Source organism: Rhodococcus sp. P4_B6, assembly GCF_056402215.1.
Genome location: NZ_JBFUHV010000040.1, coordinates 1 through 57671, shown reverse-complemented (window position 1 = coordinate 57671; position 57671 = coordinate 1). Strand labels below are relative to the sequence as shown.

At 67.4% G+C, this 57671-nt stretch carries 52 protein-coding genes and 4 tRNA genes (1 of these 56 running past the window's edge); 20 read left to right on the top strand and 36 right to left on the bottom strand.

Annotated features, from left to right (window positions below; all coding sequences use genetic code 11):
- Positions 1-1399: the 5' portion of a sugar porter family MFS transporter gene (locus AC1DWT_RS20560; protein WP_477921957.1), read on the bottom strand. The gene continues 68 nt to the left of window position 1, outside the view; only the first 1399 of its 1467 coding nucleotides appear in the window; it begins with the start codon at positions 1397-1399; its stop codon lies beyond the left edge, outside the window.
- Positions 1400-1635: 236 nt separating this feature from the next.
- Between AC1DWT_RS20560 and AC1DWT_RS20555 the strand changes: the two genes are divergently transcribed.
- Positions 1636-2688 (top strand): LacI family DNA-binding transcriptional regulator, encoded by a 1053-nt coding sequence (locus AC1DWT_RS20555; RefSeq protein ID WP_083395824.1) that lies wholly within the window; start codon positions 1636-1638, stop codon positions 2686-2688.
- A gap of 22 nt (positions 2689-2710) precedes the next feature.
- On the opposite strand, the gene AC1DWT_RS20550 is transcribed toward AC1DWT_RS20555, so the two are convergent.
- The 10 genes from AC1DWT_RS20550 to AC1DWT_RS20505 form a co-directional block, all read right to left on the bottom strand.
- Positions 2711-3577, bottom strand: a complete 867-nt coding sequence (locus tag AC1DWT_RS20550; RefSeq protein WP_095865135.1) for a sugar phosphate isomerase/epimerase family protein — start codon at positions 3575-3577, stop codon at positions 2711-2713.
- Positions 3578-3656: 79 nt separating this feature from the next.
- Positions 3657-4844 carry a phytanoyl-CoA dioxygenase family protein gene (locus AC1DWT_RS20545; RefSeq protein ID WP_477921954.1) on the bottom strand — a complete coding sequence of 396 codons (1188 nt, stop codon included), beginning with the start codon at positions 4842-4844 and terminating at the stop codon, positions 3657-3659.
- An 80-nt stretch (positions 4845-4924) separates the two neighbouring features.
- Positions 4925-5701: a M23 family metallopeptidase gene (locus tag AC1DWT_RS20540; protein ID WP_083395963.1), complete on the bottom strand. Its 777-nt coding sequence runs from the start codon at positions 5699-5701 to the stop codon at positions 4925-4927.
- A 288-nt stretch (positions 5702-5989) separates the two neighbouring features.
- Positions 5990-7924 (bottom strand): TIM barrel protein, encoded by a 1935-nt coding sequence (locus tag AC1DWT_RS20535; RefSeq protein ID WP_477921953.1) that lies wholly within the window; start codon positions 7922-7924, stop codon positions 5990-5992.
- Positions 7925-7931: 7 nt separating this feature from the next.
- Positions 7932-8372 carry a type II 3-dehydroquinate dehydratase gene (aroQ, locus tag AC1DWT_RS20530; protein ID WP_072947109.1) on the bottom strand — a complete coding sequence of 147 codons (441 nt, stop codon included), beginning with the start codon at positions 8370-8372 and terminating at the stop codon, positions 7932-7934.
- A gap of 67 nt (positions 8373-8439) precedes the next feature.
- Positions 8440-9720: an ATP-dependent Clp protease ATP-binding subunit ClpX gene (gene clpX, locus AC1DWT_RS20525; protein WP_005248181.1), complete on the bottom strand. Its 1281-nt coding sequence runs from the start codon at positions 9718-9720 to the stop codon at positions 8440-8442.
- 240 nt (positions 9721-9960) lie between these two features.
- Complete coding sequence (locus AC1DWT_RS20520; RefSeq protein ID WP_072947079.1) at positions 9961-10623, bottom strand: ATP-dependent Clp protease proteolytic subunit; 663 nt, start codon at positions 10621-10623, stop codon at positions 9961-9963.
- A gap of 48 nt (positions 10624-10671) precedes the next feature.
- On the bottom strand, positions 10672-11259 hold the full coding sequence (locus AC1DWT_RS20515) for an ATP-dependent Clp protease proteolytic subunit (RefSeq protein ID WP_011594411.1): 588 nt from the start codon (positions 11257-11259) through the stop codon (positions 10672-10674).
- A gap of 184 nt (positions 11260-11443) precedes the next feature.
- Positions 11444-12838: a trigger factor gene (gene tig / locus AC1DWT_RS20510; protein WP_072947078.1), complete on the bottom strand. Its 1395-nt coding sequence runs from the start codon at positions 12836-12838 to the stop codon at positions 11444-11446.
- Positions 12839-12898: 60 nt separating this feature from the next.
- Positions 12899-12975, bottom strand: a tRNA-Pro gene (locus AC1DWT_RS20505).
- 139 nt (positions 12976-13114) lie between these two features.
- Between AC1DWT_RS20505 and AC1DWT_RS20500 the strand changes: the two genes are divergently transcribed.
- Positions 13115-13185, top strand: a tRNA-Gly gene (locus AC1DWT_RS20500).
- 248 nt (positions 13186-13433) lie between these two features.
- A complete protein-coding gene (locus tag AC1DWT_RS20495) occupies positions 13434-14270 on the top strand; it encodes a hypothetical protein (protein WP_095865132.1) in 837 nt (278 codons plus the stop codon).
- Positions 14271-14278: 8 nt separating this feature from the next.
- Here the strand turns inward: AC1DWT_RS20495 and AC1DWT_RS20490 are convergent, their stop codons facing one another.
- Complete coding sequence (locus tag AC1DWT_RS20490; protein WP_206012751.1) at positions 14279-15076, bottom strand: Fpg/Nei family DNA glycosylase; 798 nt, start codon at positions 15074-15076, stop codon at positions 14279-14281.
- A 6-nt stretch (positions 15077-15082) separates the two neighbouring features.
- Positions 15083-15556, bottom strand: coding sequence for a ribose-5-phosphate isomerase (locus AC1DWT_RS20485; RefSeq protein ID WP_005248193.1), 474 nt, complete (start codon positions 15554-15556; stop codon positions 15083-15085).
- A gap of 67 nt (positions 15557-15623) precedes the next feature.
- Between AC1DWT_RS20485 and AC1DWT_RS20480 the strand changes: the two genes are divergently transcribed.
- Entirely contained in the window at positions 15624-16598 is a 975-nt protein-coding gene (locus AC1DWT_RS20480) for a M48 family metallopeptidase (RefSeq protein WP_420855109.1), read from the top strand.
- Positions 16599-16610: 12 nt separating this feature from the next.
- Here AC1DWT_RS20480 and AC1DWT_RS20475 read toward each other — a convergent pair whose 3' ends face one another.
- Positions 16611-17240: a DsbA family oxidoreductase gene (locus AC1DWT_RS20475; protein ID WP_206012753.1), complete on the bottom strand. Its 630-nt coding sequence runs from the start codon at positions 17238-17240 to the stop codon at positions 16611-16613.
- Between the two features lie 127 nt (positions 17241-17367).
- Here AC1DWT_RS20475 and AC1DWT_RS20470 point away from each other — a divergent pair, with 127 nt between their 5' ends.
- Together AC1DWT_RS20470 and pepN are read left to right on the top strand one after the other, a co-directional pair.
- Positions 17368-18603, top strand: a complete 1236-nt coding sequence (locus AC1DWT_RS20470; protein ID WP_072947074.1) for an NAD(P)/FAD-dependent oxidoreductase — start codon at positions 17368-17370, stop codon at positions 18601-18603.
- A gap of 72 nt (positions 18604-18675) precedes the next feature.
- Entirely contained in the window at positions 18676-21279 is a 2604-nt protein-coding gene (pepN, locus tag AC1DWT_RS20465) for an aminopeptidase N (RefSeq protein ID WP_206012754.1), read from the top strand.
- A gap of 21 nt (positions 21280-21300) precedes the next feature.
- Here the strand turns inward: pepN and dinB are convergent, their stop codons facing one another.
- From dinB to AC1DWT_RS20445, 4 genes are all read right to left on the bottom strand, one after another.
- On the bottom strand, positions 21301-22527 hold the full coding sequence (gene dinB / locus AC1DWT_RS20460; RefSeq protein WP_072947072.1) for a DNA polymerase IV: 1227 nt from the start codon (positions 22525-22527) through the stop codon (positions 21301-21303).
- Between the two features lie 129 nt (positions 22528-22656).
- Positions 22657-23133 (bottom strand): DUF5130 domain-containing protein, encoded by a 477-nt coding sequence (locus AC1DWT_RS20455; RefSeq protein ID WP_206012755.1) that lies wholly within the window; start codon positions 23131-23133, stop codon positions 22657-22659.
- Positions 23120-23380 carry an aa3-type cytochrome oxidase subunit CtaJ gene (gene ctaJ / locus AC1DWT_RS20450; protein ID WP_012688329.1) on the bottom strand — a complete coding sequence of 87 codons (261 nt, stop codon included), beginning with the start codon at positions 23378-23380 and terminating at the stop codon, positions 23120-23122. The genes AC1DWT_RS20455 and ctaJ overlap by 14 nt, the downstream gene beginning before the upstream one ends.
- 75 nt (positions 23381-23455) lie before the next feature.
- Entirely contained in the window at positions 23456-24127 is a 672-nt protein-coding gene (locus AC1DWT_RS20445) for an HNH endonuclease (RefSeq protein WP_167372212.1), read from the bottom strand.
- Between the two features lie 140 nt (positions 24128-24267).
- On the opposite strand from AC1DWT_RS20445, the gene AC1DWT_RS20440 reads away from it, so the two are divergent.
- Positions 24268-24663 (top strand): globin, encoded by a 396-nt coding sequence (locus AC1DWT_RS20440; protein WP_043824253.1) that lies wholly within the window; start codon positions 24268-24270, stop codon positions 24661-24663.
- 67 nt (positions 24664-24730) lie between these two features.
- On the top strand, positions 24731-26326 hold the full coding sequence (locus tag AC1DWT_RS20435; RefSeq protein ID WP_206012756.1) for a glycoside hydrolase family 13 protein: 1596 nt from the start codon (positions 24731-24733) through the stop codon (positions 26324-26326).
- 33 nt (positions 26327-26359) lie between these two features.
- On the opposite strand, the gene AC1DWT_RS20430 is transcribed toward AC1DWT_RS20435, so the two are convergent.
- The 7 genes from AC1DWT_RS20430 to AC1DWT_RS20400 form a co-directional block, all read right to left on the bottom strand.
- Positions 26360-27046, bottom strand: coding sequence for a DUF8010 domain-containing protein (locus tag AC1DWT_RS20430; RefSeq protein ID WP_206012757.1), 687 nt, complete (start codon positions 27044-27046; stop codon positions 26360-26362).
- Entirely contained in the window at positions 27039-27464 is a 426-nt protein-coding gene (locus AC1DWT_RS20425) for an acyl-CoA thioesterase (RefSeq protein WP_206012758.1), read from the bottom strand. The genes AC1DWT_RS20430 and AC1DWT_RS20425 overlap by 8 nt, the downstream gene beginning before the upstream one ends.
- Complete coding sequence (locus tag AC1DWT_RS20420) at positions 27461-32362, bottom strand: NAD-glutamate dehydrogenase (RefSeq protein WP_477921949.1); 4902 nt, start codon at positions 32360-32362, stop codon at positions 27461-27463. The genes AC1DWT_RS20425 and AC1DWT_RS20420 overlap by 4 nt, the downstream gene beginning before the upstream one ends.
- 108 nt (positions 32363-32470) lie before the next feature.
- Positions 32471-32893, bottom strand: a complete 423-nt coding sequence (locus AC1DWT_RS20415) for an acyl-CoA thioesterase (RefSeq protein WP_072947066.1) — start codon at positions 32891-32893, stop codon at positions 32471-32473.
- Positions 32894-32897: 4 nt separating this feature from the next.
- Positions 32898-34577, bottom strand: coding sequence for an energy-dependent translational throttle protein EttA (gene ettA / locus AC1DWT_RS20410; RefSeq protein ID WP_072947065.1), 1680 nt, complete (start codon positions 34575-34577; stop codon positions 32898-32900).
- Positions 34578-34710: 133 nt separating this feature from the next.
- Positions 34711-35139, bottom strand: coding sequence for a single-stranded DNA-binding protein (locus tag AC1DWT_RS20405; RefSeq protein ID WP_206012760.1), 429 nt, complete (start codon positions 35137-35139; stop codon positions 34711-34713).
- Positions 35140-35307: 168 nt separating this feature from the next.
- Positions 35308-37338, bottom strand: a complete 2031-nt coding sequence (locus AC1DWT_RS20400) for a bifunctional copper resistance protein CopD/cytochrome c oxidase assembly protein (RefSeq protein WP_095865123.1) — start codon at positions 37336-37338, stop codon at positions 35308-35310.
- Between the two features lie 103 nt (positions 37339-37441).
- Here AC1DWT_RS20400 and AC1DWT_RS20395 point away from each other — a divergent pair, with 103 nt between their 5' ends.
- On the top strand, positions 37442-37819 hold the full coding sequence (locus tag AC1DWT_RS20395) for a DUF4345 family protein (protein ID WP_072947062.1): 378 nt from the start codon (positions 37442-37444) through the stop codon (positions 37817-37819).
- A gap of 57 nt (positions 37820-37876) precedes the next feature.
- Positions 37877-37949, top strand: a tRNA-Arg gene (locus AC1DWT_RS20390).
- Between the two features lie 87 nt (positions 37950-38036).
- On the opposite strand, the gene AC1DWT_RS20385 is transcribed toward AC1DWT_RS20390, so the two are convergent.
- The 4 genes from AC1DWT_RS20385 to AC1DWT_RS20370 all read right to left on the bottom strand — a co-directional run bounded on the left by AC1DWT_RS20385 (position 38037) and on the right by AC1DWT_RS20370 (position 41368).
- Positions 38037-39005, bottom strand: coding sequence for an alpha/beta fold hydrolase (locus AC1DWT_RS20385; RefSeq protein WP_072947061.1), 969 nt, complete (start codon positions 39003-39005; stop codon positions 38037-38039).
- Positions 39006-39033: 28 nt separating this feature from the next.
- A complete protein-coding gene (locus tag AC1DWT_RS20380; RefSeq protein ID WP_206012761.1) occupies positions 39034-39858 on the bottom strand; it encodes an alpha/beta fold hydrolase in 825 nt (274 codons plus the stop codon).
- A gap of 230 nt (positions 39859-40088) precedes the next feature.
- Entirely contained in the window at positions 40089-40652 is a 564-nt protein-coding gene (locus tag AC1DWT_RS20375) for a PaaI family thioesterase (RefSeq protein WP_206012762.1), read from the bottom strand.
- Complete coding sequence (locus tag AC1DWT_RS20370) at positions 40652-41368, bottom strand: SDR family oxidoreductase (RefSeq protein WP_206012763.1); 717 nt, start codon at positions 41366-41368, stop codon at positions 40652-40654. The genes AC1DWT_RS20375 and AC1DWT_RS20370 overlap by 1 nt, the downstream gene beginning before the upstream one ends.
- A gap of 87 nt (positions 41369-41455) precedes the next feature.
- On the opposite strand from AC1DWT_RS20370, the gene AC1DWT_RS20365 reads away from it, so the two are divergent.
- Together AC1DWT_RS20365 and gdhA are read left to right on the top strand one after the other, a co-directional pair.
- Positions 41456-41959, top strand: a complete 504-nt coding sequence (locus AC1DWT_RS20365) for a winged helix-turn-helix transcriptional regulator (protein ID WP_206012764.1) — start codon at positions 41456-41458, stop codon at positions 41957-41959.
- A gap of 101 nt (positions 41960-42060) precedes the next feature.
- Positions 42061-43404 carry an NADP-specific glutamate dehydrogenase gene (gene gdhA, locus AC1DWT_RS20360; RefSeq protein WP_206012765.1) on the top strand — a complete coding sequence of 448 codons (1344 nt, stop codon included), beginning with the start codon at positions 42061-42063 and terminating at the stop codon, positions 43402-43404.
- 64 nt (positions 43405-43468) lie between these two features.
- Here the strand turns inward: gdhA and AC1DWT_RS20355 are convergent, their stop codons facing one another.
- The 4 genes from AC1DWT_RS20355 to AC1DWT_RS20340 form a co-directional block, all read right to left on the bottom strand.
- On the bottom strand, positions 43469-43681 hold the full coding sequence (locus AC1DWT_RS20355) for a hypothetical protein (RefSeq protein ID WP_095865091.1): 213 nt from the start codon (positions 43679-43681) through the stop codon (positions 43469-43471).
- 140 nt (positions 43682-43821) lie between these two features.
- Positions 43822-44031, bottom strand: a complete 210-nt coding sequence (locus tag AC1DWT_RS20350; protein WP_072947054.1) for a hypothetical protein — start codon at positions 44029-44031, stop codon at positions 43822-43824.
- Positions 44032-44044: 13 nt separating this feature from the next.
- On the bottom strand, positions 44045-45217 hold the full coding sequence (locus tag AC1DWT_RS20345; RefSeq protein WP_072947053.1) for a fatty acid desaturase family protein: 1173 nt from the start codon (positions 45215-45217) through the stop codon (positions 44045-44047).
- 30 nt (positions 45218-45247) lie between these two features.
- Positions 45248-46357, bottom strand: coding sequence for a ferredoxin reductase (locus AC1DWT_RS20340; protein WP_206012766.1), 1110 nt, complete (start codon positions 46355-46357; stop codon positions 45248-45250).
- Positions 46358-46475: 118 nt separating this feature from the next.
- On the opposite strand from AC1DWT_RS20340, the gene AC1DWT_RS20335 reads away from it, so the two are divergent.
- The 3 genes from AC1DWT_RS20335 to AC1DWT_RS20325 all read left to right on the top strand — a co-directional run bounded on the left by AC1DWT_RS20335 (position 46476) and on the right by AC1DWT_RS20325 (position 48717).
- On the top strand, positions 46476-47186 hold the full coding sequence (locus AC1DWT_RS20335; protein WP_206015930.1) for a TetR family transcriptional regulator: 711 nt from the start codon (positions 46476-46478) through the stop codon (positions 47184-47186).
- A gap of 23 nt (positions 47187-47209) precedes the next feature.
- Positions 47210-48061, top strand: a complete 852-nt coding sequence (locus tag AC1DWT_RS20330) for an alpha/beta fold hydrolase (protein ID WP_206012767.1) — start codon at positions 47210-47212, stop codon at positions 48059-48061.
- A gap of 77 nt (positions 48062-48138) precedes the next feature.
- On the top strand, positions 48139-48717 hold the full coding sequence (locus AC1DWT_RS20325) for a DUF4203 domain-containing protein (protein ID WP_206012768.1): 579 nt from the start codon (positions 48139-48141) through the stop codon (positions 48715-48717).
- Here AC1DWT_RS20325 and AC1DWT_RS20320 read toward each other — a convergent pair.
- Positions 48714-50039: an MFS transporter gene (locus AC1DWT_RS20320; protein ID WP_206012769.1), complete on the bottom strand. Its 1326-nt coding sequence runs from the start codon at positions 50037-50039 to the stop codon at positions 48714-48716. The two genes, AC1DWT_RS20325 and AC1DWT_RS20320, sit on opposite strands and share 4 nt — an antisense overlap.
- A gap of 126 nt (positions 50040-50165) precedes the next feature.
- Here AC1DWT_RS20320 and AC1DWT_RS20315 point away from each other — a divergent pair, with 126 nt between their 5' ends.
- The 3 genes from AC1DWT_RS20315 to cmrA are packed head-to-tail and all read left to right on the top strand — an operon-like array spanning position 50166 to position 53559.
- Positions 50166-50699 (top strand): PadR family transcriptional regulator, encoded by a 534-nt coding sequence (locus AC1DWT_RS20315; RefSeq protein ID WP_477921940.1) that lies wholly within the window; start codon positions 50166-50168, stop codon positions 50697-50699.
- A 13-nt stretch (positions 50700-50712) separates the two neighbouring features.
- Positions 50713-52737, top strand: coding sequence for an NADPH-dependent 2,4-dienoyl-CoA reductase (locus AC1DWT_RS20310; protein ID WP_206012771.1), 2025 nt, complete (start codon positions 50713-50715; stop codon positions 52735-52737).
- A gap of 18 nt (positions 52738-52755) precedes the next feature.
- Positions 52756-53559 carry a mycolate reductase gene (gene cmrA, locus AC1DWT_RS20305; protein ID WP_095865085.1) on the top strand — a complete coding sequence of 268 codons (804 nt, stop codon included), beginning with the start codon at positions 52756-52758 and terminating at the stop codon, positions 53557-53559.
- Between the two features lie 63 nt (positions 53560-53622).
- On the opposite strand, the gene AC1DWT_RS20300 is transcribed toward cmrA, so the two are convergent.
- Positions 53623-55359, bottom strand: a complete 1737-nt coding sequence (locus AC1DWT_RS20300) for a helicase HerA-like domain-containing protein (RefSeq protein ID WP_206012772.1) — start codon at positions 55357-55359, stop codon at positions 53623-53625.
- An 85-nt stretch (positions 55360-55444) separates the two neighbouring features.
- Between AC1DWT_RS20300 and orn the strand changes: the two genes are divergently transcribed.
- Together orn and AC1DWT_RS20290 are read left to right on the top strand one after the other, a co-directional pair.
- Positions 55445-56044 carry an oligoribonuclease gene (gene orn / locus AC1DWT_RS20295; RefSeq protein WP_072947105.1) on the top strand — a complete coding sequence of 200 codons (600 nt, stop codon included), beginning with the start codon at positions 55445-55447 and terminating at the stop codon, positions 56042-56044.
- A gap of 86 nt (positions 56045-56130) precedes the next feature.
- Positions 56131-56206: transfer RNA gene (locus tag AC1DWT_RS20290), tRNA-His, on the top strand.
- A gap of 60 nt (positions 56207-56266) precedes the next feature.
- On the opposite strand, the gene AC1DWT_RS20285 is transcribed toward AC1DWT_RS20290, so the two are convergent.
- A complete protein-coding gene (locus AC1DWT_RS20285) occupies positions 56267-57502 on the bottom strand; it encodes a L,D-transpeptidase (protein WP_083395821.1) in 1236 nt (411 codons plus the stop codon).
- Positions 57503-57671: the final 169 nt, after the last annotated feature.

Here is a 57671-nt window from a genome sequence, read left to right as displayed (position 1 = left end):
CCTCCAACTCTTCGAGGCTGYGGCCCTTGGTTTCCGGGACGAAGCGGTAGACGAAGTACACCGACATCAGGTTCACGAGCACGAACAGGCCGAACGTTCCGGTGGATCCGAGAACCGAGTTGAGGATCGGGAAGACGAACGAGATGAACGCGTTGGTCGTCCAGAGCACGAATACCGCGATACCCATCGCGAACCCGCGGATGGCCATCGGGAAGATCTCCGACAGCAGCAACCACACGCAGGTGCCGATGAAGCACTGGACGAAGGCGACGAACACCATCATCGCGGCAAGGATGATGTAGCTGCGGCCGGTGGACGAGGGCAGCAGGAACACCAGCGACAGCGCGGCCTGCGAGGAGGCCACACCGATGAAACCGGTGAGCAGCATCTTGCGGCGATTTACGAAGCCCAGCAGAACGATTCCGAGGATCGTCATGACTACCGATGTGACACCGACCGCGATGGTGGCCACCAGGGACGCGCTGACACCCAGCCCGCTCTGCTCGAGGATCGTCGGCGCGTAATAGTTGACCGTGTTGATGCCCGTCGCCTGCTGCACGATGGCCAGACCACAGCCGATCCAGAGGATCCGGCGCATCCAGGGGTAGTCACGCAGGTAGTGGACGGCGCCGCTGGTCTTCGACTTCCGGTCGCGGGCGGCGTGGAAGCTGATGCTGGCGTACTCGTCGGCGGCCTCGGACTCGCTGCGGCTCATTTCGAGGGTCCTGCGGGTTTCGGCGAGGCGGCCCTTCGACGCGTACCAGCGCGGTGAATCCGGGAGCACGAGCATGCCGAGCAGCAGGAGAACCGCGGGCACCGACGCGATGGCCAGCATGTACCGCCACACCGTCGGATCCTCGATGAGGTGATCGAGCAGGGCGTTGATCGAGAAGGCGAGCATCTGACCGGTGACGATCATCAGTTCGTTGATGGTGACCATCCGGCCGCGCCGCTCCACCGGGGCCATCTCGGCCAGGTACAGCGGGCAGGTGACGGCGGCGGCGCCCACACCGAGACCGAGGACGATCCTGGCCAGCACCATGATCTCCACGTTGGGAGCCATCGCACACCCGAGGGCACCGACGAGGAACAGGCCCGCGCAGACGAGCAGCGTGCGCTTACGTCCGAGGGCATCGGACAACCGGCCGCCCAGCAGCGCGCCGACGGCCGCACCGGGGAAGAGCAGTGAACTCACGACGGTGGCTTCGCCGACCGCACTGAGGTTCAACTCGTCCTTCATGTAGAGGAGCGCACCGGAGATCACGCCGGTGTCGTAGCCGAACAGCAGGCCTCCGAGCGTGGAGATGACGGTGAGCTTGGTCAGGAAGCGTTTGTGACTGCGCTCGTTATTCGCAGCGCCGCCTCTTCCGCGTGCACTGGCAGCCTTGGTGGTCAACATCAGGTGTGGCCTTTCTGGGAATGCTCACGCATCACGACACGGAAGATCGGTTCACGTGTGTCGATATCGCCCGGGACGCGCTCGGCTCGATGCAGCCGAGAGGCGTACTTTCCTGGACTGAAGCGCTTCACTAACGCGCTTCAGTTGTCTACTATGAGGTGAATCACAGAAGGTGTCAAGGGCTGGGGTCGCGATCCGTGAGAACGTCCCTGACGACGCAACCGAGGGAGATCGACATGCTCGACGACCGAGCCACCGCGCACGCGGATGCGGAGCGGGCACCGGCGGGCCTGCACCGACGCCCCACGATGGCCGATGTCGCGACGCGGGCCGGGGTGTCACGCACCCTCGTGTCACTGATCTTCAGCAACAAACCGGGCGCGTCCGACGAGACCCGGGACCGCGTCCTGCAGGCCGCGGACGAACTCGGCTACCGCCTCGACCGGGCCGCCCGCATGCTCGCCCGCGGCCGCAGCCGCACCCTCGGGGTGCTCATGGACGTCCACCAGACCTTCCAGGCCGACCTGATCGGAACGATTTACGCGGAGGCCGAAGCCGCCGGATACGAGGTCCTGCTGTCCGCGAGCGCACCCACCCGCGACGAGCACAAGGCGATCGAAGCGCTCCTCAGCCACCGGTGTGAGGGCCTGATCCTGCTCGGCCCCCTCTCCGAGGCGGACTATCTGCGCACGCTCGCGGACCGGGCCGTGGTCACCGTGGTCGGCCGCGCACTCCCCCACACCGCTGTCGACACCGTGCGGACCGCCGACGCCAAAGGCATCCGGCAGTCCGTGGACCACCTGGTCGAACTCGGACATCGCGAGATCGCGCACGTCGACGGCGGCGCGGACCCGGGCTCACCCGAGCGGCGTCGCGCATATCTCGCGGCGATGCGCAGGCACGACCTCTCCGACCACATTCGCGTCATTCCCGGTCAGCACACCGAGGAGGCAGGCGTCGCCGCCGCGAACACCCTGCTGGCCGAGGACCGCCTGCCCACCGCCGTGCTCGCCGGCAACGACCGCTGCGCCATCGGCCTCATGGACGTGTTCACCCGTGCCCACGTCGACGTGCCGGGCGACATCTCGATCGTCGGGTACGACGACAGCCACCTGTCGCAGTTGTCGCGGATCGACCTCACCACCGTGCGGCAGGACACGGAGGGCCTGGCGCGGCACGCCGTGCAGTTCGCCGTCGGCCGACTCGAGGACGAGGACCTCGACCCGCAGGATTTCGTGATCGACCCCCACCTGATGGTGCGCGGCACGACCGGGCCTGCCCGGTCGTAGCCGCGCCCGTCGGCACAAGGCCCTACTTCGCGATGCTTTTCAGGTATTCGACGCTTCGGACGACGTCGCGCACGGGACCTTCGCCCTCGGGTTCCGCCGCGAGAATGGTGTCCTGTTCGAGGACGTACCAGCCGTCGTAGGCCTGATTCTGCAGCCGCTCGACCACACCGGCGATGTCCACGTCGCCGGTACCGAGCGGCGTGTACATGCCCTGGGCGACGGCCTCGGTGTAGGTGAGTTCACCCGCCCGGACCCGGCCGAGGAGTGTCGCATCGACATCCTTCAGGTGTGCGTGGGCGATCCGCTCGGGGGCCGTGGAGACCAGGTCGAGCGGGTCGGTGCCGCCGATCAGGAGATGTCCGGTGTCCAGGCACAGCGGGATCGACGAGCCGTCCAGGATGCGGTCCACCTCGGCGCGGTTCTCGATCATCGTCCCCACGTGCGGGTGGATCACCGCCCGCAGGCCCCGGTCGGCAGCAGCGGACGACAGACGGTCGAGATTGCGCAGCAACGTCTTCCATCCGGAGTCGTCGAGTTCGGGGCGCGAATCGTAGCCGACCGCCCCCGTCACCGCCGCCAGGACGATGACCTCCGACCGCGACGCGACGAGCGAATCGAGCGCCCCGCCGATCGCAGCGACCGTGTCGTGATCCGGGTCGTGCAGGAGCACCGGCACGAATCCTCCGACCGCCGTCAGGTCGTACCGGGCGAGGGTGTCCGTCAGCTCGCATGGATCCGAAGGGAGGAATCCGTCCGGACCGAGTTCGGTGGCCGCGAGGCCCGCGTCGCGCATCTCGGTGAGCACCCGGTCGGGATCGAGCTGGTGACCCCAGCCCTCCACCTCACACACTCCCCACGAAATGGGCGCGCCTGCAAGTCGAATCGTCATCGTCGTGTCTCGTCCAATCGCACCGGACGGTGCTGTCGTAGTGAATCCGCGTGTCCGTCGATCACGCCTCGGAGCCCGTTCACGGTTGCCGCCGCGCGGTCTGCGCGGCCAGACGCTCCGCGAGCACCGCCGGACCGACGCTGTCCCGCAACGCTTCCCACACCGTGTCCACCTGGGTGGCCGGCGCGAGACTGTGCACCGGCTGATCGTGGTCGAGGTTGGTCGGGAACGGGTAGCACTCGGCGGTCGCGACGACGGCATTGCGGAGAGTCCGCTCGCTCGCCCCCACACTCTGCCGGGCCAGCAACGTCGGATACACGGCGTTCGCCATGGCCTCACGGTCCAGCACTTCCATCGCCCGGCCGAACGGCGACGAGATCTGCAGCAGATTGGCCATCCGCCGGATCGACTCCGAACGGTTGTGGCCCGCACCGTGGTAGAGCGCCGGGTTGAAGAACACCGCGTCGCCCTTGCGGAGCGGCAACTGGACGTGACGGTCGCGGAAGAACTCGACGAACTCCGGCCGCGAGAATGCCACATAGCCCGCCTCGAACAGCTGCGAGTACGGCAGATACAGGGTGGGTCCGCTCTCGACGGGCATGTCGCAGTGCGCCACCGCGCCCTGCAGCGTCAGCGCCGCCGACATCCGGTGCAGATGCGCCGGATACTCGGGCAGCTCGTGCGAAGGCACGATGCCGAGGTGGTAGTCCCGATGCGGAACCTGCGCGGCCCCACCGGGATTGACCACGTTGACCTGCGACGTCACCTGGTACAGCGGCCCCAACCAACTCTGGCAGATCAGCGCGAGGATGTCGTTGGCGTAATAGTCGGCGAACACGTCCGGTGCGCCGAGAGCCAGCTTCTGCGCGGCGTTCCAAATGCGGTCGTTGGCGCCCGCCTTGCCGAAGTGGTCACCCACCACACCACCCGACGCATGCTGCTGCGCAATGAGGAGGTCGAACTGTTCGGTGGCACGATCCACCACGGCGGGGTCGCCGAAGGCGTTCTGGAATACCACGATTCCGGGACCGTCGGTGAGCGCGCGCACGAGTTCGGTCTGCACGGCACGGCGGGACTGCGCCTCGTCGAKGTGCGGAATCAGCGATTCGCTGCGGTACACCGGAACGTTCTGCTCCATCGAGTGGGCGAACGGATAGTCGGTCAGATTCGTCGAGCGGTCCACGGAGGCGCGGAACGCGTCGAGGTCGCAGTCCGAGTCGTGGATCCACTCACGCCGGCCGGTCGGCGGAGGAGAAATGAGGGTCATGGAGACAGTCTTGCGGTGATGCAACCAGCAGACAACACCAGAAACCCATCATTTTCACCTCAGCAGGCAGCGAGGTGCCCCTAGCTGCCCTGCCCTCCGGGCACGGGGACGCCGCGCGAATTGAGCCAGCCCGCCGGATCGATCTTGGTTCCGTTCGCCGTCCACACCTCGTAGTGCAGATGCGGTCCGGTCGACTGCCCCCGGTTGCCCATGGTGGCGATCTGGTCGCCGGCCCGGACCGGCTGCCCGACCGAGACCAACGAGGTGTCGATGTGGCCGTACACGCCGATGGTGCCGTCGTCCTGCTGCAGGCGGATCCACAGCCCGAAGCCCGACGCCGGACCGCTCTCGATCACGGTGCCGTTGGTGACGGCCTTGATCGGAGTGCCGATGGAGTTCGCGATGTCGATGCCGTTGTGGTTGGTACCCCAGCGCTGGCCGAAGCCGGACGTGAACGTGCCGTCGGCCGGGAACAGGACCGCGGGTCGGCGAGCCGCCTCCTCGGCCGCAGCCTGACGTGCGGCCTGTTCGGCCGCCTCCCGGGCCAGGCGCTCGGTCTCGGCCTTCTGGGCCACCAGCCTCTCGACCTCACGCTGGGCGGCGCGCTGGATCTGCTCGGTGTGGTCGGTGAGTTCCGGGCGTTCGACCTGCAGGAACTGCGGCGGCGGAGTGAGCGACACACCCGCCTCGGTGGATGCGTGCGCCACCTCCCCGGTGGCGGCGGAGGCGATGGCGCCGGACACGAGCAGCGCAGTAGCCGCCAGCGAGGTCGCCACCACGTGCCGGCGGGCGGACTTCGCAGAACGGGTGCGCCGGGCATGCCGGGCCTGCGGGACGGTGTTCGCGTGTAGAGCCAAGACCACATTCCTCCGTCGAGTTCGTGACTGATAACGAAACGGTCACGGTTTCGACACAGGTTAGTACGTATTGGCCAAAAACCCACGTGTCGCATTGACGCCTGTGCAGTCGGTCGCCGACTCCGGTCGGATTTTTCGACCCCATCAGTCACATGCACCCCGGGAGCGCGCATCGACGACAGTGGTCACGCTCCAGACGTGTCGGACGTCACTGTCACCGCGCTCAACGGAAAGACGACGGCGCCCGTGGTCGTGACCACGGGCGCCGTTATCTGTCGGGTCGGCCGCTCAGCCGGCCGCCCGCAATTGGGCAGCCAGACGCATCGCGGAGTTCGCGTCCCCGTACCCCTCGTAACCGCCGACGCGTTGCACGACCTCGAAGAACAGGTCGGCGCCCACCGTCTGGGTGAACAGGTGGAAGAACTCGCCGTGGGCGTCAGCGTCGTACATGATGCCGGAACCGCTCATGCGGTCGAGGAGTTCGCGGGAGAGTCCGAAGCGGGCCTCGAGGTCGTCGTAGTAGTTCGGCGAGATGACGAGCGGCTCGAAGCCGTTCGACTGCATGGTCGCCGCGGCGGTGAAGATGTCCGTGCACGCGAACGCGACGTGGCTGATCCCACCGCGCCGGGCCGCGGCGATGTGGGAGTTTCCCGACACCGCACCCGGAACCATGTTGAGCGAGATGCGCAGCGGACGGTCGACGCCGTCGGCGCCCGTCTGATCCATCGTCAGCGCCTGACTACGCATCATCCCGACCGCGTCCGTGACGTCGAGGCCCTCGTGCGGCGCCATCGCGAACACCGAGCGGAGCAGCAGCATGATGCCGTCCCAGTTGTCCGACGGGACGGCGAGCGCCACGTGATCGACCCCGGTAAACACCGGCACCTCGTCCTGCCAGCGCGACTCCGTCGGATACAGGTCGAACGCCGACTGCCACGACGCGGCGCTACCCGGACCGCGCAGATCCAGCGACGTCGCATCGGTGATCTTGAGACGCACCACATCGGACTCGGGAGCGGTGTCCACACCGGGCAGCAGGACCTCGTGCACCGGGACTTCGAGCGCCGCGGCGCGCTCCCCCCACGCGTCGGGGTCGCTCGACCGGATGCCGATCTGGGTGAGCACCGGAAGGTGCGCCGGCAGACCCGGCGCCGTCCACACCGTGCCCGCGGTGGCGTCGACCACAATGGTCATCCGGCCGTGCCGCCACAACTGGAGGTCGTGGYTGCGATGCCGGCCCACCAGACGGAATCCGATGTGCTGCAACGCTTGCCGGAGGTCGGAATCCTTACCGGGACCGGCGGCGAGCCGGAGCGACACGATGCCTTCGAGCGGTGCGCGCGGCGGCGGCTCGAACAGCGCCAGACCCCGACCGGTGTCCTCACCGTGCTCGGCCTGCACCCGGGCGACCTCCTCCTGGAGGTACAGCAGCGAGCGGTGCGCGTCGGCGGCCGTGCGACCCGTCGACGACTGCCGGAACGTGTCGTTGAAGATCTCCAGCGACCACGGCCCGGTGTATCCGGCCGCCTGGACGTGGGCACCGAACGTGGCGAGATCGAAGTTGCCCTGCCCCGGGAAGTTCCGGTGGTGCCGGCTCCACTGCAGGATGTCCATCGACATCCGGGGCGCATCGGCGAGCTGCAGGAAGAAGATCTTCTCCCCCGGGATGTCACGGATGCCGGACGGGTCGTCGCCGCGGGAGAGGATGTGGAAGCTGTCGAGGCAGGTACCGAGGGCGGGATGGTCGGCGTCCTGCACGATCTTCCACGCGTGCCGGTACCTGTTGACGTGCGTGCCCCAGGCCAGCGCCTCGTAGGCGATGCGGAGCCCCCGGCCGTGTGCGTGCTCGGCGAGGGTGTGGAGTTGCTCGGTCAGGCGGGCGTCGTCGCGCACCGCCTCGGGCAGTGGCGACGAGCAGACCAGCAGGGTGTCGCAGCCGAGCTGCTCCATGATGTCGAACTTGCGTTCGGCCCGGATCAGGTTGCGCGCGAACGTCGCGTCGTCGGCCGAATCCAGATCGCGGAACGGCTGATACAGATCGAGGGTGAGCCCGAGATCCGCTGCGCGGGATGCCAATTCACGCGGCGACCACGGCGAGCTCACGAAATCGGGTTCGAACACCTCGAAYCCGTCGAACCCGGCTGCCGCGATCGCGGTGACCTTCTCCTCCAGCGATCCACTCAGGGACACCGTGGCAACGCTCGTACGAACCTGTCGTCCCATGGCGCCGTCAGCCCTTGTTGCAGATGAAGTCGACGGCCAGCGAATAGCCGAGGATGCCGAGTCCGGCGATCACTCCCGTGGCGACCCCGGACACGTACGAGTGGTGCCGGAACTCCTCGCGGGCGTGCACGTTGCTGATGTGCACCTCGACGAGGGGCACCTCGAGCGTCACCAGGGCGTCGCGCAGCGCCACCGACGTGTGCGTGAAACCACCCGGGTTGATCACGACGCCCGACGCCGTGGTGCGGGCCTCGTGCACCCAGTCGATCAGGTGACCCTCGTGGTTGGACTGCCGCGCGACGATCTCACGTCCCGCCTTCGCGGCGGCGGTGCGGCACAACTCCACGACGTCGTCGAGCGTCTCCCGCCCGTACACCTCGGGCTGCCGTTGCCCCAGCAGGTTCAGGTTGGGGCCGTTGAGAACAAAGATCGGTCCGGGAGCGGTCATCGCGCGCATTACCTCCATTTGTACGAACTAGTGAGTTAGTTCGCACCCAGGATACAGCGCGCCCCGCCTAGGCGGACTTGTCCCGGCGTTCTCCCCGCTCCGGCTTGCGCGGGACGATGGTCGGGAGCACGTTGTCATTGACCGTCTCCGCGCTGACCACGACCTTTTCGACGTCGTCCCGGCTCGGGATGTCGTACATGACCGGAAGCAGGACCTCCTCCATGATCGCGCGCAGACCACGAGCACCGGTGCCGCGGAGGATCGCCTGATCGGCGATGGCCTCGAGCGCGTCCGTGGTGAACTCCAACTCCACGCCGTCCATGTCGAACAACCGGTTGTACTGCTTGACCAGTGCGTTCTTCGGCTCCGACAGGATCTGGACGAGCGATTCCTTGTCGAGGTTGGTCACCGATGCCACGACAGGGAGACGGCCGATGAACTCGGGGATGAGCCCGAACTTGATCAGGTCTTCCGGCATGACCTCCGCGAAGTGGTCCTGCGTGTCGATCTCCGCCTTGGACCGCACCTCGGCACCGAAACCGATGCCCCGCTTGCCGACGCGATCGGAGACGATCCGCTCGAGGCCGGCGAACGCGCCCGCCACGATGAACAGGACGTTCGTCGTGTCGATCTGGATGAACTCCTGATGCGGGTGCTTGCGACCTCCCTGCGGCGGCACGCTGGCCTGCGTGCCCTCGAGAATCTTCAGCAGAGCCTGCTGCACACCCTCACCGGACACGTCCCGTGTGATCGACGGGTTCTCGCTCTTGCGGGCGATCTTGTCGACCTCGTCGATGTAGATGATGCCGGTCTCGGCGCGCTTGACGTCGTAGTCGGCGGCCTGGATCAGCTTGAGGAGAATGTTCTCGACGTCCTCACCCACGTAGCCGGCCTCGGTGAGCGCCGTCGCATCGGCGATCGCGAAGGGAACGTTGAGCATCTTCGCCAGCGTCTGGGCCAGATACGTCTTGCCGCAGCCCGTGGGACCGAGCATGAGGATGTTCGACTTCGCCAGCTCGACCGTCTCGCCGCGCGCATCACGACCCTTGTCGCCGGCCTGGATGCGCTTGTAGTGGTTGTAGACCGCGACGGCGAGAGTCCGCTTGGCGGCATCCTGGCCGATCACGTAGTTCTCGAGGAAATCCCGGATCTCGGCCGGCTTCGGCAGCTCGTCGAGCTTCACCTCGCTGGACTCGGCCAGCTCCTCTTCGATGATCTCGTTGCACAGGTCGATGCACTCGTCGCAGATGTACACCCCAGGCCCAGCAATGAGCTTCTTGACCTGCTTCTGGCTCTTACCGCAGAAAGAGCACTTGAGCAGATCCCCGCCGTCACCGATGCGTGCCATCTCGTCAGGTCCCTACTTCCTTCGTCTACGTGCAACCATCGAACCGATCCCACGCCGTGCGCGCACCGACCGAAAACGAAAGCCCGTTATGTGACCGTACCCGCAGATCGCGAGCGAGGTCGACTGGTTGTCGGTGATTCGCGCACCGATCTTCCGGGAAAGCCAGCCTTGCCGATCCCGCACCCGGCTCGCGGCAACCGCGCCGTCACGGCGTGTCGCCCGAGCCGGGGCGGCAGGAAATCACTTCTGGGCGCTGAGTTTGCGGTACTCGAGCACGTCGTCGATGATTCCGTAATCCTTGGCCTCGGCGGCCGTGAGGATCTTGTCGCGATCGGTGTCCTTGCGGATCACGGCGGCGTCCTTGCCGGTGTGCTTCGCGAGAGTGGTCTCCATCAGGCGACGCATCCGCTCGATCTCGGCAGCCTGGATCTCGAGGTCGGAGACCTGACCCTGGATGCCGCCGGTCGCGGGCTGGTGGATGAGGACACGAGCGTTCGGCAGGGCCAGACGCTTGCCGGGGCTACCGGCCGCCAGCAGCACCGCGGCAGCGGATGCGGCCTGGCCGAGGCACACCGTCGTGATGTCGGCGCGCACGTACTGCATGGTGTCGTAGATCGCCATCAGCGACGTGAACGAACCACCCGGCGAGTTGATGTACATGGTGATGTCGCGGTCGGGGTCCAGCGACTCGAGAACGAGCAGCTGAGCCATCACGTCGTTGGCCGACGCGTCGTCCACCTGCACGCCGAGGAAGATGATGCGCTCCTCGAACAGCTTGTTGTACGGGTTGGACTCCTTCACGCCGTAGCTCGAGTGCTCGATGAACGACGGCAGGATGTAGCGCGACTGGGGGCCTGTAGGCGCCTGGCCTCCCAGGCTGCGGGGATCGAACAGGTTGGTCATCAGTTCTCCAAAGGATGTGTGGGAGCGGTCAGTGAGGAAGCCGGGCTGCTACTGCCCGGTCCCGCCCGCCTGCGCCGCGCGGGAGACGACGTGGTCGACGAAACCGTATTCGAGAGCCTGCTGTGCGGTGAACCAGCGGTCGCGATCCGAATCGGCGGTGATCTGCTCGACCGTCTGACCGGTGTGCTCGGCGATCAGCTCGGCCATTTCGCGCTTGGTGTGCGCGAACTGCTCGGCCATGATCGCGATGTCACTCGCGGTACCACCGATTCCGGCGGACGGCTGGTGCATCATGATCCGCGCGTGCGGGAGGGCGTACCGCTTGCCCTTGGCCCCGGCGGAGAGCAGGAACTGGCCCATCGACGCGGCCAAACCCATTCCGAACGTCGCGACGTCGCACTCGGCGAACTGCATCGTGTCGAAGATAGCCATGCCGGCGCTGACCGATCCGCCGGGCGAGTTGATGTAGAGGGAGATGTCCCGGCTGGGATCTTCTGCCGACAGCAGCAGGATCTGGGCGCACAGCTTGTTCGCGATGTCGTCGTCGACCTGGGTACCGAGGAAGATGATGCGCTCGCGCAGCAGGCGCTCGTACACCGAGTCGCTGAGGTTCAACCCAGCGGTGGCTGAAGTCATGGCGGGACTCTGCAAAGTCTCCAGGTGATTGGAAGTCACGGTACCTGCCTTCTCCGTAAATCGTTGATTGCTGACACAGACACTAACGAAGTAGGGCGGCACCGGAGTCCCGGTGCCGCCCTACTTCGCTCAAAGCGGAAAACATCTCACAGCCGAACGCGAGGGAAACACCCCGCGACCAGCATTACTTCTGGTCTTCGCCCTCGGCGGAATCCGACGCGACCTCGTCCGTGGACGCGGTCTCTTCGGCTTCGGCCTCACCGTTGCCGAACAGTTCGGCGGTGTCGACAGCGGCACCCGAGGTGTCGGTGACGGTGGCCTGCTCGACGACACCGGCGAGAGCCTTGCCGCGACGCACGTCGGCGAACACGGCGCCGAGCTGACCGGCCTGCTGGATCTGCTGGATGAACTGCTCCGGCGCCATGCCGTAGCGCTGCGCCTGGAACAGGATGCGCTCGGTGAGCTCGTCCTGACCAACGGTGACGTCGGAGGCGTCGGCGATGGCGTCCAGCAGGAGCTGGGTCTTCACCGAGCGCTCGGCGCTGTCCTTGGCGTCCTTGTCGAACTCTTCGCGGCTCGTGCCCTGCTCCTCGAGGAGCTTGTTCAGCGCTTCCTCGTCGTGGTCGAGTCCGTGCACGGCGTCGTGCAGCGCAGCGTCGACCTCGGCCTTGACGACGGCCTCGGGCAGCGGGACCTCGACGGTCTCGAGCAGGGTCTCCAGGACCTTGTCGCGGATCTGACCGGCCTGCTCGACCTTGCGGACGCGTCCGACGCGCTCACGCAGGTCGGCCTTCAGCTCGTCGAGGGTGTCGAACTCACTTGCCAGCTGAGCGAACTCGTCGTCCTCGGCAGGCAGCTCGCGCTCCTTGACGGTGCCGACGGTGACGGTGACGACAGCTTCCTTGCCCGCGTGGTCACCGGCGACGAGCGTCGAGGTGAACTCCTTGGACTCGCCGGCCTTGACGCCGACGACGGCCTCGTCGAGGCCCTCGATGAGCTGACCCGAACCGACCTCGTGCGACAGACCGCTCGCGGTGGCCTCGGGAACGGCCTCACCGTCGACGGTGGCCGACAGGTCGATGGAGATGAAGTCTCCGTCCTCGACCGCACGCTCGACACCGGTGAGGGTGCCGAAACGCTGACGCAGCGACAGCAGCTGCTCCTCGACGGCCTCGTCGGTGATCTCGATCGGATCGACGGTGACGCTCAGCTCGCTGTAGTCGGGCAGCGTGATCTCGGGACGGACATCGACCTCTGCGGTGAACTCCAGGAGTTCACCGTCTTCGATCTTCGTGATCTCGATCTCGGGCTGACCGATCGCCTTCACCGAGGCGCTGGTGACGGCCTCGGAGTAGCGGGACGGGAGTGCGTCGTTGACGACCTGCTCCAGGACGGCGCCACGACCGACACGGGCTTCGAGCAACTTGGCCGGTGCCTTACCCGGACGGAAGCCGGGGAGACGGATCTGTTGCGCGAGGGCCTTGTAGGCCTTGTCGAAATCAGGCTTGAGCTCCTCGAAGGGCACCTCAACGTTGATACGGACTCGCGTCGGGCTGAGCTGCTCGACGGTGCTCTTCACGGACTGGCTCCTTCGTGTGGTCGTGCTTTTTCTGTGCGGCAGTTACCTGCCCTGTGGTTCTGGTCGGGGTGACAGGATTTGAACCTGCGACCCTCCGCTCCCAAAGCGGATGCGCTACCAAGCTGCGCTACACCCCGGTCGAAGCCGGCTCTCGCCAACCTCGCGAGGACCCGAGGAAGAATCCTACGGCCCCCCGATTATGAAATCCAAAGCGAGGTTGGGTACAGTCACTCATCGCAGACGACATGCATGGCGATCCCAGGTTGTCGTATGCACGGGGATGTAGCTCAATGGTAGAGCCTCAGTCTTCCAAACTGATTACGCGGGTTCGATTCCCGTCATCCCCTCCGCACAGGAGCGTTCCCACCCCAGGGAACGCTCCTTTTTTCTTGCACATGGGCGGTCGCGCACATCTGATTCGCTATGACATGCGTCACAGTCGATCGAGCGACCCCCGGCCTTACCCCTCGCCCCCGTTCGCCGAGCGCGTAACCCCGATATCGATCAGTACTCTGGGAGATGTCCGATTTGTCCCCTACTCGTGGATGTTGCAGCCCCCGCAGCCGGCGGTCCGCGAGAACTCCGGAGGCCCACCGTGGAACTGCTACTCATTCTCGTGATCGTGGCGGCGGTCGCCTTCCTGGTGGTGAGGAGCCGCAACAACCGCGCCGGGCAGACCGCGAACCAGCTCGAGGACGCCAAGGCGGACGCACGCCAGGCCATCGAACGACTCGGCGGACAGGTGTACAGCCTCACCGGCTCCGACACCGCCTCACAGCAGGCACTGGCCGACGCGTCCGAGCGCTACACGGCGGCGGGCTCCCAGATCGATCAGGCCGCCACCCCCGTCCAGGCACGCCTCGCCAAGCAGACGGCACTCGAAGGCCTCTACTACATCCGTGCCGCCCGGACGGCCATGGGCATGGACCCCGGCCCCGAGATCCCGTCGATCGACGGGCAGAAGTCCGCGGGCGCGGTCACCGAGGACCGTGAGGTCGAGTTCGAGGGCAGGCAGGTCGCGGCGTCACCGAACCCGTCGTCGAAGACACCGAACTACTACCCGGGCGGTCGCGTCGCGGGGCGCCCGGTTCCCGCAGGCTGGTACTCGGAGCCGTGGTGGAAGCCCGCCCTCGTCGCGGGCGCGTGGGGCCTCGGTTCGATGTTCCTGTTCTCGGCGATGTTCTCCGGGATGGCCGGCGTGGGGTACGACGCGCAGGCCTTCGAGAGCGGCGCGGGCGACGCCTCGCAGGACGGCGGCGGTGACGCGGGCGCAGATGCCGGCGGCGACGGCGGCGACTCCGGTGGGGATGCCGGCGGCGATTCCGGTGGCGACATGGGCGGGGACGCCGGCGGCGACGGCGGCGGCGGATTCGACTTCGGCGGCGGGGACGGCGGTGGAGGCTTCGACTTCGGTGGCGGCTTCGACTTCTGACGCGGCCGTCAGGACGGCTGGCAGCTCGGGCACCAGAAGAGGTTGCGGCCCTTCATGACCGAGTGGGCCACCGGTGTGCCGCAGATGCGGCACGGCGATCCCGCCCGCCGGTAGACGTACGTCCGGGGGCGGTCCTTCGCGTATGCCGGATCCCCGTGATCGTCCTCGGGGCGGATGACGTGCATCTTGCCGCGGCGGACACCGACCTTCATGAGGGCGACGAGGTCGGCCCACAGCGCGTCCCACTCGTCGCGGGACAGTCCGCGGCCGGGCCTGTCCGGGTCGATCCCGCGCCGGAACAGGACCTCCGCCCGGTACACGTTGCCGACGCCCGCGATCACGGCCTGATCCATGAGCAGCGCCCCGATCGGGGTCTTCGACGCCGAGATGCGTTTCCACGCCTTGTCGGGGTCGGCGTCCTTGCGCAGAGGGTCCGGTCCGAGTCGCGCCTCGATGGCGGCGACCTGCGGCGGGTGGAGAACCTCACACGCCGTCGGGCCGCGCAGGTCGGTGCCGAATTCGGCGCCGACCATCCGCATCCGGACCTGCCCGACCGGCGGTTCCATGGGAACGGCCGCTTCGGTGAACGCTCCGTACAGGCCCAGGTGGACGTGCACGACCAGCCCGGACTCGTAGTGATGCCACAGGTGTTTACCCCAGGCCTCGGACTTGACGAGGACGCGGCCGTCAACGAGGGCCGCGTCCTCGGAGAATCGGCCCTGCGGGCTCAGCACCCGCACCGGCGAACCGGCGAACCGGCGTTGGTGTAGCCGGGCCAGCCGGTGCAGGGTGTGACCTTCGGGCAAGGACGATCAGGCCTCGGGCAGGGCCGGCGCGACACCGGTCTTCTCGAACTCGGACAGGATGTCGATACGGCGCTGGTGGCGCTCCTCGTTCGACCACTCGGCGGCGAGGAACGCGTCCACGATCGCGAGGGACTCCTCGAGGGAGTGCATGCGCCCGCCGAGTCCGATCAGCTGAGCGTTGTTGTGCTGTCGGGCCAGCTGCGCGGTCTCGACGCTCCATGCCAGGGCGCAGCGCGCACCCTTCACCTTGTTCGCCGCGATCTGCTCGCCGTTGCCGCTGCCGCCCAGCACGATGCCGAGGCTGCCCTCGTCCGCGACGACACGACGTGCCGTCTCGATGCAGAAGGCGGGGTAGTCGTCGAGGGCGTCGTAGACGTGAGCACCGCAGTCGACGGTCTCGTGGCCTGCGGCTTTCAGATGTTCGATGATCTCGTTCTTACGTTCGAATCCGGCATGGTCGGCACCCAGGTATACGCGCATGACTGGTGATTCTGTCAGGCGTCCTCGCGAATCGTGCCGGGGCCCCGGGACGCTTATCGTGATCAGCATGTATCCCGACAACGGACAGAACTGGGGACAGGCGTATCCGGGACATCGGCAGGCCCCCGCGCAGCAGCAGTGGGGCGGCGGGACGGGATGGAATCCCCCGGCCCCGTTGCCGGGCCTCATGCCGAACGACAGGCCCGCCCGGCACTCGTGGGAGATCCCGCTGCTCGTGGCCGCGGTCGTGCTCACCGTCGTCGCCTACGTGGCGGCTATCGCGGCGCTGTTCCTCGGGGTGGTGTCCACCTGGGTGCTCATCGTGCTGGTCGCGCCGATCCTCATCGCCGTCGGCCGCGGCCAGCTGTACGGCTCGCAGCAGGTGAACGGGATCAAGATGACGCCCACCCAGTTCCCCGACGGCTACCGGATGGTGGCGGAAGCGGCCGCACGGTTCGGGATGGCCGAGCCGCCCGACGCGTACGTCGTCCTCGGGAACGGCCGGATCAACGCATTCGCGTCCGGGCACGGCTTCCGCCGCTTCGTCGTCGTGTACAGCGATCTGTTCGAGATCGGCGGCGAGGCCCGCGAGCCCGACGCCCTCGCCTTCATCATCGGCCACGAGGTCGGGCACATCGCCGCCGGCCATGCCTCGTACTGGCGGCAACTAGGACAGTTCGCCGCCAACTACATTCCCGTCGTCGGGTCCGCCCTGTTCCGGTCGATGGAATACACCGCCGACAATCACGGCTTCTGCGTGCGGCCCCAGGGCGCCCGCGGCGCGATGGGTGTGCTCGGCGCGGGCAAGTATCTGGTGAGCGTCGTCGGATTCGACGAACTCGCCGACCGGGCCACCACCGAACGCGGGTTCTTCCCGTGGTTCGTGAATCTGCTGTCGGGACATCCGGTGCTGACCTGGCGCGCCGCCGCCCTGCGGAACCGGACCCGGCACGGCCACCTGTTCGTCAAACCCGGCCAGATCTACCGCGATCCGCTGCAACTGCAGTACGCGGGCGACCCGGCCGGGCCCGTCACTCGGTGACCGGGACGCGACTCAGTCGAACTGAGGGTCCTCGTTGCGGGTGCGCTTGAGCTCGAAGAAGTGCGGGTAGCCGGCGAGCGCCACCGCGCCGTCCCACACCTTGCCCGCGTCCTCCCCGCGCGGAATCCGCGACAGCACCGGGCCGAAGAAGGCGACACCGTTGACGTGGATGGTCGGGGTTCCGACGTCCGGTCCGACGGCGTCCATGCCCGCGGCGTGGCTCTCCCGCAGCGCGGCGTCGTACTCGTCGGATTCGGCGGCGTCGGCCAGTTCGGCCGGCAGCCCCACGTCGGCGAGCGACTTGACGATCACGTCGCCCAGGTCCTTGTTGCCCTCGTTGTGGATGAGCGTGCCCATCGCGGTGTACAGGGGCAGCAGGATCTCGTCGCCGTGCTTCTGTGCTGCCGCGATCAGCACCCGCACCGACCCCCAGGCCTTGGTCATCAGCTCGCGGTATTCGTCCGGCAGATCCCGGCCCTCGTTGAGCACGGCCAGGCTCATCACGTGGAAGTTCGCCTCCAGGTCCCGCACCTGTGTGGCCTCGAGGATCCATCGCGACGTGATCCAGCACCACGGGCAGAGGGGGTCGAACCAGAAATCAGCGACGTCCTTGGTGGTCCCGGTGTTCGTCCCAGCACTCACGTGATGCTCCTTCTCGGTGATGTACACATTCCCGTCCAGTCAACACCTCGCTGCCGGGAATCCTTCCCGGAGACCCCGCCGACGGCAGTAGGGTCGGAAGTGGTCGACCGGAAGGGAGCATCTTCACATGTCCTCCACTCGCACGTTCGTCGTCGTCGGCGGTGGCCTCGCCGGAGCGAAAACGGCAGAAGCATTGCGTGACAAGGATTTCGACGGATCGATCATTCTCCTCTCGGAGGAGGAACACCTCCCCTACGAGCGACCCCCGCTCTCGAAGGAACACTTCGCCGGAAAGAAGGCTCTCGGCGACTTCACCGTCCACCACGGCGACTGGTACCGCGACCATCACGTGGACCTGCGGTACGGCACCACCGCCACCGCCCTCGACCTCGGCGCCCACACGGTGACGCTGCCGGACGGTTCCACGCTCGGGTACGACAAGCTCGCGCTGGCCACGGGTTCGCGCTCACGCCGCCCACCGATCACCGGTTCCGACGCCGAAGGCGTCCACTACCTGCGCACTGTCGACGAATCGGACCGGTTGATCGCCGCGGTCGGCGATGGCAGGCGGCTCGTGGTGATCGGCGCCGGCTGGATCGGTCTCGAAGTGGGAGCCTCCGCCCGGGAGAAGGGCGCCGACGTGACGGTCGTGGAAGCCGCCGAACTCCCGCTCCTCGGCTCGCTCGGCCCCGAGATGGGCACCGTGTTCGCGGAACTGCACCGCGAGCACGGTGTTCAGCTGCATCTCGGCGCCACGGTCGATCAGATCGTCGTCGAGGACGGCAAGGCCACCGGCGTACGACTCGGCGACGGGACGGTCCTGCCCGCCGACGCGGTCCTCGTCGCCGTCGGCGCCGCGCCCAACGTCGAGATCGCGGAACGGGCCGGGCTCGACGTCGACGGCGGAGTTCTCGTCGACGCCGGATTGCAGACCAGTGACCCCGACGTCGTCGCGGTCGGCGACATCGCGGCGCAACTGCATCCGCAACTCGGCACCCGGATCCGCGTCGAGCACTGGGCGAACGCCCTCAACCAGCCGGCGGTCGCCGCCGCGACCATGCTCGGCCAGGAGGCCGAATACACCCGGCTGCCGTACTTCTTCACCGACCAGTTCGACCTGGGCATGGAGTACACCGGGTACGCGCCGTCCGACGGGTACGAGCGGGTTGTGGTGCGCGGCAACCTTCCCGGACGGGAGTTCCTCGCGTTCTGGCTCGACGCGGACAACCACGTCCTCGCCGGCATGAACGTCAACATCTGGGACGCCACCGATCAGATCAAGCAACTGGTGTCCTCCGCCGCCCCGGTCGATCCCGACCGGCTGGCCGACCCCGCGGTGCCGTTGACCGACCTGTCCGGTTAACGCCCCGGGCCCACTCGTGATGGGATGGCAGCATCGAGTACGAGCACCGCCGCCGATCACGAGGAGACCTCTGTGGCCCCACCGAACCTGACCCGCGAACAGGCAGCCGAACGAGCCGGACTGCTGACCGTCGACAACTACCTGATCGAACTCGACCTCACCGACGGGACAGGTCAGCCCGGAGTCGGGACGACAATTCAGCCCGGAGTCGAGACGTTCTCCTCGCGGACCACCGTCACGTTCGGGGCCACCCCCGGCGCGTCCACGTTCGTCGACATCGTCGCTACGCGTGTGCATTCGGCAACGCTGAACGGCTCCCCCGTCGACGTCGCGGATTACGACGAGTCCACCGGCATCACGCTCACCGGTCTTGCGGAACGCAACGAACTGGTGGTCGAGGCGGACTGCGCGTACTCGCACACCGGCGAAGGTCTGCACCGCTTCGTGGACCCGACCGACGACGCCGTCTACCTGTACTCGCAGTTCGAGACGGCCGACGCCAAGCGCATGTTCGCCTGCTTCGACCAGCCCGACCTGAAGGCGACTTTCGACGTGCACGTCACGTCCCCCGCCGACTGGAAGGTGATCTCCAACTCCGCGACCGTCGAGACGGTGGCGGCCGAACCCGGCAGGCACATCTTCCGCACCACACCGAAGATGAGCACCTACCTCGTCGCGCTGATCGCGGGCCCGTACGCGGAGTGGACCGACAACTACTCCGACGAGCACGGCGACATCCCCCTCGCGATCTACTGCCGCGCCTCCCTCGGGCAGCACATGGACGCCGAGCGCCTGTTCACGGAAACCAAGCAGGGCTTCGACTTCTACCACCGCAACTTCGGCACCCCCTACGCGTTCGGGAAGTACGACCAGCTGTTCGTCCCCGAATTCAACGCGGGCGCAATGGAGAACGCCGGCGCCGTGACGTTCCTCGAGGACTACGTCTTCCGGTCCAAGGTGACGCGGGCGTCGTACGAGCGGCGCGCCGAGACCGTGCTGCACGAGATGGCGCACATGTGGTTCGGCGACCTCGTCACCATGCGCTGGTGGGACGACCTGTGGCTCAACGAGTCGTTCGCGACATTCGCCTCCGTGCTGTGCCAGAGCGAGGCCACCGAATACACCAACGCCTGGACCACGTTCGCCAACGTCGAGAAGTCCTGGGCCTACCGGCAGGATCAGCTGCCGTCCACCCACCCCATCGCCGCCGACATCCCGGACCTCGCCGCGGTCGAGGTGAACTTCGACGGCATCACGTACGCGAAGGGCGCCTCCGTCCTCAAGCAGCTCGTCGCGTACGTCGGGCTCGACCCCTTCCTGTCCGGTCTGCGGGACTACTTCCGCGACCACGCCTTCGACAACGCCACGTTCGACGACCTCCTCGGCGCACTCGAGAAGTCCTCGGGCCGCGACCTGTCCGACTGGGGCACCCAGTGGCTCAAGACGACCGGGCTCAACATCCTGCGTCCCGAGTTCGACGTCGACGCGGACGGGAAGTTCACCCGGTTCACCGTTCTGCAGTCCGGCGCCGCACCGGGTGCCGGTGAGCACCGGGTGCACCGCATCGCGGTCGGCGTGTACGACGACCGGGACGGCAAACTCGTCCGCACGAAGCGGGTGGAACTCGACGTCGACGCCACCGAACGCACCGACGTCACCGAACTCGTCGGTGTCGAACGCGGTCAGCTGATCCTCGTCAACGACGACGACCTCACGTACTGCTCGCTGCGGCTCGACCCCGACTCGCTGGCCGCCGCCATCGAGCGGATCGGCGACATCGAGGAGCCGCTCCCCCGCACCCTGGTGTGGTCGGCGGCGTGGGAGATGACGCGGCAGGCAGAACTCAAGGCGCGGGACTTCGTTGCCCTCGTACAGCGCGGCATCGGCGCCGAAACCGAGGTCGGCGTGGTCCAGCGACTGCTGATGCAGGCCCAGACCGCGCTGCACAGCTACGCCGAACCCGGGTGGTCCAAGGAACACGGCTGGCCCGACTTCGCGAACCGCCTGCTCGAACTGGCGCGGGAAGCCGAGGCCGGGTCGGATCACCAGCTGGCGTTCGTCAACGCGCTGGCGGGCGCGCAGCTGTCGCCGTGGCACACCGAGGTCCTGCAGGAACTGCTGGACGCCGCACCGGAAACGGTCGGGCTGCCGGGGCTCGTCGTCGACACGGATCTGCGCTGGCGTCTCGTCACCGCCCTCGCCGGGGCCGGTGAGATCGACGCCGACGGCATCGAGACGCCGTTCATCGACGCCGAAGCCGAACGCGACCCGACCGCGGCAGGGGCCCGCAACGCCGCCGCCGCGGCCACCGTCCGCCCGCAGGCCGCGGTGAAGGAACAGGCCTGGAACCGGGTAGTCGGCGACGACTCCGTGCCGAACATCACCGCCCGCTCGATCATCGGCGCGTTCGCCGGTCACGGTCAGTCCGACATCCTCGAGCCGTACGTCGCCCGCTACTTCGCGGACATTCCCGCGGTGTGGGAGCGGCGTTCGAGCGAGGTCGCACAGACCGTGGTGGTGGGCCTGTACCCGTCGTGGTCGATCAGCGAGGAGTCCGTGGCGGCGGCCGACGAGTTCCTGGCCGGCGACCGTCCGCCGGCCCTGCGCCGCCTGGTGGTCGAGGGCCGCGCGGGAATCGTCCGTTCGCTCGCGGCCCGGAAGTTCGACGCGAGCTGATCGGTGGCCGATCCTGCCGGCCTAGTCCGGCAGGATCGGCACGCTCACCCCCTGATCCCGGCCCAACAGGACCGCGCGGGTTACCGCCGAGGAGCCGAACCGGTCGCGGAGGCTGTCGAGCGTGGTGTCGAGCGTGCTGCGCGTGTAGGGATCGAACGGCAGCGCCAGTTGCTGCGGGCAGTCGTCCTCGAGGTTGGCCACCGCGACGCCGACGAGGGTGATGCCCTTGCTCTCGATCATCGGCATCGCGTTGCCGAGCAGGCCCCGGGCCGTGGTGAGGATCGTTTGCGTCTGCGCCGACGGCTGCGCCAGGGTGTGCGACCGGGTGGCACGGGTGAAGTCGTCGAACCGCAGCCGCAGCACCACCGTGCGCCCCACCCGCCTGCCGCGGCGCAGCCGGCCCGTCACCCGGTCGACCAGCGTCACCAGGGCGGCGTCCACGTCCTCCCTCGACGTGGGTCTGCGCCCCAGGGCGTGCTGGGCGCCGACGGATCTCCGTCTGCGTCCCACCTGCACGGGACGGGGATCCCGCGCCCAGGCGAGCGCGTGGAGGTGGTGGCCCGCAGCCGGTCCGACGATGGACACGAGCAACTCTTCCGGATAGTGGGCCAGCCGGCCGACGGTGGCAATCCCGGCGTCGCGGAGCTTGCGCGACGTCACCGCCCCGACTCCCCACAGCCGTTCGACCGGCAGCGGGTGGAGGAATTCGATCTCGCCGTCCGGCGGCACGTGCAGCAGTCCGTCGGGCTTACCCACCGCGCTTGCGACCTTGGCGAGGAACTTCGTTCTCGCGACGCCGACGGTGATCGGCAGACCCACCTGCTCGCGCACGTCGCGGCGCAGTCGCGCCGCGATGTCGACCGGTGTGCCCGCGATCTTGCGCAGACCCGCGACGTCGAGGAACGCCTCGTCGATCGACAGACCCTCGACCAGCGGTGTCGTGTGCCCGAAGACCTCGAACACGGCCTTGCTCGCCGCCGCGTACGCCGACATCCGCGGGCGCACCACGACGGCGTGCGGACACAGGCGCAACGCCTGCGCACCGCTACTGGCCGTGCGCACCCCGTACGCCTTCGCCTCGTAGCTCGCAGCCAGCACGACACCACCGCCGACGATCACCGGACGACCCCGCAGTGCGGGGTCGTCCCGTTGCTCCACCGAGGCGTAGAACGCGTCGAGGTCGGCGTGCAGGATGGTCGCCTCGGCGCCACTCGAGATGCGCGGGCGCGGCGAATCGGACACGAACATATGTTCGCATCGACCACCGACAGAAGTCGAGGACGGTTCAGCCCCCTCGGCCGCCGAGACACCGACGGCCCGTCACAGTTCAGCGGGACTGAACGGTGACGGGCCGTGCGGAAGCCGATCTGTGCGGATCTACGGCGAGGCGATCGCCGCGCTCATCACGCGAATGGCGCTGACGAGACCGTCGATGAGGTCTCCGTCGCCGAACGACGACACCGCTGCCGTCGCCCCGAGCTGGGCGACCCGGTCGGTGACCTGGTCGGCCACGGCCCGGCCGCTGCGGATCTCGACCGTCCGCTGGTTGGGCGAGACCGCGATGAGGACGGACCGTTCCGCCTCGGGAGTCGTCGGGAAGAGCGCATCGGCGCCGGCCGCGGTGTTCTCGCCGAGGTCGCCGACGTACGCGTTGAAGCGCACCTTCGTCTTGCGGGTGCCTTCGGTGAGGGCATCGTCGAGGCGGACGAGTTCGTCCGTCGTGAACGGCAGGTCGTCGGTGAAGGGCTCACCGACGCGGTGCACGCCCGAGATGCGACCGCTGGCGGTCACGACGCTGCCGACGGGCAGATTGTCCGCGGATACGGTCGCGGGGATCAGGTCACCACTTGCCACTTGCCGAGCCTCCAATCAGGTCTTCCGAACCGGCGTGCGCGCCGTGGTGCCCGCCGTGATGACCGTGCGTGGTCACCTCGTCGACGGCGCTCCACAGCACCGGCGCATGCGTCCATTCCTCGCCGAGGTGGAACGCGGGCGGCACGGGGCCCGGCGTCTTCTTGCCGACGAACGACATCGCCGCGAAGAAGGCGGTGATCAACGCCGGAATTCCTACGAATATCAGCACTGTCTCAAGAATGCTCACAACGCAAACGGTAGCCCAGAACCGTGCGAAGGGAAGCGTCAGGGCCGAACTTCGCGGAGGGGTCGCGCGGAACGCTCAGGCGGCGCCTTCACCGAGGTAGGGCATCCACGACGGGTGCAGGTCCTTCGTCGACGCCAGCAGTCGCCAATGCGGGCCCGACGGCGGCACCAGAGAGGCCCGGAGCGTCCAGCCGAGTTCGCTCAGCAACTTGTCCGCCTTGCGATGGTTGCAGGGCGCGCAGCAGGCCACGCAGTTCTCCCACGAATGCTCGCCGCCACGACTGCGCGGAACCACGTGATCGACCGTCTCGGCCTTGGACCCGCAGTAGGCGCAGCGGAACCGGTCGCGGTGCATGAGGGCCGCGCGGGTCATCGGAACGCGCGCGCGATACGGGACGCGGACGTAGTTCCGGAGGCGGATCACGGACGGCACCTGAACGGACCACTGCTCGGAGTGGACTACCGGGGCCTGGGGATCCTCGTGGACGGTGTCGGCCTTACCGCAGGTCATCAACACCACGGCACGGCGGGCAGGAAGGGCGGTGAGCGGCTCGTAGGTGACGTTCAGGAGAAGCACCCGGCGCTTGATCCAGAGCGGAACCGCATTCTCGCCCGGGAAAGAAGGCTCGGCGCTGTGCGCGGAGCCTTCGGTGATCACTTGTAAAGCAAACGCCCCTGAAACCCCGGCACTCCGGGCATCAGTGGGCACGAGTTGTCGGTGCGCGCGGGCGCTGTGTCGATTCTTCATGCGACCTCCGKGAGATTGCCACCAAGTGCACCATGAATTGCCTGCGTGCGCACGCCCATTTCCCACAAAAATGCAGGACATTCGGTGAACAGACGGTGACGAAGACGGTTCCCGCCCGCACGTGCACAATGGAAGACGCCATGACTGACGTGCAGCAGACCTTCTATGAGGCGGTGGGCGGAGCGGAGACGTTCCGCAAGCTCACCGCGCGCTTCTACGAGGAAGTCGCCAAGGACGACATCGTCCGGCCCCTCTACCCCGAGGAAGATCTGGGTCCGGCCGAGCGCCGGATGCGGATGTTCCTCGAGCAGTACTGGGGCGGACCGCACACCTATTCGGACGAGCGCGGCCACCCGCGACTGCGGATGCGTCACCACCCGTTCAAGATCGGCCCGATCGAGCGCGACGCGTGGCTGCGGTGCATGCACACGGCGATCGCGTCGATCGATTCCGGGACCCTCGACGACGCGCATCGCAAGGCTCTCCGGGAGTACATGGACATGGCCGCGGCGTCGATGGTGAACTCCGCCTTCTGAAGCCGACGCGCGCCGATTACGCCGGTCGAGTCGTGGCGGGGACGATCGTTTGGCACGATGGGCGATTGTGAGCACTCCCGCCGAAACATCCGCCGACGACACACAGCCGGCACCCTGGTGGTCCGACGCCGTCTTCTACCAGGTCTATCCCCGCTCGTTCGCCGACGCGAACGGTGACGGCGTCGGCGATCTCCAGGGAGTGCGGGACAAACTCGGCTACCTCGAACTGCTCGGCGTCGATGCCCTCTGGCTGAGCCCGGTCATGCGTTCCCCGATGGCCGATCACGGCTACGACGTGTCCGATCCCCGCGACATCGACCCGTTGTTCGGCGACCTCGAGGTCATGGACGACCTGATCGAGGCGGCGCACGCGCGCCAGATCAAGGTGACGATGGACCTGGTGCCCAATCACACCAGCGTCGAGCACGACTGGTTCCGCGCCGCCGTGGCGTCGCCRCCGGGCAGTCCGGAACGCAACCGGTACATCTTCCGCGACGGCCGCGGCGAGAACGGCGCGGAGCCGCCGAACAACTGGCCGAGCATCTTCGGCGGTCCGGCGTGGACCCGGATCACCGAGGCCGACGGCACGCCCGGCCAGTGGTACCTGCACATCTTCGCAGCGGAGCAACCCGACCTGAACTGGGACAACCCGGAGGTCGTCGAGGATCTCACGAAGACGCTCCGGTTCTGGCTCGACCGGGGTATCGACGGATTCCGCATCGACGTCGCGCACGGCATGGCGAAGCCGGAAGGTCTGCCGGATCACGACTGGTCCGCCAACGAACTGCTGCACAACTCGGACGACGACCCGCGGTTCGACAACCCCGCAGTCCACGACATCCACCGCGGCATCCGCAAGATCCTCGACGAGTACCCGGGCACGGCGGCCGTCGGGGAGATCTGGGTCCGCGACAACGAACGCTTCGGCGAGTACATCCGGCCCGACGAACTGCACCTCGGGTTCAACTTCCGGCTGGCGGAGGCCGAGTTCTCGGCGGAGACGGTCCGGGAGGCGATCGAGAACTCCCTGACCGCCGTCGACCAGGTCGGCGGAACCCCCACCTGGACCCTGTCGAACCACGATGTCGAACGGGAGGTCACCCGGTACGGCGGCGGCGAGATCGGCACCGCACGCGCCCGGGCCATGATCCTCGTCGAACTGGCGCTGCCGGGTGCGGCGTTCCTGTACAACGGCGCCGAACTCGGCCTGCCCAACGTCGTCCTGCCCGATTCGGCGTTGCAGGACCCGGTGTGGGAACGGTCCGGTCACACCGAACGGGGCCGCGACGGATGCCGGGTGCCCGTTCCGTGGGAGGGCACCGAACCGCCGTTCGGGTTCAGCACGGGCGAGCCCTGGCTGCCGATGCCCGCCGAGTGGGCCGGCCTGACCGTCGAGGCGCAACTCGAGGACGTCACGTCGACGCTCTCGCTGTACCGGGCGGCACTCGAACTGCGCTCGTTCCGTCCGGAGTTCTCCGGTCCCGGAGTCGACTGGTACGGCAGTCCCGAGGGCTGCTTCGCCTTCCGCAGGCGCGGTGGTCTGATCTGTGCCCTGAACGCCACCGAGGCGCCGATCTCGCTGCCGCCCGGCGAGGTGCTGCTCAGCAGCGCGCCGCTCGTTGAGGGGCAGCTTCCGCCGAACGCGGCTGCGTGGCTCATCTGACCCGGACTCACCCAGTTGCGGTGTGCGCCCGGCCTACCGGGCCACCGACAGCGGAATCCCCCCACCGCGGTGTCGGTAGATCGACCCGAACCGGGCGTCCACCCGCAGCCACGAGGCGGTGGCCCGCACCCGGACCAGTTCCGAGGCGTCGATGCGGTCGAGGTCGATGTCGGCGGTCAACCGATCCGAGCCGGCGTGCGGGACGAACCCCATCGCGGTGAGCGCGAACACCACCCGCATCGGGATGCCGACCGTCTGCCCCGCGCCCTCCACCCGCAGGACTTCCTGGTCGAGCAGTGACGCGGGCGGGCCGTGGCTGCTGCCGTGCTCCTGCGCCAGCGCCGCACCGCGCTGTGCGAGGTCGACCAGGACGCGCGCCGGAACGTCGTCGACGTGGACGAAACCCACCGTCGGAGGCAGGGCGCCCCGCCACGCCGAATCCATCGAGAACCCCGGATCGATGTCGGCTGCGGTCGCCGCTTCGAGCGCGGCGAGCAGTTGGTCACCGGCAGCCGACGTGTCGTCCGGGGTGATCGTCCCCGCGATCGTGCGCACCGCCAGCGCGTCGAAACCGGTTGCCGCCCAGGCCGTCAGACGGCCGGGTCCGCGTTGGCGGAGACGCACCACCGTCGCCTCGTCCAACCGGACCACCCGGGTGAGGAAGGTGGCGAGATCGCCGCGCTCCGTCGCGTCCGGGATCGACAGGACGCGCTCATGCACGCTGCCAGCTCTCCAGGTAACCGCGCTCGACGTCCGTGATCCTGCGGAGGCGCTGAGTGTCGATGTCGAACGCCGCGATCTGCGTCGACGCGATGATGGACGGCGCGACCGAGACGTCGACGCCCTTCGGGCGGACCTCGTAGTTGATCGTGAAATCGACGGCGCGAACCTTCTCGACCCACATCAGCACGTCCAGCGGTGAATCGCTGTGCCGGAGCTGCCCGCGGTAGCGCACGTGCAGGTCGGCGATGACCGCGCCATCACGCAACGTGACCGTGGGCCGATCGTCCTCGAACAGCCAGGGAATCCGCGCCTCCTCCAGCAGCGTCACCATCCGAGCGTGGTTGATGTGCTGGAAGGCGTCCATGTCCGACCATCGAACTTCGACCTCCGCGTGAAAGCCCTCGCTCAACGTCATACCTCCGATCGGGTGCCCATACCGCGCACCATGCTGCGTACCTGACGCGCCGCCACCGAGAGCGTCGCGAGGTCAAGGGTCCCAGACTCGAAAATCTCGGTGAGAGCGGACCTCGCCCTGGCCAGCCGGGACGCGTTCGTCGACTCCCAGTCGTCGATCTTCTCCTGCGGGGTCTCGTGAGGTTCGCCACCGAGGAGCACTTCCATCGTGAGCTGACGCAGCGAACTGTAGAGGTCGTCGCGCAACGCGAGGCGGGCCAGCGAATGCCAGCGGTCACCGCGCGCGAGGGTGGACACCGCGCTGAGCAGCCAGTCGATGCCGAGGTGCGCGTCGAGTTCGTAGTACAGCTCGGCGACCTCGTCGATATCGCGCTCGGCGATGTCGGCGATGTCGATGATGTCGAGCAGACAGAACTTGTCCAGAAGCCGGAACACCTCGAAGGCCATGTCTTCGGGCGCTCCGCGGACGACCAGCGGCCGCGCCCGCAGCTCCACGTCGGTGAGCTGATGCCCCCGCACGAGCTGCGGCACCTTCGGCGAGAGGGCCCGGAAGTCGGCCGAGTAGCGGGCGATCTCGGCGCCCACAGCGAGAGGCTGGGGCCGATTGGTCAATAACCAGCGCGACGCCCGGTCGAGAACTCGGCCCGATTCGAGGATCAGGTCGTCCTCGATGTCGGCGGCGATGTTCGCCGACCGGATCCTCGACCACAGGTCGGGCAGGGCGAAGATCTCGGTGACCGCCGCATACGCGCGGATGGCGTCGGTGCTGCTCGCGCCCGCCTCGTCCGCCAGTCGGTACGCGAAGGTGATGCCGCCGTTGTCGATGGTCTCGTTCGCGAGCATCGTCGCCACGATCTGCCTGCGCAGGGGATGCGCCTTGATCGCCGTCCGGAACCGCTTGCGTAGCACCGTCGGGAAGTACCGCGGCAGGCGCGGCGCGAACGTCTCGCTGTCGGGAAGGTCCGTCGCGAGGAGGTCGTCCTTGAGTGCAAGCTTCACGTGCGCGGTGAGGGTCGCGAGTTCCGGGGACGTCAGCCCCTGCCCGGCCTGCCTGCGACGGGCGATCTCCTCCTCGGTGGGCAGGGCCTCGAGTTTCCGGTCGAGGCCGCGGCGGGACGCTAGGTGCTCGATCTGGCGGCGGTGCACGCTCAGCATCGGGACCGCGCTCGTCCGGGAGACACCTAGGAGGTTGTTCTGGGCGATGTTGTTCGCGAGAACGAGGTGGGCCACCTCGTCGGTCATCGACGCCAGCAGCGGATTGCGGTCCTCCCGCGTCAACCCGCCGCTGCTCACCAGCGAGTCCAGCAGGATCTTGATGTTCACCTCGTGATCGGAGCAGTCCACGCCCGCGGAATTGTCGATCGCGTCGGTGTTGATCCGGCCACCGTTCTGGCTGTACTCGATGCGGCCGAGCGCCGTCACCCCCAGGTTGCCGCCCTCACCGACCACCCTGGCCCGCACCTCGTTGCCGTCGACGCGCACCGAGTCGTTGCTCTTGTCGCCCACCATCGCGTTGGTCTCGGTGGACGCCTTGACATACGTGCCGATGCCGCCGTTCCACAGCAGATCCACCGGGGCACACAGGATCGCCCGGACCAGTTCCGGTGGGGAGAGTTCGGTGACGGTGTCGTCGAGTCCGAGGGCGGCGCGCGCGGCCGCGCTGATCGGGACCGATTTGCGGGTCCGGTCCCACACTCCGCCGCCCTCGCTGATGAGGCTGGTGTCGTAGTCGGCCCACGACGACCGGGGCAGCGCGAACATCCGGGACCGTTCCTCGAACGACGTCGCGGCGTCGGGATCGGGGTCGAGGAAGACGTGCCGGTGGTCGAACGCCGCCACCAACCGGATGTGCCTGCTCAGGAGCATGCCGTTCCCGAACACGTCGCCGCTCATGTCGCCGACACCGACCGTCGTGAAGTCCTCCGTCTGGGTGTCGACCCCCATCTCCCGGAAGTGCCGTTTCACGCTCTCCCAGGCGCCGCGGGCGGTGATGCCCATCCCCTTGTGGTCGTAGCCGGCAGACCCACCGGACGCGAACGCGTCGCCGAGCCAGAAGTTGTACTGCTCGGCAACCGAATTGGCGAGGTCGGAGAATTTCGCGGTGCCCTTGTCCGCGGCCACGACGAGGTACCGGTCGTCGCCGTCCCGCCGCACCACCCGGGTAGGAGGCACGATCTCGCCCGACACCTGATCGACGTTGTCGGTGAGATCCAGGAGCCCGGAGATGAACGTGCGGTAGCAGTCCTGGCCCGCCTCGAGCGCGGCGGCGCGGTCGGCCGCCGCGTCCCCCGACGGCGTCGGGGGATTCTTGACGACGAAGCCGCCCTTCGCCCCGACCGGGACGATCACCGCGTTCTTCACGGCCTGCGCCTTCGCCAATCCCAGGATCTCGGTGCGGAAGTCCTCACGCCGGTCGGACCAGCGCAATCCGCCACGGGCGACGGACCCGAACCGCAGGTGCACACCCTCGACGTCGGGTGAGTACACGAAGATCTCGTACTTCGGCCGGGGCTTCGGCAGTTCCTGGATCGAGGTCGGATCGAGCTTGATCGACAGATGCGCCGGCGGCTCCCCTGTCTCGCCGGTGACGAAGTAGTTGGTGCGCAGCGTCGACTTGATCAGCCCGAACAGACCGCGCAGGATGCGGTCCGCGTCGAGGCTGACCACGGAGTCGATGTACTCCCGCAGACGGGTGTCGAGTTCGGCCACCAGGTCGGGTGAGGGCGTTTCCGGGTCGAACATCGCCTCGAACAACTCGACGAGCGTGTACGCCGACCGGGGATTGGCCAGCGCAACCCCCTCGATGTGGAACTGGCTGTAGGGAAAACCCGCCTGGCGCAGATACTTTGCGTATGCACGCAGGATCACGGCCTGCCGCCACGACACTCCCGCCCGCAGGATCAGTTCGTTGAACCGGTCGGCCTCCGCCCGCCCGAACCAGACCGCGGTGAACGCGTCCGTGAACCGTTCCTGAAGCTTCGGTTCGGCCGCGGATGCCTCCTCGGCGGCGAGTTCGGCATCCAGGTCGTCCTCCACCGAGGAGCGCAGCAACTCCGCGGGCACCGACAACCCGAAATCGTAGATCCAGCACGTCAACCCGTCGGGCCGCGGAATCTGGTAGGGCCGTTCGTCCAGGACCTCCACGCCCAGGCTCTGCAGCACCGRGAGCACCTGGCTCAGCGAAATACCGTCGCCGCCCACGTACAGGGTGAACCGCCAGTGCCCGACCTCCGCCCCGCGGTCGCGGTACAGCAGCAGGTCGATGGAGCCGCCTTCGAGCGCCTCGAGCCTCGCGAGATCCGACAACGCGCGGGTGGCGTCGAAATCCTCCTTGTATCCCTCGGGCAGCACGTCCGCATACCGCTGCGCCAGAATGGGATCCACACCGGCGGTGACCGGCAGGAGGTCCCCGAGGTGGTCGTCCCAGCTGCGGCTCGCCTCGGCCAGCATCGCCTGGACCCGTTCGCGGTCGGCGTCCGACAGGTCGAGCCGCGACCCCATCTGTTCGGTGTTCTTGCGAATCGTCACGTGCAGCAACGCCAGATCGGACTCCGTGACGCGTGCAGTGTATTCCAAAGTGCCGCCGCCGAATTCCCGCAGCAGGATGTCCTGCATAGCGAGCCGGACCCGGGTGGTGTACCGATCCCGGGGCAGGTAGATCAGGCAGGAGACGAACCGTCCGAGAAAGTCCTCGCGCACGAACAGGCGCACCTGGCGCCTGAGCCCGATGCTGTGCACGGCCGTCACCGTGTCGAACAGGGTGTCCGCGTCGCTGGAGAACAGTTCGGTGCGCGGGAACGACTGGATTACCTCCAGCATCGCCTGCCCCGAATACGAGTTCAACTGGAACCCGGCCCGGTCGATCACCTTGCGCACCCGGCGGGCGATCACGGGAATGTCGAGGACGTTCTCGTGCAGGGCCGTGACGGTGAAGACGCCGAGGAAGCGGTGCTCACCGGTGATGTTGCCGTTCGCGTCGAGGATGCTCACACCGACGAAGAACGGGTAGACCGAGCGGTGCACGGTCGCGGGGAACGAGCCCTGCGTGAGCACGAGCAGCGGGCGGTCGGGGATCTCGGCGGCCGGCGGCAGACTCAGCGGGCCTTCGGTGACCGTGTCGGAGCGCAGCAGCCCGAGACCGCTGCCCGGCACCACCTGCAGGCTCCGGGTGCCGGAATCGTCCGGCTCCCCCAGTTCGAATCGCCGGTACCCGAGCGCCGCGTAATTGCCCTGCGACATCCACCGCAGCAGGTCGGCGCAGTCCTCCAGGTCGTTCTTCGACACACCTGGACAGGTTGCGGAGGCCTCCAGTTCGTCGGCCAGCGTCCGCTCGAGCTTGCGCATGATGTCGGTGTCCCGGACCACCTGGCGCACGTCGGCGAGGACGGTGCCGACCTCCTTCTCGAGCGTGTCGAGAACCGCGGAGTCGGCACGCGGATCGAGTTGGACGTGGATCCACGACTCGGACACACCGTCCTCGCCGGCATCCTTGGCCTTGTCGCCCATGAGGATTCCGCGCAGTGCGCCGATCGGATCACGCCGCACCGAGACGATCGGGTGCACGAATTCGCTGATCCCGATGCCGAGACGGTTCAGCAGCGCGGTGATCGATTCGACGAGCAGCGGCATATCGTCCGTGACGATCTGCAGCGACGCACCGAGTTCGCGCCCGTCGCCCGGCCGGTAGACCCGGGTGATCGCGCGCTCCGGAGGCCGATGCAGCGCCAGTGTCAGGTGCGCGCCGAGCACTGCGTCGGAGGCGCCGTTGACGGCGCTCTCGCTGTCACCGCGATCGACGTGCCGGAAGTACACGGCTGCGAGAGTCGGCACCTGAGACCGGAGACCTTCGGGCAGATTCCGCGCCCACTCCGCATCTTTCAGTGCTGCCGATTCCGTCATCGGGGCTCACTTCCTCTTCGTTCCGATCGCCGCGGGCAACTCTCTCGAGACTAGCCCGCGGCGATGGGAACAGAGGGTGAACTTCGGGCACCCCGCGTGCCGGATCCGTCAGCCGGTGGTCACCGGCGCGAGGTACTTCTCGAGCCCGTCGCGTTCCGCCTCGGACAGCGGACGCGACCGTTCGGTCTTCACGTCGAACGCCACCAGCAGGGCGTCGCCCGTCGCGCAGTGGACGCCGTCGCGGCTCGTGACGACGTGCCGGATCGTGTACGACGAATTGCCGACATGGAGCACCGACACGTCGATCGTCAGCGGACCGGAGGCGTCGGTGACCGGACGCAGGAATTCGACGTCCATCTTGCGCACCACCATCGCACCGGGCTGCGCGCCGGCGGCGCGCAACTCGGTGGTCAGGAACGCGATCCGCGCTTCCTGCATGTACTCCATGAAGCGGGTGTTGTTGACGTGACCCAGGCGGTCGGAGTCACCCCACCGGACCTGGATCTCGTACGTGAAGGCCTGCTGCCCCACCAGGTCAGTCCCTCGTCAGCTTGCGGTGCGTCACGCGGTGCGGACGGGCAGCATCCGGTCCGAGCCGCTCGACCTTGTTGGCCTCGTAGCCCTCGAAGTTGCCCTCGTACCAGTACCAGGCCGCCTCGTTGTCGCCGAAGCCCCCCTCCCACGCGAGGATGTGCGTGCAGGTCCGGTCGAGGAACCAGCGGTCGTGGGAGATCACGACGGCGCAGCCGGGGAACTGTTCGAGCGCGTTCTCCAGCGAACCGAGGGTTTCGACGTCGAGGTCGTTGGTCGGTTCGTCGAGCAGGATCAGGTTTCCGCCCTGCTTGAGCGTCATCGCGAGGTTCAGGCGGTTGCGCTCACCACCGGACAGGACGCCCGCCGGCTTCTGCTGATCGTGGCCCTTGAACCCGAACGAGCTGATGTAGGCGCGCGACGGCATCTCCGTCTGGCCGACCACGATGTGATCGAGACCGTCGGAGACGACCTCCCACACCGTCTTGTCGGGATCGATGCCCGTGCGGTTCTGGTCGACGTAGCTGAGCTTGACGGTCTGACCGATCTTCACCTCGCCCGCGTCCGGCTCCTCGAGCCCGACGACGGTCTTGAACAGCGTCGTCTTACCGACACCGTTGGGTCCGATCACGCCGACGATGCCGTTACGCGGCAGGGTGAACGACAGGTCCTTGATCAGGACCCGTCCGTCGAAGCCCTTGTCGAGGTTCGACACCTCCACCACGACGTCGCCGAGGCGCGGCGGCGCGGGAATCTGGATCTCGTCGAAGTCGAGCTTGCGGGTCTTCTCGGCCTCGTTGGCCATTTCCTCGTAGCGGTCGAGGCGGGCCTTGTTCTTCGCCTGTCGGGCCTTCGCTCCCGAACGGACCCAGGCCAGCTCCTCCTTGAGACGCTTCTGCAGCTTCTGGTCCTTCTTGCCCTGGACCTCGAGCCGGGCGGCCTTCTGCTCCAGGTAGGTGGAGTAGTTGCCTTCGTACGGGTACAGGCGGCCGCGGTCGACCTCACAGATCCACTGGGCGACGTGGTCGAGGAAGTACCGGTCGTGGGTGACGGCCAGGATCGCACCCGGGTAGGCGGCGAGGTGCTGCTCCAGCCACAGGACGCTCTCCGCGTCGAGGTGGTTGGTCGGCTCGTCGAGCAGCAGCAGGTCGGGCTTGCTGAGCAGCAGCTTGCAGAGGGCGACGCGGCGCTTCTCACCACCGGAGAGGTGAGTGACCATGTCCTCCGGCGGCGGACAGCGCAGAGCGTCCATCGCCTGCTCGAGCTGGGAATCGATCTCCCACGCGTCGGCATGGTCGAGCTTCTCCTGGAGCTCGCCCATCTCCTCCATCAGCTCGTCGGAGTAGTCGGTGGCCATCAGCTCGGCGATCTCGTTGTACCGCTTGAGCTGGACCATGGTTTCACCCATGCCCTCTTCGACGTTCTCGCGAACGGTCTTCGTCTCGTCCAGGTGCGGTTCCTGCATGAGGATCCCGACGGTGGCACCCGGAGCGATGAACGCTTCACCGTTGCCCGGCTGATCCAGCCCCGCCATGATCTTGAGGATGCTGGACTTACCCGCGCCGTTCGGGCCGACCACACCGATCTTGGCGCCGGGGTAGAAGCTCATCGTGACGTCATCGAGGATGACCTTGTCACCGTGCGCCTTGCGCACCTTCTTCATCGTGTAAATGAACTCAGCCATGGGGCCAGCCTAATGGTGACGCGCGATGAACCCACATCGCGGAGGGTCGGGGACGTGATCGGGGGCTTCCCGGGAAGATGCCGTGGGCATCGGCGCCGGGAACGCGAGGTCGGCGCCGATACCCGCAGGTGCGCTACGCGACGAGGGACCGGGTGGCCACCTCTTCGGTCGCCGGGTTCCCCGCACCGCCGTCGGTCGTTCTCGGCGCACGCTCGAGCACGACCGTGCACCGGGCCAGATCCGGTCCGATCGCGGTGGCGCTCAACTCCAGGTCGGAGCGGGCGATGCCGTCCCGGGTGGTGTATTCGGTGGCGCGCAACTCGCCCGTCACGAGAACGGGATCGCCCTTCGTGATCGAGGCGACGACGCCGGCCATCAGCCGTCGCCTGCAGGTCACCGTGAGGTAGAGCGTGCTCCCGTCACGCCACTCCCCCGTCGCGTGGTCGCGGCGCCGGACCGTGCTCGCCATCCGGAAACTGAGGAACTCGTCACCGGCGGCGTTCGACCGGGCGACCGGGCTGGTGATGACCGTTCCGACGACGGTGCCGTGTGTTTCGTACATGACGTCTACCCCCTGTGAGTGCGGCAAGGTGCCTTCACTCACAGCGTGCCGTCCGGCGGCGCCGTTTTCGGCCTGCAGCGGACATCTGTGGAGAAATCGAGCGGTTGTGGATGGAACCGCGAAAACGGCCCCGGGAGCCCCGAACGTGTCGGGGCGGCGTGCTAACGGTCAGCGCCCGGCCTCGCGGTCCCGTCGCGCCAACTCCGCGAACATCGCGTTGTGCGCGGCCAGATCCGCGTCGTCGTCCCGGTCCGCGGCCCGGTCGACCCGCCGCGCCGTGCGGCCGTCGCTGCGGGACCACTGGATGAGCAGCGCCATCATCACCAGCACCAGCGGGATCTCACCGGTGGCCCAGGCAATGCTGCCGCCCAGTTGCTGGTCACCCACCAGGTCGGCGTTCCAGCCGAGTCCGAGCGATCGGTAGTACCACTCGCCCATCACGGCGCCCATGCTCATCAGCGCGACGCCGAAGAAGGCGTGGAACGGCAGGGAGCCGAACACCATCGCGAGCTTCGTCACCGGTTGCAGCTTGCGCGGCGACGGGTCGATGCCGATCGCGACCCAGTAGAAGAGGTAGCCGCTCAGCAGGAAGTGCAGGTTCATCAGGACGTGCGCGGAGTGGGAGTCGACGGCGGCCTCGAAGATCCCGCCGAGGTACAGGGCGTAGAAACCGCCCACGAACAGCACCGCCGCGACGACGGGGTGCGTGATGAACCGGGAGAACGGGCTGTGCAGCGCGGTCAGGATCCATTCGCGCAGTCCCGGCACACCGTTCTTGCCCGCGGGATCGAGGGCGCGCAGGGCGAGCGTGATCGGGGCACCGAGCACCAGGAGAACCGGCGCCAGCATGGACAGCGCCATGTGAGCGCCCATGTGCACGCTGAACACGGCCGGCGAGTAGCGACCGACACCCGACGACGTGGCGATCAGCAGCACCACGCACCCGCACATCCAGGCGACGGTCCGGCCGACGGGCCAGCGGTCGCCGCGCCGCCGCAGTTTGCGCAGTCCGAGCGCGTACACGACGGCCAGCACGATCGCGGCGGTGCCGTAGAGGAGGTCGAATCGCCAGTCCAGCATCAAGCGAGCGAACGTGGGCGGCCCCGCCAGGTTGTAGCCGAGTTCCACCTCCGTGAGGGTGGGCGCCGCGGTCGGGGGCGGCGGGGGCGTGCGGCCGAGTCCCACGGCGAGACCGATCGTCGCGGCGAAGACCATGACCTCCGCACCGGCGAAGCGGATCAGGTTGCCGCGTTTCGTCGGATCCTTCTGCAGTGCGGGCAGCGCCCGGCGACGCTGCGCCCACCCGAACACACCGAGTACGACGAGGGCCACGATCTTCGCGACCACCAGGCGTCCGTACGTGGTGTCGACGAGGTCGCCGATCTGGACGCGGACGAGAGCGTTCACGACACCGCTGACCGCCATGACGACGAAGCAGACGGTCGCGACCGCGGAGAACCTGCGCGCCGCGACGTCGGTGTAGGCGCCGCGCCGACGCGCGTGGGCGAGGAGAGCGAACAGACCGCCCGCCCACAGCGAGGCCGCCACGAGGTGCAGGATCAGGCTGTTCGTCGCCATGTCGTGCGAACCGCCCGAGGACGAGTGCCCGGTCAACGCGAGCGGCATCAGTCCGAGGATGCCGACGACCAGCAGGATCGGCGTCCACCACCAGCGCAGCACGAGCCGGGAGGCGATCGCGAGGACGATGGCGATGATCGCGGTCCAGCGCCAGGCGCCGGCGAGTTCGACCTGATCGATCGAATTGAAGATGTTGGCCGGCTTGACCGCTTCGGCGAAGGGTTGCCCGGACGTGTCCGACAGCGTCAACGGGACGAGGACGAGGGCGGTCGCCGCCCACACGATCGCGGCGTACGACGCGGTGCGGACGGCGCGGTAGCCGTCCACGTCGAGGACGCCGGACTTCTGCGGTGGCACGAAGAACGCGGCGAGCAGCAACGATCCGATCGTGATGACGGCAGCGATCTCCGACACGGCCCGCATGGCGGGCAATCCGTAGGTGGTGATCGGTCCGGGATCCGGAATTCCCAGCAGCACGAGCGCCTGAGCAGCGGAGAGTCCGACGACGATTGCCGCTACCAGGCCGGCGATGAGACCGCCGACGACGAACAGGGCGGTCGAATCGGCACGATTCGGGGGTTTCGAAGCCGGGTCGGACGCCGCGAGCTGGGGTGTAGCCATACATCAAGGGTAGGACCTACGACAGGCCGTCGGAGACGCGAGGGTCCGTCTCGGTTCCGGCTACCGTCGACAGGGACGTGTCGCAGGGAAACGAGAGGCTGAGATGGCGGAGTTTCTGATCATCGTGGTGGCACTGTTCTTCGCGGGCATGGGCGTCTACGGGCTCGCCCTGCCCGCCCGCCTGGTCGCACCGTTCGGTCTGACCGCGGATTCGGCGACGGCCCGCGCCGAGGTGCGCGCGGTCTACGGCGGCTTCGGTGTCGCGGTGGCGGGCCTGCTCTTTTTCGCGGCCTTCGACGCCCACGGCATCCGATCCGTCGCCGCGGTGACGGTGGCCGTCGCCCTGCTGGGGATGGCATTCGGCCGGATCGTGGCCGCCCTCACCGACCGGCCGACCCGGTTCTACCCCGTGTGGTTCTATTTCGTCGTCGAGATCGTTCTGGCGGGACTCCTGCTCTGCGCGGCGGTCCTGGGCTCGTGACRCACACCCCCCAGCCCCGGTCGGAGCACTCGGGGCGGCAGGTAATATTTGCTGCGCGCCTCCGTAGCTCAGGGGATAGAGCAAGAGCCTTCTAATCTCTTGGTCGCAGGTTCGAATCCTGCCGGGGGCACTCGTTCGACGGAGCGTCAGACGGCGAAAACCCCCGATCACCTGCACAGTCAGGGATCGGGGGTGCCCGTCCGCCCGAGCCCGGCCCTCACGAACCGGGGCAACTCGTTGCCGGGGCGATCACGGAGCAGATCTGCTCGACCACGAGGGCGGGATTCTCGTTCTCGATGAAGTGACCGCTGCCGGTCTGCGTGATGTGGGTGGCATCGAGGGCAGTCGAGAGGAGCGCGGCGGCGTCGAGCCACTGCGGCCAGTACGTGTCGGCGTCGCCGATCCCGAGATAGTCGAACGGCTCGTCCGAAGTCAGGACGGCGGCGGGCATCGCAGGCAGCGGGGGCATGGTCTCGAGCGCCGCGAGCGTGGCGGGATAGTCGGGTGTCTCCGCACCGGGATGGTTCCGGCCGTTCGTCTCGATGTCCCGCATCCACTGGTCCCACACGGCAGGCGGCAATGTCGATTGCAGATACTGCGATCCCGGATCGACGAGGACGAGACCGGACACGTCGTCCGGATAGGTCCTGGCGTACGCCGACGCGATCATTCCGCCCCAGGAGTGTCCGACCAGCACATGGGGTCCCTCCAACTCGGCGACCGTCAGCAAGGCACGAAGATCTGCCGCGTCGCCCTGCGCAGTGGTCGGTTGCGTCACGCCGGTCGATCGGCTCGCGGTGCCGTCCATCTGCTCCGTGCCGGGACGGTCGTAGGCACATACTCTGGTGAACTTCGCGATGTCGGGGTGTACGGCGAGCTCGGTGCGGACGGGCGGGGTCGTCTGATCTGTGGGGTCGCCCGTGTAACTCCAATTGTCGGCGGCGACCCCGGCCCCGGAGACGAGCACGACCGTGGGCGAACCGGAACCGCGGCACTCGAGATAGATGCCGCGGCCCCCACCGATATCGACCAACCCGGAACGGTCACCGGCACCGGGAACGAATCTGCCCGCAGTCGCCGTCGGAGTCGTCGTGGGCGCGGGGCCGTCCGCCGCGGTGCCACAACCGGACACCACGACGCACCCGAGCGCCGCGATGCATCCGGTACGGCGAGCGAGGCGGGACACGCGTCTCACGACGATCGGAACACCGGCGTCAGCCCTTCAGGAAGGCCAGCAGGTCGGCGTTGATCGTCTCCGCCTGCGTGGTGGGCATGCCGTGGGGGAAGTCCTTGTACGTCTTCAACGTCCCGTTGGCGAGAAGTTTCGCGGACAGGGGTCCGGCGTCGGCGTAGGGAACGATCTGGTCGTCCTCGCTGTGCATCACGAGCACCGGCACCGTGATCTTCTTCAGGTCTTCGGTGAAATCGGTCTGCGAGAAGGCGACGATGCCGTCGTAGTGGGCCTTGGCCCCGCCCATCATCCCTTGCCGCCACCAGTTCTCGATGATCGCCTCCGAGGACTCCACGCCCGGCCGGTTGAATCCGTAGAACGGCCCCGACGGCAGGTCGCGGTAGAAGACGGAACGGTTGGCCGCGAGTTGCGCCTGCAGATCGTCGAACACGGCCTTGGGCAGGCCGCCCGGGTTCGCCTCCGTCTTCACCATCAGCGGCGGCACCGCGCTGATCAGTGCGGCCTTCGACACTCGGCTCTCGCCGTGTCGCGCGAGGTAGTGCGCGACCTCGCCGCCGCCGGTCGAGTGGCCGACGTGGATGGCGTCGTGGAGGTCCAGGTGTGCGGTCAACTCCGCGAGGTCGTCGGCGTAGTGGTCCATGTCGTGGCCGTCGCCGGTCTGCGTGGAGCGTCCGTGCCCGCGCCGGTCGTGGGCGATGACTCGATAGCCGTGCTGGAGGAAGAACAGCATCTGGGCGTCCCAGTCGTCGGCCGACAGCGGCCAGCCGTGGCTGAACACGATGGGTTGACCGGTTCCCCAGTCCTTGTAGAAGATCTCCGTACCGTCCTGCGTGGTGATCGTGCCCATGGGTGTGCCTTCCTTGACCGCTCCGGCAATGACGCTGATGAGGACGGAATTCAGTACATCAAACTTCGGTATGCCGTAGGGCTGCTTCGACCGGCGGCGGTGTCCCGTACTCGCGCGTAGCAAACCGACTGATTAGTCTTGTTCACGCATCGCCCCAACCCGACGGGGCAACGGTGCATCGGGACCCGCCACTCCCCTCCGCGGGTGGCGGGTTTCCCGACCGTCCTGCGTCAGCCCTGTGGTGGAACCTCGAACACCAGCAGCGTGCTGGTGGCGGTGGCCACCAGGCGGCCCTGCGAGTCGGTGACCTCCCCTTCCGCGAAGGCGATGCGGCGGCCCGCCTTCTTCACGACACCGGTGGCAGTGAGCGCCCCGGAGTCGCGGGTCGCCCCGCGGATGTAGTTGACCTTGATCTCGACCGAGGTGTACCCCCACCCGGCGGGCAACGTGGTGTGCACGGCGCAGCCGGCGACCGAATCGAGCAGCGTGCACACGGCGCCGCCGTGGATGGCGCCGATCGGATTGTACTGTGACTCGTCGGGATCGAGCGCGAAGACCACCCTCCCGGGTTCGGCCTCGAGAAACCGCAGATTCATCAGGCTGGCGATGGGCGGCGCCGGAACGCTGCCGTCGAGGATTGCCCGCAGGTAGGTGAGGCCGTCGAGTTCCCGGGCCGTGCGCGCCGGACCTGCCGGGTCGTGCCATTCGACGATCTTCGACCGGATCTCGCCCCACTCGCCGGCGTCCGGCAGGCTCTCGACCGTCGACACCTCACCGTTTCCGTACGGCCTCACTATGCGGCTCCCCGCTGCGCCGGCTGCGGATAGAGGACGTCGAGGTCGCCRGACAGCGCCGCCTTGACGGTGCGGGTGGTGTCGTCGGCGAGCACCTCGTGGGCGCCGGACTCGATGCCGTCGAAGGCCAGTCGTGCGACCTCGGCCGCGGAGATCTTCTGCACGTCCAGACCACTCGTCATGTCAGTGTCCATGTAGCCGAGATGCAGCCCGACCACCTGGATGTTCTGCGCCGCGAGTTCGGCGCGCATGGCGTTGGTGGCGCTCCACAGGGCGGCCTTCGAGACGCTGTAGGAGCCGCCGATCGCCAGCCACGACAGCACGGAATGCACGTTGAGGATCGCGCCACCGCCGTTGGCGGCGATGATCGGTGCGAGCGCGCGTGTCACGTTGAGCGGGCCGTAGAGGTTGGTTTCGAGTTCACGGCGCATCCCGTCGAGATCGCCCGTGAGCGGCGACTCGCCGACGAGGATCCCGGCGTTGTTGATCAGCACGCCGAGATCCCCGACGAGTTCCGCTGCGGCATAGACTGATTCGGGGTTCGTGACATCCAGTTGGACCGGCACGACCCGCGGGTGCCCGTCGATCGTGGACGTGTCGCGCGCCGACGCGTAGACCGTGCGCGCTCCTCGTGCGAGCGCCTCGGCGACGAAGGCCCGGCCGAGCCCGCGATTGGCCCCGGTGACCAGCACCGTTCGATCTTGAATCGTGGTCATGACGACCCCTTCGAGTGAGTAAGTCTGCTTTTCCAACTAACTATGTCGACGACAGTAACCCCTATCAGTTGGAAAACACAACCCTCTATGATGGAAAGCATGAGCAACGGCGACACCCAGCCAGCAACACCCGAGATCGTCATGGACCGCATGCCCCTGACGCCGAGGCCCTGCGCCATCGCCGCCACCATGGAGTTGATCGGCGACCGCTGGTCGATGCTGGTGATCCGGGAACTGTCCTACGGGGTGCACCGCTTCGACCGGATCGCGGGCTACATCGGCGTCTCGCGCGACATCCTCACCGCGCGGCTGCGCAAGCTGGAGGAGGTCGGCGTCATCGAACGCAGGCAGTACTCCGAGCATCCACCGCGCTTCGAGTACCACCTCACCCCCGCGGGCGAGGACCTGCGGCCACTGCTGCTCTCCCTGTTCCAGTGGGGCAGCAAATGGGCCGTCGACGAGGCTCCGTCGGTGCTCGTGCACGAGTGCGGGCACTCGCTGGAACTGGAACACCGCTGCGCGCACTGCGGCGAAGCGGTCGAGAACACCGCTGTCGCAATGCATTCCCGCGCACCGCGACGAGAATCCTGAGCTGCCGGCACGGCCCGATACAGGACGTCCTGACACCGGTCTATAGTTTCCGATGTAAACGTCAGGTAAAGAAGTCCTCACACGTAAGGCAGGGGTGGTCTGTGTCAACGCGCGACCGGGTAGCAGAGATCTACGAGCAGGTCCGTCTGCGGAACGCCGGAGAACCCGAGTTCCACCAGGCCGCCGCGGAGGTCTTCGAATCGCTCCAGGTCGTGCTCGAGCACCGTCCGCACTACGCCGATTCCGGACTGATCGAGCGGCTGTGCGAGCCCGAACGTCAGATCATCTTCCGGGTGCCGTGGGTCGACGATTCCGGCAACGTGCACGTGAACCGCGGTTTCCGCGTGCAGTACAACAGCGTGCTCGGCCCCTACAAGGGTGGGCTGCGGTTTCACCCCAGCGTGAACCTGGGAATCGTGAAGTTCCTCGGATTCGAGCAGATCTTCAAGAACGCCCTCACCGGGCTTCCGATCGGCGGCGGCAAAGGCGGCTCCGACTTCGACCCCAAGGGCCGTTCCGAAGCCGAGGTCATGCGCTTCTGCCAGTCGTTCATGACCGAACTGCATCGCCACATCGGGGAATACACCGACGTCCCCGCAGGTGACATCGGGGTCGGCGGTCGCGAGATCGGCTACCTGTTCGGCCAGTACAAACGCCTCACCAACTCGTACGAGTCGGGCGTTCTCACCGGCAAGGGACTCACCTGGGGCGGCTCGCAGGTGCGTCGGGAGGCCACGGGGTACGGCGTCGCCTACTTCGTCGCCGAGATGCTGAAGACCGCGAACAGTTCACTCGACGGCAAGGCCGTCGTCGTCTCCGGTTCCGGGAACGTCGCGATCTACGCGATCGAAAAGGTGCACCAACTCGGCGGAATCGCGATCGCAGCCTCCGATTCCGCGGGATACGTCGTCGACGAGAAGGGCATCGACCTCGACCTCCTGAAAGAGATCAAGGAGGTGCGGCGGGGACGGATCAGCGAATACGCGGACACCGTGCCGCACGCCCGGTTCGTGCCGAACGGTTCCATCTGGGATGTGCCGTGCGACGTCGCGCTCCCCTGCGCCACCCAGAACGAACTCGACGAATCAGCAGCCAAGACCCTGGTCACGAATGGTGTGCAGGCGGTGGCGGAGGGCGCGAACATGCCCACCACCCCGCAGGGCGTCCAGGTGTTCCGCGATGCCGCCGTGGCATTCGCGCCGGGCAAGGCGGCCAACGCGGGCGGGGTCGCGACGTCGGCACTCGAGATGCAGCAGAACGCATCCCGCGACTCGTGGGGCTTCGAGTACACCGACGAGCGGTTGGCCGGGATCATGCGCGGCATCCACGAACGGACTGTCGCCACGGCCGCCGAGTACGGCATGCCGGGCGACTACGTGCACGGCGCGAACATCGCCGGTTTCGTGAAGGTCGCCGACGCCATGATCTCGCTGGGCGTCATCTAGAAGCAACGTAGGGTCAGGGCCTGGCCGTCGACGCCACGCCCCACGCTCCGACAGCACGAGCGCGTCAGCTCACCTGACACTGTGTCTGACCCCATTCGACCCAGCACATCTGCTTGACGTCGGGCCTGGGGTTCTTGTTGGGCAGGGGCTGGGAACAGCCGGTCTCGCAGATCGGCTTGGCCGAGGCCATACCTGCGGCACCGGTCAGCGAAATGGCAAGGGCCGCAAATCCGGCGACGGCGATGCGCGCCGTGGTGGAGATCATGGTGGGAGACATGGGTTCCTTTCGGGGGGCGGTTTTCGTGCTGCAACCAGCATCGGCCTCAGCCCCGCCCGCAGAAAGGCCGCCGAGGGTGCCATGAACGCACCCCCGGCGGCCCGATCTCTACCCTGGGTCGATACGCGCCGGCCGGTTACTCAGTCGACCGTCTCGCCCTCGCCCTCGTCTTCGCGGGCCTTCTTCGCGGCCTCGCGCATCTCGATTCCGTCGGATACCCAGTCGCCGATCTCCCGGGTGACGTCCCGGACGGCGCCCGCGATGATCGTCGCGATCTTGCCCACGTGCGTGGCCGCGGACTCCGTCAGTTCCTGCACGGTGTCCTTGCGCCGCTCGAACTTCCCCACCATGTGTTTTCGCCTCTCAGGCTGCAGTCTTCTGCCGCTCGACGATAACACCGGGAGGGGTGTCGGACGAGACGAGACCGGGCGGCAGTGCGAACGTGAAGATCTTCCCCCACACGGAGCCGATCTGCTTGAAGAAGCCACCGGTGTTGTACGGCAACCCGTGCTTCTCGCACAGCGCCTTCACGACGGGTGCCATCTCCGGATACCGGTGGGCAGGCAGGTCCGGGAACAGATGGTGCTCGATCTGGTGCGACAGGTTGCCCGACATGATGTGGAACAGCGGGCTCCCTTCGATGTTCGCGCTGCCGAGCATCTGCCGGACGTACCACTCGCCGCGGGTTTCCTCCGCGGTCTCGTCCTCGGTGAAACTCTGCACGCCGGTGGGGAAATGGCCGCAGAAGATGATCGAGTAGGCCCACACGTTGCGGATCAGGTTGGCGGTCACGTTGCCGAGCAGTGTCGGGACGAACAGCGGCCCGGTGAGCGCGGGAAAGATCACGTAGTCCTTGAGCACCTGCCGGCCGGCCTTGCGCCACCAGCCCCTCAGCAGCGGCTTGACGTCGTGCCACTTGCGCTTGCCCTGGATCACGTTCTCCGCTTCCAGGTCGTGCATCATGACGCCCCACTCGAAAAGCATCATCAGGAAGAAGGCGTAGACCGGGTTCCCCAGGTAGTAGGGGTTCCATTTCTGCGCCTCGTCGATCCGCAGGATGCCGTAGCCGATGTCCCGGTCCCGGCCGAGGATGTTGGTGTACGTGTGGTGCATGTAGTTGTGGGAATGCTTCCACTGATCGGCAGGGCAGACGGTGTCCCATTCGAACACCCGGGAGTTCAGGCCCGGTTCACGCATCCAGTCGTACTGACCGTGCATGACGTTGTGGCCGATCTCCATGTTGTCGAGAATCTTCGACACGCCGAGGGCGCCGACGCCGGCGATCCAGGCCGGCGGGAAGAAGCCGAGATACATCAGACCGCGGCCTGCGACCTCGAATCCCCGCTGCGCCTTGATGATCTTGTAGATGTATTCGCGGTCCTCGGCGCCGAGGTCCGCAACCGTCCGGTCGCGGAGGGCGTCCAGTTCCCTGCCGATCTCTTCGACCTGGTCGTGGCTGAGCACCACCGGGGCGGCGTTACGGGAACCGTCGGTGCCGCCGACGAACGGGAGAAACGAGAGTGAGAGTCCAAACATGTCGGTCTCCAAACGTTGATGTCGTGAAAGTCAGATGTCGAGGGCGACGTCGCCCACCGGAACCGAGACGCACAGTTGGATCGCCTTGTCCGGGTCGGTGTCGGTATCGCCGGTGCGGACGTTCCTGGTGCACCCCGATGTCTTCACCGTGGTGCAGGAGAAGCAGATGCCCATCCGGCAGCCGTACTCCGGATGGAGTCCGGCGGCTTCCGCCTGTTCGAGCAGTGTCGCACCGGAGTTGTCCGCGGTGACGCCGCTGGCGGTGAAGGACACCGCGCCGCCGGCCTCCCCCTCCACCGGGGCTGCGGCGGGAGCGAACTCCTCGGTGCGCAGACGGTCCTCGATGCCGAGTTCGCGGTATACCTCCCGGACGCCACGCATCAGTCCGGGTGGGCCGCACAGGAACGTCTCCGCGTCGGCGTACCAGGGCGCCACCGCGTCGAGGTGCTCCTGACCGAAGAACCCGTGCAGGTGCCCGCCGGCCTCCTGATCGGTGTACGCCAGTACGAGGGAGACGTTGGCGTTCGCGTCCACGAGTGCGCGCAACTCGTCTAGGTACGCGACATCGTTTTCGGTGTACGCGTAGTGCAGAAAAGTGATGCTTCCGACGTGCCCCTCGTCGACGAGGGTGCGCAGCATCGACAGAACCGGGGTGATTCCGCTGCCTCCGCTCACCAGCAGCAGCCGGCGCGGACGAGGAGACGGAAGGGTGAATTCGCCCGCGGCCTGAGACAGGTCGAGCACGAGTCCGGGGCGCGCCTGCGCGTGCAGGTACTGCGAGACGAGCCCGTCGGGATGCGCCTTGATCGTCAACTCGACGTGCCCGTCGGTGGACGACTGTGCATTGGCAGGCGAGTAGCAGCGGGTGTGCCGAACCCCGTCGATCACGACCCCCACCTGCACGAACTGCCCCGCGCGGAATCCACGCCACTGGCGGGTGGGGCGCAGCGTGAGAGTGACGGTGTCGGCCGTGGACCGCCGGACCTCGACGACTTCGGCGCGAAGGTCGCGCACGGTGACCATCGGCGTGACGAGTTCGAGGTAGCGGTCGAGCTGGTGCGGAGTGGCCATCGCCTCGAACAACGACAGCAGCGAGAACCTGCGTCCCTCCGCCGGACGACTGGTGTGGGCAACTGACACGTCAGCCTCCTCCATTTGAGTGCACGGTTGTACACTGACAATAGTGTGACAGAGGGAGACAGGAACTTGTCAATCACAATGTGACCGCACGCACACTCGAGGCGGGGATCGGATGCGCATGCCGGACGACGAACGCGAACACCCGGAGGTGGTGGCGGTGCTCTCCCCCGCGAATACACTCACTGCCGTGAGTCAGTCGACCGGCGCCGAACCCGAGAGCAGGGCAGCGCGGAAGGAGCGCACGAGGAAGGCCCTCCTCGACGGCACGCTCGAACTGATGGCGGACCGCAGTTTCGCCGGCGTGAGCCTGCGCGAGATCGCCCGCACCGCGGGAATCGTGCCCACCGCGTTCTACCGCCATTTCGCGTCCATCGAGGAACTCGGCGTGGTGCTCGTCGAGGAGGGCATGCGGATTCTGCGGCAGATGCTGCGCGACGCCCGCCGCACCCCGAGCACCAAGAGTGCAGGCGCGTCGCTCGACATCCTCGTGCGGCAGGTCCGCACCCACGAGGCGCAGTTCCGGTTCCTCAGCCGCGAACGCTACGGCGGTGTCCCGGAAATTCGCCGTGCGATCGCGACCGAGATGAAGCTGTTCGTCAGCGAACTCACGGTCGATCTGTCCCGCATCGACGGCTTGCAGACCTGGGACCACGACGACCTGGAGATGGCGGCCGACCTCATCGTGTCCACCATGTTCGCGGTCGTCGTGGATCTCCTCGAGGCCGATCGCCCCGGAAGCCGAAGCGAGGCCGAGGTCGTCGCGCGCGCCGAGCGGCAACTGCGCCTGATCATGCTCGGCATGAGCGGGTGGAATCCCGGAAAGAAGTAGGTCGACCGCCGTACGGTGGGGGCATGTTGTCAACCTCGGAACACGCGCACGTCACCCTCGGCGACCTGACGTTCGACGTCACGATCAGCGGTCCGGACGACGGGGCCCCCGTCGTTCTGCTGCACGGGTTCCCGGAGAGCGCCGCATCCTGGGCCCCCGTGAGCGCTCTGCTGAACGAGTCCGGTCTGCGGACGTACGCGCCGAACCAGCGCGGCTACTCGCCCGGTGCGCGACCCGACGGAGTCGACTCCTACCGGATCGACCACCTCGTCGCGGACGTCGTCGGGCTCCTCGACGCGCTCGGCCTCGACACGTCGCATCTCGTCGGCCACGACTGGGGCGCCGCCGTGGCGTGGATCGTCGCGGCGCGGCACCCTGACCGGATCACCTCGCTCACCACCGTCTCGGTGCCCCATCCCGCCGCGTTCGGCTGGGCGTTGCGCGAGGACGCAGATCAGAAGGAACGCTCCTCCTACATCCGCCTCCTGAGAATGGAGGGCAAGGCCGAACGGGTCCTGCTCCGCGACGACGCGCAGGCGCTGCGCGCGATGTTCGGCGACGTCGTCGCGCCGGCACTCGTCGACGAGCACGTCGCACTGCTCGGCGAACCGGGAGCGCTGACCGCCGCGCTGAACTGGTACCGGGCGATGACGAGCGACTTCGCGGAGACACCCGCCGTCACCGTTCCCACGACGTACGTCTGGAGCACCGGCGACATCGCAATGGGTCGCGCGGCGGCCGAGCGGTGCGGCGAGTTCGTCGATGCGCCGTACGAATTCGTCGTACTCGACGGCGTCACGCACTGGATCCCGGAGCAGCGTCCCGACGCTCTCGCGGACGCGATCCGCACCCGCACCGGAACCACACCGAACTGAAATCCGCTGTTCCCCTCGACGGGGCGTTCGTTCTGGTTTGATGGCACTAGTCGTCTCGTGCACCCTGGGAGGGCACCATGAGTGGCATCGCAATCCTTCTGGTCGGCGCCGTTCTGTGCTTCGCCGGTGTCGGTTCACTGCACGTCGCCGTTCTCGCCTCCGGATTCGGCCTCGGCTGGCTCGTGTCCGACCTGCTGTCGCTGTCGCTCGGAACGACGTTCCTGGTCGCGGCGATCGGTGCGGTCGTGGTGTGGGCGGCCACCACTCTGGTCTTCAAGTTCGCCGCATTCTTCATCGGAATCATCGCGGGCGCGGTGATCGGAGCGAAGCTCAGTCGCGTTCTGCAACCGGATGACGCCAGCTGGATCCTGAGCGGAATCGTGATCGTCGCGCTCGCCGTCGCCTGCGGGTTCGTCGCCGACCGGTTCCGGGCGCGGGCGCTGCTGTGGCTCACCGCACTCGGCGGCGCCAGCTTGGTGCTGACCGGACTCGGCCTCGCCGTCCCCCCGCTGGGTTTCTTGGAGGATCCGAACGAGGGCACCCAGCAGTTCTTCGCCACACTGATCTGGATCGTCGTGGCGGCAGCGGGCTGGCTGACGCAGCGGCGGCTGTTCCCGGAGAAGCTCCGGATCGACGACAATCGCGCGCGGCGCTAGTCGCGCTCGGGCGCCTTCACCACCGTCAGCGCGGCGAGCCCGATCCCGAGCACGATCACCAGGCCGATGATTCCGGCCCGATCCGCCGCGAACCACCAGGCGAACAACCCGAATAGGGTGGGCGAGAGGAACGACACCGCGCGACCGGTGGTCGCGTAGAGACCGAACATCTGGCCCTCCCGGCCGGGCGGTGTGATCCGGGCCAGGAATGTGCGCGCCGACGACTGTGCGGGACCGACGAACAGGCACAGCAGCAGTCCGAAGATCCAGAACATGACCGGTCCCGACACCGCCGTGAGGACGACACCGACGACGATCATCGCGATCAGGGACGCCATGATCACGGTCTTCGGGCCGATCCGGTCGTCGAACCGGCCTGCGGTGAGCGCGCCGAGCGCGGAGACGACATTGGCCGCGACGCCGAACAGCAGCACTTCACCCGCGCTGATGCCGTAGACGTTGACGGCGAGGACTGCGCCGAAGGTGAAGACACCGGCCAGTCCGTCGCGGAACAGCGCGCTCGCCACCAGGAAGTACACGGTGCGCCGGTCGGCGGCCCAGAGGTCGCGCAGATCACGCCACAGCACCCGGTACGACTCGAGGAAGCCGGCCTTGTCCGCGCCCGGGTCTGCGTGCGGACGGGCCAGCTCGGGGACCTTCAGCAGGACGGGGATAGCGAAGACCGCGAACCAGACGGCGGCCAGCAGCGCGACCATCCGGATGTTCAGGCCGCCGTCGGTGGTGAGTCCGAGGAATCCGCGAGTGTCACCGTCACCGGCGATGAATCCGAAGTAGCACAGCAGCAGGAGCACGATCCCACCGAAATAGCCCATCGCCCAGCCGAACCCGGACACCCGGCCGATGTTCGCCGGCGTGGACACCTGCCTGAGCATCGCGTTGTACGGGACGCCGGCCAGTTCGAAGATCACCGAACCTGCAGCGAGCAGCACCAGTCCGAGCCACAGGTACTGATAGGAGTCGCGGACGAGGAACATCGCCGCCATGCACCCGACCGTCGCGAAGGTGAGAACGCCGAGCGCCCATTTGCGTCGTCCCGCGGCGTCGAATCGCTGACCGGTGACGGGGGCGAGCACGGCGATGAGGAAGCCCGCGATGCCGAGCGACCATCCCAGCCACGTGCTCGCGGAGATCGACCCCGGCAGGTCCTCACCCACGGCGTCCGTCAGGTACACGGAGAAGACGAACGTGAGGATCACGGCGTTGAAGGCCGCCGAACCCCAGTCCCACAGCCCCCACGCGACAACCTGTCTGCGCGTCGCGGCCTCGCCGATCCCGGCCGGCGGACGAACGTCGGTGCTCATGCCCGCGAGCCTATGCGAGTGAACGGAGAGTTCGTGCGGTCTGACGCGACGAGCGTCCCGTTCGGACGGAAGAACTTAGTGTGCACTCAGTTGCATACGCACCTCGTTGCATACATACTTCGGTTCGTGGCACTCGAACATGCGCTTCTCGTCTCCCTGACCGAGCACTCCGGCTCGGGTTACGAATTGGCGCGCCGGTTCGACAAGTCCATCGGCTTCTTCCAGAGCGCCACCCACCAGCAGATCTACCGCGTCCTCAAACGCATGGACGAGGCGGGATGGGTCGACGCCGAGGTGGTGGCGCAGGACGGCCGACCCGACAAGAAGGTGTACCGGGTCAGTGCGGCCGGAAGCGCGGAACTCGCGCGATGGATCGCCGAACCCACCGAGCCCAACCACCTGCGCAACGAGCTGGCAGTGAAGATCCGCGMCGCTCGACACGGTGACGTCGCCGCACTCACGGCCGAGGTCGCCCGCCACCGCGACGGCCACGCCACCCGGCTCGAGGTCTACCGCATGATCGAAAAACGCGACTTTCCCGCACCGGACCAGCTCTCCGGYGCAGCCCTGCACCAGTACCTCGTCCTGCGCGGCGGAATCCGCGTCGAGGAGGGGTTCGCCGACTGGTGTCAAGAAGTACTCGACGCGCTCTCACGATAAGGACACGCCGCCAATGACACAGTTTCCCCAGCTGCTCGCCCCTCTCGACCTCGGCTTCACGACGCTGAAGAACCGGGTGATCATGGGCTCCATCCACACCGGACTCGAGGACCGCGCCAAGGACGTCCCCCGGCTGGCGGAGTACTTCGCCGAGCGCGCCCGCGGAGGGGTCGCGCTGATCGTCACCGGCGGTTACGCGCCCAACCGGACGGGCTGGCTGTTGCCGTTCGGCGCGAAGCTCACCAACCGTGTCGAGGCCCGCAGGCACCGCGCGATCACGACGGCGGTGCACGACGAAGGCGGCAAAATCGCCCTGCAGATCCTGCACGCCGGCCGGTACAGCTACCAGCCGTTCAGTGTCTCCGCCTCGTCGATCAAGGCCCCGATCAACCCGTTCCGGCCCCGCAAACTCACGGGCCGGGGCGTCCGCTGGCAGATCCGCAACTTCGTTCGCTGCGCACGGCTCGCGCAGCAGGCGAATTACGACGGCGTCGAGATCATGGGCGGTGAAGGCTACTTCGTCAACCAGTTCCTGTGCGAGCGCACCAACAAGCGCACCGACGAGTGGGGTGGGACTCCCGAGAACCGCCGCCGGATGGCCGTCGAGATCGTCCGCCGCACGCGCAAGGCGGTCGGCCCGGACTTCATCATCATCTTCCGCCTGTCGATGGCCGACCTCGTGGAAGGCGGTCAGACCTGGGACGAGATCGTCGCGCTGGCACAGGAAGTGGAGGCGGCGGGCGCAACCATCATCAACACCGACATCGGCTGGCACGAATCGCGTGTCCCCACGATCGTGACGTCGGTACCGCGGGCCGCGTTCGCCGACATCACCGGCAAACTCGAGAAGCACGTGACGATCCCCGTGGCCGCGTCGAACCGGATCAACATGCCCGAGGTCGCCGAGGAGATCCTGACCCGCGGTGACGCACAGCTGATCTCGATGGCACGCCCGATGCTCGCCGACCCCGACTGGGTGCGGAAGGCGGAGGCGGGCACCCCCGACGAGATCAACACGTGCATCGCGTGCAACCAGGCGTGCCTCGACCACGCCTTCGTCCGCAAGCACGTGTCGTGCCTGCTGAATCCGCGGGCAGGCAGGGAGACGGAACTGACACTCTCCCCCACCCGGACCGCGAAGCGGGTCGCCGTCGTCGGCGCAGGCCCCGCGGGACTGTCCGCGGCGCTCGGGCTGGCCCAGCGCGGCCACTCGGTGACCCTGTTCGAGGCGGATTCGGAGATCGGCGGCCAGTTCGGCATCGCCCGCAAGATTCCCGGCAAGGAGGAGTTCGCGGAGACCATTCGGTACTACACCCGCCAGCTGCCGCTCGCCGATGTCGACGTCCGGCTCGACACCCGCGTCACCGCGGCCGAGCTGGTCGGCACGTACGACGAGGTGATCGTCGCGACCGGTGTGACGCCCCGCGTCCCGTCGATTCCGGGGATCGACCATCCGAAGGTGCTCACGTATCCGGAGGTCGTCCGGGGCGGCAAGCCCGTCGGACGGTCGGTCGCGGTGATCGGGGCCGGCGGGATCGGCGTCGACGTCAGTGAGTTCCTCACCCACGAGCACTCCCCGACTCTCGATCTGAAGGAATGGAAGCAGGAGTGGGGTGTCACCGAACCCGAGGCCGCGGCGGGCGCGCTCACCACACCCATTCCCGAACCGTCGCCGCGTGAGGTGTACCTGCTGCAACGCAAGAGCGGCCGGATCGGCGCAGGACTCGCGAAGACCACCGGCTGGGTCCACCGTGCGGCGCTGAAGAGCAAGGGCGTCCAGGAACTGTCCGGGGTCAACTACGAGCGCATCGACGACGACGGCCTGCACATCACGTTCGGCGCCAAGCGGGAGAAGCCCCGCACCCTCGCCGTCGACAACGTCGTGATCTGCGCGGGCCAGGAATCGGTGCGTGACCTCGTCGACGACCTGACCGTCGCCGGCGTCACCACCCACGTCATCGGGGGCGCGGACGTCGCCGCCGAACTCGACGCCAAGCGCGCCATCGAGCAGGGCACCCGGCTCGCGGCCCGCATCTGACGCACTACGCTGCTGACCGTGAGCTTGCCGAACCCCACCCCCAGTGCCCGCGCCGTCGTGACCGGCGCCTCGTCCGGAATCGGCGAGGCGCTGGCCGCCGATCTGGCCTCCCGGGGCCACTCCCTGATCCTCGTCGCGCGCCGCGGCGAGGTGATGGAGTCACTCGCCGGGACCCTTCGCGACCAGTACGGCGTCGAGGTCGACGTGCGCGCGTGCGACCTGTCCGATCGGGACGCGCGGGCCGCACTCGTCACCGAACTGGCGGGCCGTGAGGTCAGCGTCCTGTGCAACAACGCGGGTATCGCCACGTTCGGGCCCGTCGCCGGACTCGACCCCGCGTACGAGCGGGCCCAGGTGGAACTCAACGCCGTTGCGGTGCACGACCTCACCCTCGCGGTGCTGCCCGGGATGATCGAACGCGGGTCCGGGGCGATCCTCATGGTCGGCTCGGCGGCGGGCAACATGCCCATCCCGCACAACGCCACCTACGCCGCCAGCAAGGCGTTCGTCAACACGTTCTCCGAATCGCTGCGCGGCGAACTCAAGGGGACGGGAGTGAACGTCACCCTGCTGGCCCCCGGCCCGGTGCGCACCGAGGAGCCCGATCCGGCGGATGCGTCGATCGTGGACAGGCTGGTGCCCGACTTCCTGTGGATCTCCAGCGAATACACCGCCAAGGTGTCGCTCGACGGCCTGGCCGACAACAAGATGCGCGTCGTGCCCGGCATCATCAGCAAGGCGATGTCCGTTGCCGGGCAGTACAGCCCGCGCGCGGTGGTCGCACCGATCGTCGGGACGTTCTACAAGAAGCTGGGCAGTTGACCGTCGGGTGAATGTACCGTTCACCGCTGCCGAGGCGCTGAAAGGTACATTCGCCCAGCGTTTCTAGCGCTTGCGTCGTCGCCCCGTGCCGAAGATGCTGCGGGAGATCTCGCGGCCTGCGGCCGACGCGGCCGAGCGGAGGAAGCTCTTCACCGCGGAGTTCCCGAGGATCTGCTCGGCCATGTTCGGCTCCTCCGGCTGTGTGGGCGCCGGCGGCGGCAAGTCGGGCAGCGGGGGCAGGTCGAGGCCCGGGCCCGCGGCCGGCGCCCCGGCGACCTTGGCCGTCAGCTTCTCGTACGCCGACTCCCGGTCGACAGTCTGCCCGTACTTCGCATACAGCGGGCTCGACGACGCCGCAGCCGTGATCGCGTCGTTGCCGATGGTGTCCATCAGCGAACGGGGAGGCCGAATCCTCGTCCATGCCACCGGTGTCGGCGCGCCCCGTTCCGACAGGACCGTCACGATCGCCTCGCCGATGCCCAATGACGTGAGGGCCTTCTCGAGGTCGTAGTTTCCGGTGGTCGGGTACGTCCGTACCGTTTTGGTCAGCGCCTTCTGGTCGTCGGGCGTGAATGCGCGCAGCGCGTGCTGGATTCGGGCACCGAGTTGCGACAGCACCGCGTTCGGGACGTCCGTCGGCAACTGTGTGCAGAAGAACACCCCCACGCCCTTGGAGCGGATGAGCTTCACGGTCTGTTCCACCTGCTGCAGGAACGCTTTCGACGCGTCCGCGAACAGCAGGTGTGCCTCGTCGAAGATGAAGACGAGCTTGGGTTTGTCGAGATCGCCTTCCTCGGGCAGGGTCTGGAACAGATCCGCCAGCACCCACATCAGGAAGGTGGAGAACAGTGCCGGGCGCGCGGCCTGGGCACCCAACTCGAACAACGTGATCACACCCGTGCCGTCGATCACCCGGAGCAGATCCTCGGTCTCGAGTTCGGGTTCCCCGAAGAACGTGTCGCCGCCGTCGGCTTCGAGATTGACGAGGGCCCTGAGGATCACACCGGCCGTGGCCGGGGATACGCCGCCGATGCCCTTCAGATCGGCCTTGCCCTCGTCGCTGGTGAGGTGCGCGATGACCGATCGCAGATCCTTCAGATCGAGCAGCGCGAGCCCCTGGACGTCGGCCCAGTGGAAGATCAGCCCCAGCGTGGACTCCTGAGTCTCGTTGAGCCCGAGCACCTTGGCGAGCAGGATCGGCCCGAACGCGGTGATGGTCGCGCGGACGGGGATACCCAGGCCTTCCGTTCCCAGCGAGAGGAATTCGACGGGGGATCCCGCGGGCCGCCACTGGTCGTCGCCGGTCTCGGCCGCCCGGGCGGTGATCTTGCCGGTGGCCTCGCCCGGCTGTGACAGACCCGACAGGTCGCCCTTCACGTCGGCCATCACCACGGGAACCCCTGCAGCCGACAACTGCTCGGCAATACCCTGCAGCGTCTTCGTCTTTCCCGTCCCGGTGGCGCCGGCGACGAGTCCGTGCCGGTTGATCGTCGCGAGAGGGATACGCACCCGGGCCGTCCGATCCACGGCGCCGCCCAGAACGACGGTCCCCAGCTCCAGAGCCGCACCCTCCGACGCGTATCCGGCCGCGATGTCCGCGGCGGCACCGGAGGGGGCCGCGGCACCTGCAGGAGCGCGATTCTCCTCAGCCTCCGCGTCCCGGGCTTCCTTCTCCGCCGCCTCCGCAGCGGCTGCGGCCTCAGCCGCGACCCTGGCCGCTTCGGCGGCTGCCGCCCGCGCCGCCGCTGCCCTTTCCGCCGGAGTCGAGGTCGCGCCGCCGTCCTGCGATTGCTGGGTCATCGACGCCCTCCTCGGATCACGCACGTCGGGAGAAAGTGTCCACCGCAAACCATATCCCGTCACCCACTTGACTACTGTGTTCCTGGTGCAGGACAAACTTGTGTGGATCGATTGTGAAATGACCGGGCTCCGCCTCGGCACCGACAAGCTGATCGAGATCGCAGCTCTGGTCACGGACAGCGAGCTGAACGTGCTCGGTGAGGGTGTCGACATCGTCATCCACGCCGACGACGACGCGCTCGCGGCCATGCCCGACGTGGTGACCAAGATGCACGAGAACTCGGGACTGACCGACGAGGTCCGGAAGTCCACGGTCACACTCGCCGAGGCCGAGCAGCAGGTGCTCGCCTACATTCGCGAGCACGTGCCGGTCGCCGGGACGGCGCCGCTCGCCGGCAACTCGATCGCCACCGACCGTGGGTTCATCGCCCGCGACATGCCGGACCTCGACACCTACCTGCACTACCGCATGATCGACGTCAGCTCCATCAAGGAACTGTGCCGCCGGTGGTACCCGCGGATCTACTTCGGTCAGCCCGAAAAAGGTCTCGCCCACCGCGCCCTGGCCGACATCAAGGAGTCGATCCGGGAGTTGAAGTACTACCGGAAGACGGCGTTCGCGGCCGAACCAGGGCCGTCTACCAGCGACATCGCCGCAGTCGTCGAGGAACTCGGACCCGCCTGAGATACCGATTGGCGTTTTGCGCATCGAACGCGCTAATATCTTCCTCGCCGAAGTTACTGCCCCCGGGCGGTGACAGAAGCGCAATGGTGGGTGTAGTTCAGCTGGTAGAGCACCAGGTTGTGATCCTGGGTGTCGCGGGTTCGAGTCCCGTCACTCACCCCACACGGAAAGCCCCCGGCCTCGGCCGGGGGCTTTCCTCTTTGCGATTGGTCTGACGCCCGCTCAGGCGTTGGCGTTGCCGGCCTTCCAGACATCCCACGGGATGTTCCAGTCCCCGAGGCCGTCCGTGCCCGACAGGGTGCCGCCCAGCGTGTTCTTGACGACGACGATGTCGCCGCGCTTCGTGTTGTCGTACACCCACTTCGCGTTGGACGGGCTGAGGTTCAGGCAGCCGTGGCTCGCGTTCGAGTAGCCCTGCTGCCCCACCGACCACGGCGCCGAGTGGAAGAAGATGCCGCTGTACGACATTCGTGTGGCCCAGTCGACGGGAGTCTTGTATCCCTGCGGGGAGTTGACGGGCACACCGTACGTGGACGAGTCCATGACAAGGTTCGCGAACCGGTCGCCGATGATGTAGACGCCGTTGTCGGTGGGTGTGTCGTCCTTACCCATCGACGTGGGCATCGTCATGATCACTTCGCCGTTGCGCTCGAACGTCACCTGTTTGGTGTTGTCGTCCGCCGTCGCGATCACGGCGTCGCCGATCGTGAAGGCCGTGTGGACGTCCTCCTGGCCGAACAGTCCGTCACCGAGATCACGTCCGTACACGGCGACCTTGACGTCCACGGCGGTGCCGGGTGCCCAGTAGTTCTGCGGACGCCACCGCACCTCGCGGTTGTTCACCCAGTAGAACGCGCCCTCGACGGGCGGATTGGTCGTGACCGTGATCGCCGACTCCGCCGACTTGCGGTCGGGGATGTTCTCGTCGAACTGGACGGCGATCGGCTGACCGATGCCCACCACGTCGCCCTCGGACGGCATGACGTACGGCTTGGTGACGTTTCCGGGCGCGCTGGTGGTGAATTCGGACGTCGAGACGGTGCCGCCACCGAGCCCGTTCGCCTTCACCTCGAGCCGGTACTCCTTGTCGTAGCCCAGCGGCTCCGTGTTGACCCAGGACAACCCGTCGGGGGCGATGGCGCCGTCGACCGGTTCACCCTCCGGGTTGAGCATGGTGACCTTCGCCAGCGTGCCGTCGGCCACTGTCACCGTCACCGGCTGTCCCGGCGAGAATCCCACTGCACCATCGACGGCCGACGCCGTCAGCTTCGGCTTGATGAGTTCGGTGACCGGATTGGAATCGATCGGCGCCTCACCTTCCGTGACGCTGTCGGCACCGGAGACGGTGCACCCTGCGATCGACAATGCGAATACGAGTGATGCCGCCACAATCGTCGCCGTCTTCGAGACGGATCCCACCGATTGCGCCCGCATGCGCCCGCCACGCCCCACACCCATGGATAACCCCACTTCACGTCCTCGCTCCGAATTCACGTTCAAGCCGGCACGTCCCTCGCCTTCGCAAGACGAATCGGCACGTCGAGACCGTGTGGTCTCCAATGATGCCAGCCACTGGAGACCGGTTCCAACCAAGCGCCGGGCCGCTCAATAACGTTCGAATATCAAT

Excerpts from the sequence above, each read along its gene's own strand:
- ettA (WP_072947065.1), bottom strand. The coding sequence starts at position 34,577 with ATGGCTGAGTTCATTTACACGATGAAGAAGGTGCGCAAGGCGCACGGT.
- AC1DWT_RS20310 (WP_206012771.1), top strand. The coding sequence starts at position 50,713 with ATGACACAGTTTCCCCAGCTGCTCGCCCCTCTCGACCTCGGCTTCACG.
- AC1DWT_RS20400 (WP_095865123.1), bottom strand. The coding sequence starts at position 37,338 with ATGGCTACACCCCAGCTCGCGGCGTCCGACCCGGCTTCGAAACCCCCG.
- dinB (WP_072947072.1), bottom strand. The coding sequence starts at position 22,527 with ATGTTCGTGTCCGATTCGCCGCGCCCGCGCATCTCGAGTGGCGCCGAG.
- AC1DWT_RS20300 (WP_206012772.1), bottom strand. The coding sequence starts at position 55,359 with ATGACCCAGCAATCGCAGGACGGCGGCGCGACCTCGACTCCGGCGGAA.
- AC1DWT_RS20405 (WP_206012760.1), bottom strand. The coding sequence starts at position 35,139 with ATGTACGAAACACACGGCACCGTCGTCGGAACGGTCATCACCAGCCCG.
- AC1DWT_RS20395 (WP_072947062.1), top strand. The coding sequence starts at position 37,442 with ATGGCGGAGTTTCTGATCATCGTGGTGGCACTGTTCTTCGCGGGCATG.
- AC1DWT_RS20325 (WP_206012768.1), top strand. The coding sequence starts at position 48,139 with ATGAGTGGCATCGCAATCCTTCTGGTCGGCGCCGTTCTGTGCTTCGCC.
- AC1DWT_RS20520 (WP_072947079.1), bottom strand. The coding sequence starts at position 10,623 with ATGACCAACCTGTTCGATCCCCGCAGCCTGGGAGGCCAGGCGCCTACA.
- AC1DWT_RS20350 (WP_072947054.1), bottom strand. The coding sequence starts at position 44,031 with ATGGTGGGGAAGTTCGAGCGGCGCAAGGACACCGTGCAGGAACTGACG.
- AC1DWT_RS20425 (WP_206012758.1), bottom strand. The coding sequence starts at position 27,464 with ATGACGTTGAGCGAGGGCTTTCACGCGGAGGTCGAAGTTCGATGGTCG.
- AC1DWT_RS20515 (WP_011594411.1), bottom strand. The coding sequence starts at position 11,259 with ATGACTTCAGCCACCGCTGGGTTGAACCTCAGCGACTCGGTGTACGAG.
- AC1DWT_RS20335 (WP_206015930.1), top strand. The coding sequence starts at position 46,476 with ATGCCGGACGACGAACGCGAACACCCGGAGGTGGTGGCGGTGCTCTCC.
- AC1DWT_RS20330 (WP_206012767.1), top strand. The coding sequence starts at position 47,210 with ATGTTGTCAACCTCGGAACACGCGCACGTCACCCTCGGCGACCTGACG.
- AC1DWT_RS20440 (WP_043824253.1), top strand. The coding sequence starts at position 24,268 with ATGACTGACGTGCAGCAGACCTTCTATGAGGCGGTGGGCGGAGCGGAG.
- AC1DWT_RS20470 (WP_072947074.1), top strand. The coding sequence starts at position 17,368 with ATGTCCTCCACTCGCACGTTCGTCGTCGTCGGCGGTGGCCTCGCCGGA.
- AC1DWT_RS20285 (WP_083395821.1), bottom strand. The coding sequence starts at position 57,502 with ATGGGTGTGGGGCGTGGCGGGCGCATGCGGGCGCAATCGGTGGGATCC.
- AC1DWT_RS20320 (WP_206012769.1), bottom strand. The coding sequence starts at position 50,039 with ATGAGCACCGACGTTCGTCCGCCGGCCGGGATCGGCGAGGCCGCGACG.
- AC1DWT_RS20445 (WP_167372212.1), bottom strand. The coding sequence starts at position 24,127 with ATGAAGAATCGACACAGCGCCCGCGCGCACCGACAACTCGTGCCCACT.
- AC1DWT_RS20355 (WP_095865091.1), bottom strand. The coding sequence starts at position 43,681 with ATGTCTCCCACCATGATCTCCACCACGGCGCGCATCGCCGTCGCCGGA.
- AC1DWT_RS20365 (WP_206012764.1), top strand. The coding sequence starts at position 41,456 with ATGATGGAAAGCATGAGCAACGGCGACACCCAGCCAGCAACACCCGAG.
- aroQ (WP_072947109.1), bottom strand. The coding sequence starts at position 8,372 with ATGACCGCTCCCGGACCGATCTTTGTTCTCAACGGCCCCAACCTGAAC.
- AC1DWT_RS20480 (WP_420855109.1), top strand. The coding sequence starts at position 15,624 with ATGTATCCCGACAACGGACAGAACTGGGGACAGGCGTATCCGGGACAT.
- AC1DWT_RS20485 (WP_005248193.1), bottom strand. The coding sequence starts at position 15,556 with ATGCGCGTATACCTGGGTGCCGACCATGCCGGATTCGAACGTAAGAAC.
- AC1DWT_RS20345 (WP_072947053.1), bottom strand. The coding sequence starts at position 45,217 with ATGTTTGGACTCTCACTCTCGTTTCTCCCGTTCGTCGGCGGCACCGAC.
- clpX (WP_005248181.1), bottom strand. The coding sequence starts at position 9,720 with ATGGCACGCATCGGTGACGGCGGGGATCTGCTCAAGTGCTCTTTCTGC.
- AC1DWT_RS20550 (WP_095865135.1), bottom strand. The coding sequence starts at position 3,577 with ATGACGATTCGACTTGCAGGCGCGCCCATTTCGTGGGGAGTGTGTGAG.
- AC1DWT_RS20555 (WP_083395824.1), top strand. The coding sequence starts at position 1,636 with ATGCTCGACGACCGAGCCACCGCGCACGCGGATGCGGAGCGGGCACCG.
- AC1DWT_RS20380 (WP_206012761.1), bottom strand. The coding sequence starts at position 39,858 with ATGGGCACGATCACCACGCAGGACGGTACGGAGATCTTCTACAAGGAC.